At 35.1% G+C, this 57671-nt stretch carries 55 protein-coding genes and 1 tRNA gene (2 of these 56 running past the window's edge); 3 read left to right on the top strand and 53 right to left on the bottom strand.

Features of this window, described 5'->3' with window-relative positions; translation table 11 throughout:
* From MWH28_RS00800 to nadD, 8 genes are all read right to left on the bottom strand, one after another.
* Window positions 1-72 carry the 5' portion of a demethylmenaquinone methyltransferase gene (locus tag MWH28_RS00800; protein WP_248617358.1) on the bottom strand. Its footprint begins 657 nt before the window's first position, so only the first 72 of its 729 coding nucleotides appear in the window; the start codon lies at window positions 70-72; the stop codon falls past the left edge of the window.
* Between the two features lie 138 nt (window positions 73-210).
* Entirely contained in the window at window positions 211-2682 is a 2472-nt protein-coding gene (gene leuS / locus MWH28_RS00795) for a leucine--tRNA ligase (protein WP_248617357.1), read from the bottom strand.
* Window positions 2683-3069: 387 nt separating this feature from the next.
* Window positions 3070-3145: transfer RNA gene (locus MWH28_RS00790), tRNA-Ala, on the bottom strand.
* Between the two features lie 220 nt (window positions 3146-3365).
* A complete protein-coding gene (gene rsfS / locus MWH28_RS00785; RefSeq protein WP_248617356.1) occupies window positions 3366-3716 on the bottom strand; it encodes a ribosome silencing factor in 351 nt (116 codons plus the stop codon).
* Window positions 3717-3800: 84 nt separating this feature from the next.
* Window positions 3801-4988, bottom strand: a complete 1188-nt coding sequence (locus MWH28_RS00780; protein WP_248617355.1) for an LCP family protein — start codon at window positions 4986-4988, stop codon at window positions 3801-3803.
* Between the two features lie 14 nt (window positions 4989-5002).
* Window positions 5003-5563, bottom strand: coding sequence for a bis(5'-nucleosyl)-tetraphosphatase (symmetrical) YqeK (gene yqeK / locus MWH28_RS00775; RefSeq protein ID WP_248617354.1), 561 nt, complete (start codon window positions 5561-5563; stop codon window positions 5003-5005).
* A gap of 242 nt (window positions 5564-5805) precedes the next feature.
* Window positions 5806-7392, bottom strand: coding sequence for a DEAD/DEAH box helicase (locus MWH28_RS00770; RefSeq protein WP_248617353.1), 1587 nt, complete (start codon window positions 7390-7392; stop codon window positions 5806-5808).
* A 240-nt stretch (window positions 7393-7632) separates the two neighbouring features.
* Window positions 7633-8244, bottom strand: a complete 612-nt coding sequence (nadD, locus tag MWH28_RS00765; protein ID WP_248617352.1) for a nicotinate-nucleotide adenylyltransferase — start codon at window positions 8242-8244, stop codon at window positions 7633-7635.
* Between the two features lie 141 nt (window positions 8245-8385).
* On the opposite strand from nadD, the gene MWH28_RS00760 reads away from it, so the two are divergent.
* On the top strand, window positions 8386-8910 hold the full coding sequence (locus tag MWH28_RS00760; RefSeq protein WP_248617351.1) for a hypothetical protein: 525 nt from the start codon (window positions 8386-8388) through the stop codon (window positions 8908-8910).
* Here the strand turns inward: MWH28_RS00760 and MWH28_RS00755 are convergent.
* The 44 genes from MWH28_RS00755 to MWH28_RS00540 all read right to left on the bottom strand — a co-directional run bounded on the left by MWH28_RS00755 (window position 8907) and on the right by MWH28_RS00540 (window position 53346).
* Complete coding sequence (locus MWH28_RS00755; protein WP_248617350.1) at window positions 8907-10589, bottom strand: alpha/beta hydrolase; 1683 nt, start codon at window positions 10587-10589, stop codon at window positions 8907-8909. The genes MWH28_RS00760 and MWH28_RS00755 overlap by 4 nt on opposite strands.
* Before the next feature lie 281 nt (window positions 10590-10870).
* The gene (locus MWH28_RS00750; protein WP_248617349.1) at window positions 10871-11545 is read right to left on the bottom strand and encodes a potassium channel family protein; all 675 of its coding nucleotides are present in this window, start codon (window positions 11543-11545) and stop codon (window positions 10871-10873) included.
* Between the two features lie 2 nt (window positions 11546-11547).
* Complete coding sequence (locus MWH28_RS00745) at window positions 11548-13026, bottom strand: TrkH family potassium uptake protein (RefSeq protein WP_248617348.1); 1479 nt, start codon at window positions 13024-13026, stop codon at window positions 11548-11550.
* 38 nt (window positions 13027-13064) lie between these two features.
* A complete protein-coding gene (locus MWH28_RS00740; protein WP_248617347.1) occupies window positions 13065-14546 on the bottom strand; it encodes a TrkH family potassium uptake protein in 1482 nt (493 codons plus the stop codon).
* 224 nt (window positions 14547-14770) lie between these two features.
* Window positions 14771-14962 (bottom strand): DUF6485 family protein, encoded by a 192-nt coding sequence (locus MWH28_RS00735; protein ID WP_248617346.1) that lies wholly within the window; start codon window positions 14960-14962, stop codon window positions 14771-14773.
* A gap of 38 nt (window positions 14963-15000) precedes the next feature.
* On the bottom strand, window positions 15001-15903 hold the full coding sequence (gene hslO, locus MWH28_RS00730) for an Hsp33 family molecular chaperone HslO (RefSeq protein ID WP_248617345.1): 903 nt from the start codon (window positions 15901-15903) through the stop codon (window positions 15001-15003).
* Between the two features lie 41 nt (window positions 15904-15944).
* On the bottom strand, window positions 15945-16712 hold the full coding sequence (locus MWH28_RS00725; protein ID WP_248617344.1) for an undecaprenyl-diphosphate phosphatase: 768 nt from the start codon (window positions 16710-16712) through the stop codon (window positions 15945-15947).
* A 27-nt stretch (window positions 16713-16739) separates the two neighbouring features.
* A complete protein-coding gene (gene dsdA, locus MWH28_RS00720) occupies window positions 16740-18107 on the bottom strand; it encodes a D-serine ammonia-lyase (RefSeq protein WP_248617343.1) in 1368 nt (455 codons plus the stop codon).
* Between the two features lie 89 nt (window positions 18108-18196).
* Window positions 18197-19000, bottom strand: a complete 804-nt coding sequence (locus MWH28_RS00715; protein WP_248617342.1) for a CPBP family intramembrane glutamic endopeptidase — start codon at window positions 18998-19000, stop codon at window positions 18197-18199.
* Window positions 19001-19493: 493 nt separating this feature from the next.
* Window positions 19494-20750, bottom strand: coding sequence for a glutamate-5-semialdehyde dehydrogenase (locus tag MWH28_RS00710; protein WP_248617341.1), 1257 nt, complete (start codon window positions 20748-20750; stop codon window positions 19494-19496).
* Between the two features lie 176 nt (window positions 20751-20926).
* The gene (proB, locus tag MWH28_RS00705; RefSeq protein WP_248617446.1) at window positions 20927-22042 is read right to left on the bottom strand and encodes a glutamate 5-kinase; all 1116 of its coding nucleotides are present in this window, start codon (window positions 22040-22042) and stop codon (window positions 20927-20929) included.
* Window positions 22043-22080: 38 nt separating this feature from the next.
* Complete coding sequence (gene yhbY, locus MWH28_RS00700) at window positions 22081-22371, bottom strand: ribosome assembly RNA-binding protein YhbY (protein WP_248617340.1); 291 nt, start codon at window positions 22369-22371, stop codon at window positions 22081-22083.
* Window positions 22372-22418: 47 nt separating this feature from the next.
* The gene (gene obgE, locus MWH28_RS00695; RefSeq protein WP_248617339.1) at window positions 22419-23708 is read right to left on the bottom strand and encodes a GTPase ObgE; all 1290 of its coding nucleotides are present in this window, start codon (window positions 23706-23708) and stop codon (window positions 22419-22421) included.
* Between the two features lie 374 nt (window positions 23709-24082).
* Window positions 24083-24382, bottom strand: a complete 300-nt coding sequence (rpmA, locus tag MWH28_RS00690; protein ID WP_248617338.1) for a 50S ribosomal protein L27 — start codon at window positions 24380-24382, stop codon at window positions 24083-24085.
* An 85-nt stretch (window positions 24383-24467) separates the two neighbouring features.
* Complete coding sequence (locus tag MWH28_RS00685; RefSeq protein ID WP_248617337.1) at window positions 24468-24803, bottom strand: ribosomal-processing cysteine protease Prp; 336 nt, start codon at window positions 24801-24803, stop codon at window positions 24468-24470.
* Window positions 24803-25114 (bottom strand): 50S ribosomal protein L21, encoded by a 312-nt coding sequence (rplU, locus tag MWH28_RS00680; protein ID WP_248617336.1) that lies wholly within the window; start codon window positions 25112-25114, stop codon window positions 24803-24805. The genes MWH28_RS00685 and rplU overlap by 1 nt, the downstream gene beginning before the upstream one ends.
* Before the next feature lie 173 nt (window positions 25115-25287).
* Entirely contained in the window at window positions 25288-26955 is a 1668-nt protein-coding gene (locus tag MWH28_RS00675) for an Rne/Rng family ribonuclease (protein WP_248617335.1), read from the bottom strand.
* Between the two features lie 142 nt (window positions 26956-27097).
* On the bottom strand, window positions 27098-27973 hold the full coding sequence (locus MWH28_RS00670) for a site-2 protease family protein (RefSeq protein WP_248617334.1): 876 nt from the start codon (window positions 27971-27973) through the stop codon (window positions 27098-27100).
* A gap of 82 nt (window positions 27974-28055) precedes the next feature.
* Entirely contained in the window at window positions 28056-29183 is a 1128-nt protein-coding gene (gene rodA, locus MWH28_RS00665) for a rod shape-determining protein RodA (RefSeq protein WP_248617333.1), read from the bottom strand.
* Window positions 29184-29238: 55 nt separating this feature from the next.
* Complete coding sequence (gene minE, locus MWH28_RS00660; protein WP_248617332.1) at window positions 29239-29502, bottom strand: cell division topological specificity factor MinE; 264 nt, start codon at window positions 29500-29502, stop codon at window positions 29239-29241.
* Between the two features lie 19 nt (window positions 29503-29521).
* Window positions 29522-30313, bottom strand: coding sequence for a septum site-determining protein MinD (gene minD, locus MWH28_RS00655; RefSeq protein WP_248617331.1), 792 nt, complete (start codon window positions 30311-30313; stop codon window positions 29522-29524).
* A gap of 14 nt (window positions 30314-30327) precedes the next feature.
* Entirely contained in the window at window positions 30328-30975 is a 648-nt protein-coding gene (gene minC / locus MWH28_RS00650) for a septum site-determining protein MinC (protein WP_248617330.1), read from the bottom strand.
* Entirely contained in the window at window positions 30956-32791 is a 1836-nt protein-coding gene (gene mrdA / locus MWH28_RS00645) for a penicillin-binding protein 2 (protein WP_248617329.1), read from the bottom strand. Before mrdA ends, minC begins: the two co-directional genes overlap by 20 nt.
* Window positions 32792-32851: 60 nt before the next feature.
* Window positions 32852-33349: a rod shape-determining protein MreD gene (gene mreD, locus MWH28_RS00640; RefSeq protein WP_248617328.1), complete on the bottom strand. Its 498-nt coding sequence runs from the start codon at window positions 33347-33349 to the stop codon at window positions 32852-32854.
* Window positions 33346-34242 (bottom strand): rod shape-determining protein MreC, encoded by an 897-nt coding sequence (gene mreC, locus MWH28_RS00635; protein WP_248617327.1) that lies wholly within the window; start codon window positions 34240-34242, stop codon window positions 33346-33348. The genes mreD and mreC overlap by 4 nt, the downstream gene beginning before the upstream one ends.
* Window positions 34243-34283: 41 nt before the next feature.
* The gene (locus MWH28_RS00630; protein WP_248617326.1) at window positions 34284-35348 is read right to left on the bottom strand and encodes a rod shape-determining protein; all 1065 of its coding nucleotides are present in this window, start codon (window positions 35346-35348) and stop codon (window positions 34284-34286) included.
* Between the two features lie 29 nt (window positions 35349-35377).
* Window positions 35378-36061, bottom strand: coding sequence for a RadC family protein (radC, locus tag MWH28_RS00625; RefSeq protein WP_248617325.1), 684 nt, complete (start codon window positions 36059-36061; stop codon window positions 35378-35380).
* Window positions 36054-36629: a Maf family protein gene (locus tag MWH28_RS00620; RefSeq protein WP_248617324.1), complete on the bottom strand. Its 576-nt coding sequence runs from the start codon at window positions 36627-36629 to the stop codon at window positions 36054-36056. The genes radC and MWH28_RS00620 overlap by 8 nt, the downstream gene beginning before the upstream one ends.
* Before the next feature lie 46 nt (window positions 36630-36675).
* Window positions 36676-37206 carry a Gx transporter family protein gene (locus MWH28_RS00615; RefSeq protein WP_248617323.1) on the bottom strand — a complete coding sequence of 177 codons (531 nt, stop codon included), beginning with the start codon at window positions 37204-37206 and terminating at the stop codon, window positions 36676-36678.
* A gap of 407 nt (window positions 37207-37613) precedes the next feature.
* Window positions 37614-38906 (bottom strand): glutamate-1-semialdehyde 2,1-aminomutase, encoded by a 1293-nt coding sequence (hemL, locus tag MWH28_RS00610; protein WP_248617322.1) that lies wholly within the window; start codon window positions 38904-38906, stop codon window positions 37614-37616.
* 275 nt (window positions 38907-39181) lie between these two features.
* Window positions 39182-40153, bottom strand: coding sequence for a porphobilinogen synthase (gene hemB / locus MWH28_RS00605; RefSeq protein ID WP_248617321.1), 972 nt, complete (start codon window positions 40151-40153; stop codon window positions 39182-39184).
* Between the two features lie 129 nt (window positions 40154-40282).
* On the bottom strand, window positions 40283-40930 hold the full coding sequence (locus tag MWH28_RS00600) for a hypothetical protein (RefSeq protein WP_248617320.1): 648 nt from the start codon (window positions 40928-40930) through the stop codon (window positions 40283-40285).
* Between the two features lie 113 nt (window positions 40931-41043).
* Window positions 41044-42555 carry a uroporphyrinogen-III C-methyltransferase gene (cobA, locus tag MWH28_RS00595; RefSeq protein WP_248617319.1) on the bottom strand — a complete coding sequence of 504 codons (1512 nt, stop codon included), beginning with the start codon at window positions 42553-42555 and terminating at the stop codon, window positions 41044-41046.
* Complete coding sequence (gene hemC / locus MWH28_RS00590; protein WP_248617318.1) at window positions 42545-43492, bottom strand: hydroxymethylbilane synthase; 948 nt, start codon at window positions 43490-43492, stop codon at window positions 42545-42547. The genes cobA and hemC overlap by 11 nt, the downstream gene beginning before the upstream one ends.
* Before the next feature lie 296 nt (window positions 43493-43788).
* Entirely contained in the window at window positions 43789-44442 is a 654-nt protein-coding gene (locus MWH28_RS00585) for a precorrin-2 dehydrogenase/sirohydrochlorin ferrochelatase family protein (RefSeq protein ID WP_248617317.1), read from the bottom strand.
* A gap of 155 nt (window positions 44443-44597) precedes the next feature.
* Window positions 44598-45854 (bottom strand): glutamyl-tRNA reductase, encoded by a 1257-nt coding sequence (gene hemA / locus MWH28_RS00580; protein WP_248617316.1) that lies wholly within the window; start codon window positions 45852-45854, stop codon window positions 44598-44600.
* A 281-nt stretch (window positions 45855-46135) separates the two neighbouring features.
* Window positions 46136-46939 carry an RnfABCDGE type electron transport complex subunit B gene (locus MWH28_RS00575; RefSeq protein ID WP_248617315.1) on the bottom strand — a complete coding sequence of 268 codons (804 nt, stop codon included), beginning with the start codon at window positions 46937-46939 and terminating at the stop codon, window positions 46136-46138.
* 18 nt (window positions 46940-46957) lie between these two features.
* A complete protein-coding gene (gene rsxA, locus MWH28_RS00570) occupies window positions 46958-47527 on the bottom strand; it encodes an electron transport complex subunit RsxA (RefSeq protein ID WP_248617314.1) in 570 nt (189 codons plus the stop codon).
* 25 nt (window positions 47528-47552) lie between these two features.
* On the bottom strand, window positions 47553-48218 hold the full coding sequence (gene rsxE, locus MWH28_RS00565; protein WP_248617313.1) for an electron transport complex subunit RsxE: 666 nt from the start codon (window positions 48216-48218) through the stop codon (window positions 47553-47555).
* Window position 48219: 1 nt separating this feature from the next.
* Window positions 48220-48879, bottom strand: coding sequence for an RnfABCDGE type electron transport complex subunit G (locus tag MWH28_RS00560; protein ID WP_248617312.1), 660 nt, complete (start codon window positions 48877-48879; stop codon window positions 48220-48222).
* Complete coding sequence (locus tag MWH28_RS00555; RefSeq protein WP_248617311.1) at window positions 48872-49795, bottom strand: RnfABCDGE type electron transport complex subunit D; 924 nt, start codon at window positions 49793-49795, stop codon at window positions 48872-48874. The genes MWH28_RS00560 and MWH28_RS00555 overlap by 8 nt, the downstream gene beginning before the upstream one ends.
* Before the next feature lie 14 nt (window positions 49796-49809).
* A complete protein-coding gene (rsxC, locus tag MWH28_RS00550) occupies window positions 49810-51108 on the bottom strand; it encodes an electron transport complex subunit RsxC (protein ID WP_248617310.1) in 1299 nt (432 codons plus the stop codon).
* A 280-nt stretch (window positions 51109-51388) separates the two neighbouring features.
* On the bottom strand, window positions 51389-51931 hold the full coding sequence (locus tag MWH28_RS00545; protein WP_248617309.1) for an SPOR domain-containing protein: 543 nt from the start codon (window positions 51929-51931) through the stop codon (window positions 51389-51391).
* A 134-nt stretch (window positions 51932-52065) separates the two neighbouring features.
* A complete protein-coding gene (locus MWH28_RS00540; protein WP_248617308.1) occupies window positions 52066-53346 on the bottom strand; it encodes a bifunctional folylpolyglutamate synthase/dihydrofolate synthase in 1281 nt (426 codons plus the stop codon).
* Between the two features lie 317 nt (window positions 53347-53663).
* Between MWH28_RS00540 and MWH28_RS00535 the strand changes: the two genes are divergently transcribed.
* Together MWH28_RS00535 and MWH28_RS00530 are read left to right on the top strand one after the other, a co-directional pair.
* Complete coding sequence (locus tag MWH28_RS00535; protein WP_248617307.1) at window positions 53664-54245, top strand: hypothetical protein; 582 nt, start codon at window positions 53664-53666, stop codon at window positions 54243-54245.
* Window positions 54246-54341: 96 nt separating this feature from the next.
* Complete coding sequence (locus MWH28_RS00530) at window positions 54342-54923, top strand: flavodoxin family protein (RefSeq protein ID WP_248617306.1); 582 nt, start codon at window positions 54342-54344, stop codon at window positions 54921-54923.
* 100 nt (window positions 54924-55023) lie between these two features.
* Here the strand turns inward: MWH28_RS00530 and MWH28_RS00525 are convergent, their stop codons facing one another.
* Window positions 55024-57671 carry the 3' portion of a valine--tRNA ligase gene (locus MWH28_RS00525; RefSeq protein ID WP_248617305.1) on the bottom strand. The gene runs 13 nt beyond the window's last position, so only the last 2648 of its 2661 coding nucleotides appear in the window; the start codon falls outside the window, past its right edge; the stop codon is at window positions 55024-55026.

Below are 57671 nucleotides of genomic sequence, written 5' to 3'. Positions count from 1 at the left end.
CTTGGATATACTTTCAAAAACAGAATGAACATGAGCAACTTCTTTCTTCTTTTTAGATTCTTCATCTACCATACTTCTCACCTCTTAAATTTATTATCCCTATGATTAAGCTAGCAACCATTAAAATTATTCCCCAACTTTAAAAATAGTATGATTAAGGAAAAAAGACCATGCACCTCCAAACAAGCACATGGTCAACAAAATCAGTATTTACTTTACTACTAAGTTAACCAATTTCTGTGGTACAACAATCTCCTTAACTACCTCTTTTCCTTCTAAATAACGTTGTACATTATCTTGTTTCTTGACAAGCTCTTTTAATTTATCTTCACTAATATCAGCAGCTACTTCTACCTTATCTCTGACCTTACCATTAACTTGTATTACAATTGTAATCTCATCCTTCTTAATTGCTTCTTCATCATACTCGGGCCAACTCTGTTGATGAACGCTATCCTCAAACCCTAATTGAGACCACAACTCCTCTGTCATATGAGGAGCAAATGGGGCCAAAACTAAAATAATTTTCTCTACAACAGCTCTTAATAATTGATAATTAAGCTCTTGAACATCATTTAAATATTTATAAGCACTATTTACTAACTCCATAATTGCACTGATTGCTGTATTTAACTGCTTTCTCTCCCCAACATCAACCGTTACATCTTTAATCGTAACATGTAACTGACGATGTAATTTCTTATCAGCATCTGTTGTTATTTCAAAATCTCCAGTTACATCTTTAAGCTGGTCAATATTTTGAGCAACCAATCTCCAGACACGATTTAAGAACCTTTCTGCTCCCTCTACTCCTTCATCACTCCAATCTAGATCTCTTTCTGGTGGAGCAGCAAACAGAATAAATAAGCGAGCTACATCAGCACCATAATTATCTAAAATTTCTAAAGGATCAACGATATTTCCTTTTGATTTAGACATCTTAGCACCATCTAATAACACCATTCCTTGGGTTAAAAGATCTCCAAAAGGCTCTTTATAATCAACATATCCTTGATCATGTAAGAATTTCATAAAGAATCGAGAATAGAGCAGGTGTAAAATCGCATGCTCTATTCCACCGATATACTGATCGACATTCATCCAGTAATTTGCTCGCTTACTATCAAAGGCTGACTCTGTAAAATCTGGACTGGTATATCTTAGATAGTACCACGATGAATCAACGAATGTATCCATCGTATCTACTTCCCGCTCTGCTTCTTGTCCACATTCAGGACAGGTTGTCTTTATAAAATCTTCTGCTTTAGCTAACGGTGATTGGCCCGTCCCTGTAAATTCAACATCAGTTGGCAATTCAACAGGTAAATCTGATTCAGGTACCTCTACAATACCACAATCATCACAATAAATAATCGGAATTGGTGTCCCCCAATATCTCTGTCTAGAGATTAACCAATCTCGTAATTTATAGTTGACTTCCTTTTGGCCTAAGCCTTCTTCCTCAAGGTAAGCAATAATCTTATCGAAAGCTTCATCTACTGACAGACCATTTAAAATCTCTGAATTAACAACTACTCCATCTTCTGTATATGCTTCTTCTAACTGTTCAGCTGTCAACTCTTCATCTTCTGGCTGAATAACAACCCTAATTGGCAAGTCATACTTCTTAGCAAAATCAAAATCACGCTCATCATGAGCAGGTACTGCCATAATAGCACCAGTTCCATAATCCATCAAGACATAATTAGCAATCATTACTGGAACTTCCTCTTCAGTTACAGGATTAATTGCTTTAATTCCTGTATCAATTCCAACCTTTTCACTATCAGAACCGGTTCTTTCTTCCTCATCTTGCTCTTTGATCTGAGCAATGAATTCCTTAACCTCTTCTTCCTGATCAGTTCCTGTCACTAACTCTTCAACTAAAGGATGTTCAGGGGCCAACACCATATAAGTCGCACCATAAATTGTATCTGGACGAGTAGTAAAAACTTCTAAAGCTTCATCGCTACCTTCTATAGCAAACTCAATTACTGCTCCTTCACTACGTCCAATCCAATTTTTCTGCATCGTCTTAACCCGCTGTGGCCAGTCTTCTAATAAATGATGATCATCTAATAATTGTTCAGCATAGTCAGTAATCTTAAAGAACCATTGTTCTAATTCCTTATCAATAACTTGACTATCACAACGCTCACACTCTTCATCAATTACCTGCTCATTGGCCAATACTGTCTGACAGCTTGGACACCAATTAACAACTGATTTTTCCTTATAGGCCAACCCTTCCTTATAAAGTTGTAAGAATAACCACTGTGTCCAACGATAATAATCAGGATGGCAAGTAGCTACCTCCCGCTCCCAATCATAACTGAGTCCTAACATCTTAAATTGTTCTTTCATATTTTCAATATTGTCCCAAGTCCAGTCATTAGGATGAATATCCCGCTCAATTGCTGCATTTTCAGCTGGAAGTCCAAAAGCATCCCAACCCATCGGATGTAAAACATTATATCCTTCCATCCTTCTAAAACGAGCAAATACATCACCTAATGAATAATTTCTAACATGTCCCATATGTAGATTACCTGATGGATAAGGAAACATCTCCAATACATAATATTCATCTTTGTCTTGTATCTCACTTTTATAGACCTGCTCTTCTTCCCAATACTGCTGCCATTGTGCTTCTACTTCTTTAAAATTATACTCCTCTTTCATCTCCATCCTCCTTTGATCTCAATTAATTTACAACATTTAATTAGTTACTCCCAAAAAATAACTTATATCCTTTTACTTCCTAAAGCAAGAGAAAATTTAATTATTTATAAATTATAAAAAACCCTCACCCCCAATAAAGAAAAATCTTTAATAGGGGCGAGAGTTTCTCGCGGTACCACCCTAAGTTGATATGAAGACTGGCACGATGATCACAAGAACCTAACTTTGTATTTATAAGCAAAGTTTTATTCTGCAAAGATTTAATGCGACGGGCTCGATGCCCTAGTACCAAAAACCTCATTACGTTTTATTAATTGTAGTTTTTGGTGTGACGGTCTCGATGACCTAACACCAAAAACTTCAATGCGTTCTTTTAATAAAAGTTTTTGGTGGAGATAAGCGGGTTCGAACCGCTGACCTCTTGTCTGCCAGACAAGCGCTCTCCCAGCTGAGCTATATCCCCAGTTTCATATCATCTCTAAAACAAGATAACGGCTGTCAACCGTATAAGCTACTATAAATTCACTCATATAGCTCCAAGGCGAGTTCAGCTGCTGCTTACTACTCCTTATCATAGCCATTATACAACTATTCAACTATTCAACTATTCAACTATCAACATTATAAATTAAGAATTAATTTTTGTCAAGATTAAAATGATAAATATTATAAAAGAAGGCAGATCATGCTTGCCATTCTAATTCTTTAGCGTCACCCCATAATTTCTCTAACTTATAATATTCTCTCTGTTCTTGATGAAATACGTGTACAATTACATCTGCATAATCTAATACAACCCAATTTCCAATATCAATACCTTCTTTATTTTTAACATAAATCTCTTGTTCTTCTAAAATATGCTCAATTGAATTAGCAATTGCTTGTACTTGAGTATCTGAAGTACCGCTACAGATTATAAAATAATCGGCCAAAATAGAGATACCTTTTACATTCAAAATTCTTATATCTTCAGCTTTTTTATCATCAGCAGCTTTAGCAATCTCTTTGGCAACCTTCTCAACATCTCTTTCCATTAACCTTATAACCCCCTACTCTTAACTATATTATCTTGAACCTTACTTATAATTATTCTAGATCGAAGCTAAAAAAACCTTTTTTTAGTGAAAATTTGTACTTTTCCCAACAATCACTTTTACAGTAGAAATTTCATCTTCAACTAATAATTCTCCATCTAAATAATTAGCTAATTCTTCTATCTCTTCTACTTCCTTGTTAGGTGAAAGAATTGCAGTTTGAGAATAATCAAACCGATCAGCATTCCTAACACCTTGAATATTATAACCTTGAACTGATAACAATTCTGCTACCTTTTGAGCTCGACCAACCTCTCCATTACCATTCATAATAACTAAATCTAACTCCTGGTTATTGAAATAATTTCTTTTATTAAACATAGCATCAACCAATAATTCAATTTCTCGTTCTAACGGAACCCAATAACTGATCCCTGAAATATAATCAGGAATCCCAGGCAATAATTCCATCTGAACCTGTTCTAAGCTGAACTGGTTAGCAATACCAGTTAATTGCATCTTATCAGTTAACTTCAAATCGGTCATTACAGCATCATTTACCTCTCTGATCAATCCTGGCAATCTAAAAATAGTCTGTGGATTCAGCAATTGATCAACTGTTGCTCGCAAAAATTCTTGCTGACGTTGTACACGACCTATATCTCCTAGCTGACTATCGCGAAATCTAACATACTTTAAAGCATCTTCTCCATCTAATTTTCTAGTTCCAGCTTTTAGATCAATATATAGATCATCCGCTCGGTCTACATAATAAAGATCTTCTTCAATATCTAACTCTACTCCACCTAAAGCATCCACTACATCAATGAAACCTTGATAATCAGCCTTCAAATAATGATCAATTGAAATATCCAAGAATTCCTCAACAGTCTGCCTAGTTAAGTCAACCCCACCATAAGCATATGCTGCATTAATCTTATGATAACTATCCCGATCGGCCAATTTCACTCTGGTATCTCTAGGAATCGAGATTACTCCAACCTCATTAGTTGTTAGATCAAGACTAACCAATAATAGTGTATCAGAACGCTTATTCTCATCTGCTTCAGCATCAATCCCTAATACCAAAATATTAATTCGTTCTTCTAATTCTTCAGCATCAATTCCAACTTCTGTTTTATCTTCATCTTCTATATTATTTAAGCCACGCTCCCAGTCAAGATAATGAAAAGTAACTAAATTAACCCCACCAATTAATAAAATTGCAACTACTACAAGAAAGTAACTTGTCCACCTATTCTTGCGGGGCATAATTCCACTCCTCTCTAGAGTAAAGAGTTTCTGGTCTTAATAGTTTGAGGATGGACTATTTTCCCAGTCTCTAAGTTATATCTGATTGTATTTTCACAAGCTATCCTCACTAGTTGATCCAAATTTTTATCTTCTACTAGCTTTCTTAATTTTCTTATTGCTTGACAAGTTCGATTAGGTTCGATATAGTCAGCTAAGAATATAATCTTGGCCAACTGACTCATATCTTCGCTTCCTAAGGTATGAATAGAAATTGCATTTAAAATAGCTTCGTCTTCAATTCCAAACTCCCTTCTAGCCAACTCTGCTCCTACAGGAGCATGCAATAGCTCCGGTATCTGCCTAGAAACATCATCTATCACTATACCAAATTGCTCTGCCTTTTTCAATAGGTTATTACTGGATAATCCTTTAGCGCAATCATGAATCAGACCGGCCCACTTTGCTTGTTCAGGATCACAATTATACTTTTTAGCTAGTTTGATAGCTGTATCTCGAACCCCTAAGCTATGTTGTAATCGATCTTGATCAACCAGCGTAGCTAACTTATCTATTGCCTCTTCTTCTGTTAGCACTTGGACGCCTCCTATATCAATAGTTATCAGAAATCAGTAACCAGTAATCAGCAAGTTCAAAACCATTTAATTCAAGAACTCTTAAAGAACTTAACCTTATGGTTTTACTGACGACTGATTACTGATAACTTATTACTGTGGCACGAAAGTGCCACATAATTTGTAATAAAGCTTAATTATATAATTAAAAAGTGGACATATGCCCACTTTAATTATCAACTAATTACTAATGTTTCAGCACCTTACTTAGGATTAGCTGGTTCCATACTTATATTTTTCCCTTTAATCGTATTATTCTTCATAATCTGCAGCACCTCTTGAGCATTATCACGAGGTACCTCTACAAAAGTATATCTGTCATAAATATCAATCAGTCCAATTAAATTTCCAGAAAGACCTGTTTCTCCAGCAATCGCTCCTACTATATCTCCAGGGCTAATATTTTGTTTCTTACCTACATTTATAAATAATCTGACCATCCCTGGTTCTGCTCCTGTATTCCCAAACTGATTTTCTAACTTTGTATCTTGTTGGGCCAAATCATCTTCTGACATCATTTTTAATAAAGCTGCTGCTATATCTAAAGATGTATAGTCTTCTTCATTTATCTTTTCAATAGCTTTAACATACTTTGTTAGATTCTCCTGATCTAAAGTATCTATTACATCCTCTAGCATTAGATTCATTTTAATCTCTTCTACATCACTAGCTGAAGGAACTTTCTTTCTTTTAATTTTTGTCTTCGTATACTTCTCAATATCCTTCACTTTATAAATTTCTTTACCTACTACTAAGGTAAAAGCACGCCCTTTTCTACCTGCACGTCCTGTTCGGCCAATTCTATGGACATAATACTCTATATCTTGAGGAACATCATAATTAAATACCATCTCAATATCATCAATATCAATCCCTCGAGCTGCTACATCTGTAGCTACTAAAATTTCTACAGTCCCATTTTTAAACTTATTCATCACTCGATCTCTTTGCGGTTGTTTCATTCCTCCATGTAAACCATCTACAAAGTAACCTCTAGCTTGAAGTTGAATTACTAATTCATCTACTTGCCTTCTTGTATTACAAAAGACTAAAGATAACTTTGGGTTATACATATCAACCAGTCTCGATAAAACCTCTAACTTATTTCTTCTTTTAACCTCAAAATAAGCTTGTTCAATATTAGGCACTGTTAATTTTTGACGTACTACCTTAATTATCTCAGCATTTTTTTGGTATTTCTTACTCAAATTCAAGATAGATTTAGGCATGGTCGCAGAAAATAAAATTGTCTGTCTTTTTCCCTTGACTCCCTGTAAAATCTTCTCTATATCATCTCTAAAACCCATATTTAACATTTCATCAGCTTCATCCAAAATAACCATCTTCAAATTATCTAACCTTAAAGTTCCACGTCGCATATGATCCATCAATCTTCCTGGAGTACCAATGATAACTTGAACCCCTTTATTTAAAGCTTTAATTTGTCGCTTAATAGATTGACCTCCATAGATAGGTAAGATATTAATCCGATTTTTATATTTTGAAAGTCGTTTTAGTTCTTCAGCTACTTGAATAGCTAACTCCCTTGTTGGACATACAACTAATGATTGCACATCTTTATCCTTAGGATTTACCATTTCTAAAGTTGGAATTCCAAATGCAGCCGTCTTACCTGTACCAGTCTGAGCTTGTCCGATCACATCTCTTCCTTGCAAGATATAAGGAATCGATTGAGTTTGAATTGGTGTAGCTTCTTCAAAACCCATAGCTTCAACTGCTTTCTTAATTTCAGTTGACAAATTCAATTCTTCAAATTTCTTTGTTTTCATTCTAATTTTCACTCTCCCTAAATAAATTAATTCCTTTACTATATAGTATGTATATAATTCAGATAATAAATACTTATTATTCTGCAAGCAGATTACAATCTAATTTATTACATTACTAAAATAATAAGACATCCTTAACACTTTGGTGGAATCAAACAACAACGCAAATCCACACCAAAAAGATGCTAAAAATGCCCACTAACCTTTATGGTACCAGATAATAACTCAATTTGCAAGTTTTTAAAGGTATTTATATAGATTATACTTCCTAATATAACTTTCTACTTCTTCTGGTAATTGATATTTAATTGGACGACCCTCTTTGATTCTCCTCCTAATACCTGTTGAGGAAATAGCTAACCCTGGTATCTTTAAAATGTGTATCCTATTACGATAATCATCATACAGCTCCCTGTCTAGTTTATCTAAGGAATAACCTGGACGACTAGCTGCAATAAAATTCGCTTCTTTTAATAATCCCTCTGGATTCTTCCAAGTGAATATCTCCAAAATAGCATCAGCTCCTGTGATAAAATAGATCTTCGTCTGAGGAGATAATTCCTTAAAAGCTCTAATAGTATCTATTGTATAAGATAATCCTTCTCGGTCAATTTCAATTCTAGATACATTAAATTTAGGATTCCCGATAGTAGCCAGCAAAGCCATAGCATATCTCTTTTGAGCAGCAGTAATTTTTTGATCAGTCTTATGAGGCGGACTCCCTGAGGGAACAAAGATTACTTCATCTAGATTATATTGATAAGCTGCACATTCAGCAGTCAACAGATGTCCATAATGAATAGGATCAAAAGTTCCTCCCATAATCCCAATAGCTCGCCTAGTTTCACTCATTAATAAATTCAACTCCTACTTTTATTTTAGAACTCAATTACTATGTTATAATATGAACTCTCTTCTCTCAAGTAAAATCAACTAATTTAATTTTAAAAACTAATATTTTTTATTAATTTGGATAAAATTTAGTTAAAGGAGGTGCAGAAATTGAAAAAAAAAGAATTATCATTAATTGAGCAAGAACAGAAATTATTAGAATTAGAAAGTCTATATCATCAACAACCCAACTCAGAGTTAGTTCCTACTAAACTGTATCATTTTATTAAAGAAGATAAACCAGAACTAATTACTGAAGCTCTAAATGCAATCAAGCAAGAAGGGCTCAAAGTTGCCAAACCACGTAATACAACCAACTTTATCGATCAAAAAATACAGCGCCCAGTCGGTATTTATTTTTGGGGCCAACCCATTCTCGAAGAAGTCTATATTACAGTCAAGGTTAACTGCTTAGATCTGACTAAGTTGTATGCTTTCCCTCATTTAATTGCTGACACTATCTTAAAAATCAATGAAGAATATATTGTCAACCAAGAATTTTGGGCCAAGCTGAAAGAGATCGCCTATACAATTCCATTTACAGAGTATCAAGGTCAATTTAGAGCAGAATTTATTTATACAGCCGACATTTCAGCAAAATTATTAACAATCAATCAACCAACCTAATTACGTAGCTTTTCTTCAATTAAGATCTGATCAATCATTAACTCACTTCCTTGCTTACCTAAAATAGCAAGCTGCTTACTATTTTCTAAACTGACTGGAACCTCAGCTACTAATTTTTGATTAAGATAAACCAATAACTTATCAGCTTCAGCTACTACTTTAACCTTCTTAATCTCTTCGCTATCTGATAGACTCTCCTGATATAAAATTTCATAATCCCTCACTAAATAGATCTTATCAGCTTCAAGATCAAAAAATAAAGTATAACCACTTTGTTGGCCCATCAATAATCCAAAACCAACTTGATTGCTATCCTCAATTTCGAGTTGAATAGCAAAGTCCTTAAATTGATAGTCTGTTAACTTAACAAAACTATCCTCTCTAAATTCTAATTGATATCTTTCTTCCTTTCTTTTGGCAACTAGCTGATTATTCTCACCTACTGAGAAATAATTAGGGTACTTACCACTAAAGTCATCAGCAAGCACTAGACTCTCCATTCCGTTAAAACTTCTACCCCCTAAAATATACTGCAAAGCAGAACTTAAGTTTTCTCGCCAGTTGGCCCATTGATGACCATCAGCATGAATTTGAACTTGATAATCAAGCTCCTGCTGCTTTAACTCATGAACAAATTTTAAACCTAACGCTTGATTGTCAATTAGATCCAACTTACCCCAATCAAGATATACCTGTAAATCTTCTGCTAGCTCTCCTTCTAAAGCTGCGAAAACATGTGGTGTATAATATCCTGATTGAGTAATCAAATTCTGAGCTACCCCCTGATCTAAAACTAATAACGCAGCCGGCGTAGCACCTTGATCATAGGCTACAACAGTTCTCGCTGTTGGTTGAGCTAGTGTTGAATAATTATGATCGACATAAGGGATAACCTCTCCACTAATTAGCTCTAAAAAGTTATTTTGATCTTCTCCTAAATACTCAAAATAAGGATTAGAAGAGTCAATAAAGACAGCGATAGCCTCTTCAATTTCATTGTGAGCAATTAAGTTATTTAAAGTATCTTGAACTTGCCCTAACTCTAAATAGTGATCTCCATCTATAAAATACAAAACAGGATATTCTTTTTCTTCTTCATAATTAGGTGGTAAATAAATTGTTAATTCTCTACCTGCAACCTCTTTAGCTATCAGCTCTCCCGCTTCAACATTTTCACTCTCTTGCCAATAACCCTTAGCTTGATAGGCAGGCATTCTCAGTTGGCTATTCAACCCAAACTCAAGGCTAGGTACCTGCTCTGTTTGTAAGGGGTCAACTTTAAATTGATCATTAACTACAAACTGATAATCAAATCTAGCTTCAGTATCTACCTTGATTTGATGATAAAACAAAGACGTATCAGCTACTTGTTCCATCTTTTCTTTCTCCCATGCAGTCAAATCACTGACAAAATAGACCTGATCGTCACTGTCCCCTTGATAAATAAAGACCACCTTATCTTCTTTAATTAAAGGAAACTCTACCTCAGCTACTAACTCATCAATTAACTCTTCCTCTTCTTTACTCTCAACCGTCTTGAGTTCAGCCTTAAATTCCTCAAATTCAGTTATTAGATTAATATCTTCCTCATAACTTCGAGTTTCATTTAAATCGGCTTCTTCTGTTCTGCACCCTGTTAATAGCAACAGCAAAACTAGCAATCCAATATATTTTCTCAATTTCATCTCCTCCTAGATGACTGAATCCAGAAATCATTATTGTCTCTAAATAACTAATTCTGCAAATTACTCGACTCTCCTTTAAAATAAATTAGATCATAGGATTTTCCTATGATCTAATTTATTGATATATGGCCTAAGTTTAAGACTAAGTCTAAGTTTAAGTAAAACCTAAGCCCTTATGATTTTAACGATTGGCTTAGCCTTACCTTCGGGTTTATAAAAACCCTTCGTAATAAAAACCATTTCCTCAACCTTAGACTTAAGCTAACACAGCTAATTTATTTCATTTTAGTCAATGCTTTCGCAGCTTCCGTAATTCTATCAGCAGTTCCAACCAAAAATACCTGGTTCATCTCATCAACTACTGTATAACCATGCGGAATAATTAATTTATCCTCCTTTATATCAAAGACTCCAGCAATTAAACAGCGATCTGGAAAATCACTTCCCTGAACAATCTCAGAGATAGTCTCTCCAGCATGCTTGGCCCCTTCGGGAATCGTTAAGATCGAAATCTCTGCTTTTCCCCCACTTAAGGAAACCAACTTTCTTACATCTGGTTGCTCAATATCAAGCACAAACTCTTCAACCATTAAATCAATTACTCCTGAAACAGTCGTTGCACCAGCTAATCTATAGGCACTTTCATAGTCAGGTTCTCTCATCCTAACCATAATCTGTTCTACATCAAAATTTTTAGCCAATAAACAGAAAGCTAAATTATCAGCATCACTTCTCATCACACTGACAGCTACATCACATCTTTCAATCCCTGCTTCCTTTAAAACATTTATATTGGTTGCATTACCAAGAATGCTGACTGCACCATACTCTGAATAGATCCGTTCGCAGACTCCTTCATCCAGATCAATTACTACCACATCATGCTTTTCTACTAATTGTTTAGCTAAATTACGTCCAACTACACCACCACCAGCAATAATTACATACATAACTATCTCCTCCATGCCTGTTGATTAAATAAAATAAATAATGGTAAAATTTCTAATCTTCCTGCTAACATAGCAATAATATATGTAACTTTTATTATATCAGATAACTCCTGCATCTGTTCTACACTAAAATAAAAAGGGCCAATATTCCCTAATGCTGAAAAAATACCCGAAAATGCATTCCAAGCAGGCAAGTCAGAAAAGAAGGCCGTTATCCCTCCTCCAATAAATAATAAAAGTAACCAACCAAAAAATAGAGCAACAACTCTAAAGACCTCTTTGTCAGCAATTATACTATCATCTACTACTACAGGCAAGACAGCTCCTTTTGGATAATAAATCTTTTTGATCTCTCGTTTAAATAGCTTATTTAAGATCACTATTCTGATTAATTTAAAACCACCTGATGTAGAACCAACACACGCTCCAGTCAACATCAAAATCAAAAATATCTGTCTAGCTACTGCCGGAAAAAAAGAAGAACCAATATCTTGAGTACCAAAACCGGTCGTCGTTAACAGAGCAATCACTTGAAAAAGGGTTTTTCTAATTGCTTCTTCTAAGGTAGTCCAATCAAAAGGAAAATAAGAATAGTGATTAATCAAGATCAGAGATACTGCCCCAACAATAATTCCCCAAAAATACTTCATCTCTATGCCATCCCATAACTCCCTTAAATCACCTGTTAAAACCTTATAATGGACTAAAAAATTGATCCCACCTAAAGTCATAAAAAAGATAATTACATATTCAATTGCTTTATAATTTTGATAGCCTGCCTCCTTAAAATAGCCAATACTACTATCATATGGAGAAAATCCTCCTGTAGATACTGTAGTTAGACTATGAGCTAGAGCATCAAAAAAAGAAACCCCTAGCAAATAAAGAATAAGAATTTCTACAATCGTAAACCCACCATAAATCAACCATAAAATTCTGATTGTTTTTAAGATATTAGGGGTAGGACGAGATTGATTAATCTTATGACTCTCTGCCGTAAATAACTTAAATAAACCTCCTTGCCCTTTAAATGTAACAAATAAGAAGAAAGTCAAAATCCCTAAACCACCTAACCATTGAATCAAACTACGCCAAAATAAAATGGATCTTGGTAAATTTTCTAAGCCAGTAAAGACAGTAATCCCTGTAGTAGTAAAACCACTTACCGATTCAAAAAATGTATCTATAAAAGAATAATCTAACGCTAAATAAAAAGGAAGTGCCCCTAGTAAAGAAACTATAATCCAACCTAGTGCACAAACTATCATTCCCGTAGTCAGCGATACTCTTTGTTTCTTAGTAGTCAATTTACCAATTAATCCTATAACACAGGACAATAAAGCCGAAATAAGAAATACACTCTCTAACTGTTCTTGATAAATAACACTAACTACAATTGGTATTAAAAGCACACAAGCTAGCACTAATAATAAAGAGCCCAATAAATTAATTACAATTTTCAGTTTATTGATTATTTGCACAACTTCTTCTTCCTCCCCTCAAGCTAAGGTCACCTGTTTTATCTACTCCACGCCTGCTTATTAAATAAAATAAATAGCGGTAAAATCTCTAGTCTTCCTGCTAACATAGCTATAATATAATTAATTTTGATTATATCAGATAAATTCTTTAACTGCTCCACTTCAATATAGGAAGGACCAATAGTCCCTAATGCTGAAAAAATACCTGAAAACGCATTCCAAGCAGGCAAGTCCGAAAATAAAGCTGTTATCAAGCCACCGACCATCAATAAGAACATTCCACTAATAAAGAGAGCAACAACTCTAAAAACCTCTGAATTTGCTAACCTTCCTCCATCAACTACCACTGGTATAACAGCACCTTGAGGATAAGAAATCTTCTTAACTTCCCGCTGAAATAATCTTCCCAAAATTGCTACTCGCATTATCTTAAACCCTCCCGCAGTAGACCCTACGCAACCTCCAATTAACATCAAGATTAAAAAGAACTGCTGGGCCAACGCTGGAAAGAAAGAAGAGCCAATACTTTCAGTAGCATATCCTGTTGTTGTCAATAAAGCAACAACTTGAAATAAACTCTTTCTAACTACCTCCTCTAGTTGCTCCCAGACAAATGGAAAGTACGAATAGTGGCTAACTAAAACCAAAGCTGTTCCTCCTAAGATAAACCCCCAAAAGAGCTTCATCTCTATTCCTGCCCATAATTCCCTGACTTGGCCCGTCAATAATTTATAGTGAACTACAAAGTTCATTCCTCCTAAGAGCATAAAGAGGATAATTACATATTCAATTGCTTTATAATTAGAATATCCTGCTTCTTGAAAATAAGCAATACTATTATCATAATTAGAAAAGCCTCCAGTGGCAACAGTAGTAAATCCATGAACCACTGAATCAAAAAAAGAAACGCCTAATAAATAAAGTGAAATAATCAATAACAAAGTAAAGAAGATATAAATTCCCCATAAGATCTTAATCGTCTTAAAGATATTAGGTACAGGGCGAGATAATTCAATTTTATGAGCTTCAGCTGTAAATAACTGAAATAAGCCAGCTTGGCCCTTAAAAGTAATTACTAAAAAGAAGGTTAAAAAACCAAGCCCACCTAACCACTGCATCAATCCCCGCCAAAAAAGAATTGATCTCGGCAACTCCTCCAAACCAGTAAATACAGTCAAACCAGCTGCTGTAAAACCGCTAACTGCTTCAAATAAACTATTTACATAAGAGTAATCTAGGGCCAAATAAAAAGGAAGAGCTCCTAAGATAGAAATTACAATCCAGCTCAAGCTACAGATCAACATCCCTGTAGTCAATGACAATCTCCCTTCAACAACTCCCCACTTACTGACCAAACCAATCCCAAGAGAGATAAGTGCTGGAATTAAAAAAGCATCTGTCAAACCCTCTTGATAGAATAGATTAATGCTTACTGGGATAAGTAATATCCCACTCAATAAGATTAGCAGAGAGCCAAGTATGTACCTGATAGTTCTAATCTTTTGTTTAAAACTGGTCACAAGACTCTCCCCTCCTTATATCAGTGTACAGTTTACGGTTTACAGTTGACAGTTAACAAAATCACTCTAAAGCTCTAAATATAAAACTTTTATGGTGCTTAAGTTCTTAAAAGCTCTTGATCTTATAACTGTACACTGTACACTGTCAACTGTAAACTATATTGTGGCACAAAAGTGCCACAATATTATAATATAGCAATAAAGTGGCCACTAAGGCCACTTACTTAACTTCTTGATTTAATAAAGAACTCAACAGAACGATCATAAGTCTTTTCTGCCTCTTTTGAGAAGAAACAGCCTGGTAGTTCATCCTTTTGGTTATGATACTTCACACAAGCACAACAGTTTCCTTTTCGGGGACAAGGTTCGTAGGTACAACTACACTCTTCTTTATTGTCCTCTAAACATCCAGCCATTGTAATCACTCCTTAGAGATAGATTTCTATTTAAGATTTCACGATAAATTCCAATTCTCCTCTTTTTGATTACTAGCTAAGATATCTTCAATCTCCTCTTTGCTAAATTGATAATTTTGATTACAAAAATGGCACTTAACCTCTACTTGCTCATCCTCTTTTATAATCTCTCTTAAATCATCTTCACTCAAGCTACTTACTAACCTCTTCATTCTTTCTTGACCACAAACACATTTAAATTCAATCTCTCGTTCTGTCAAAATCTTAAACTCGAATCCTGTTAATAATTTGTCCAATAACTCCTCTGGACTCAACCCCTGTTCGATTAATCTACTGACCGATTCAACCTCGGCCAAATTCTCTTCCAATTGACCGATCGTCTCCTCAGCAGCTTCAGGCATCAACTGAATGATAAATCCACCTGCAGCTTTAACTGAACAATCAGGATTAACCAAAACCCCTAATCCTACTGCTGATGGTGTCTGTTCTGATTTAGTAAAGTAATAGGTCAAATCATCTCCAATCTCTCCTGAAACCAATGGTACGCTCCCCTGATAAGGATCTTTCAAACCTAAATCCTTCTTAATAGTCAAGCTACCTTGTCCAATTGCCTTAGCTACATCTAGTTTACCTAACTCATTTTCCAAAAATTCAATTTGGGAATTAGCTACATAACCTCTAACCGCTCCGTATTGATTGGCATGAGCCACTACCTTCCGCAATGGCCCATCACCTTTGATCGTCAAACTGATCTCTTTACCAGACTTAAGCATCGAACCCATCAATGCACCAGCAGTCAATGTCCTACCTAAAGCTGCAGTGGCTACTGGTGTAGTTTGGTGAGCCTGTTGAGCTTCTTTAACCACCTGCGTGCTTCTAGCTACTAAAACTCTAATTTCCTTATTTGTCGTCATTGCTCTAATTAAATAATCATCTTTCATCTTTATCACCTCATAATTTAAGTATTAAATTTAGATTGGGATTAAGTTAATAGAATTATTAATATTGCTAAAGTCCAACAATAATAAGCAAAGATACTCAATCGCTCTTGATTGATCAACTTAAGTAATAATCTAATCGCAAAGTAACCAGAAACTGCAGAAGTAACAGTCCCTAAGGTCAATTCTAACAGACCGATCTCCCCCATTCCAACCCTTACTAGATCAACCGCCTGAATCAAACTAGCCCCTGCAATTACAGAAATCGATAATAAGAATGAATATCTAGCTGCTAACTTCCGATCTAGCCCTTTAAATAATCCAGTTACAATCGTGGCTCCAGAACGAGAAATGCCAGGTAAAATAGCTACAGCTTGAGCAAATCCTACTACCAGTGCATCACTGAGCTTCATCTCATCTAAATCACGCCGCTTAAGATCAACTCGATCAGATAACCATAATAACAACCCAGTAATCAATAACATAAACCCCACAAAAGTAACTGAGGAAAAGAGCTGTTCAAAAAAATCTTCAAATAAGACCCCAATCACCCCTGCTGGTATTGTCCCAAGCAGAAGATAAAAGGTCAACTTGCGATACTTAGGCTTCAGTTGAACTATTTCTATAATATCAGACCAGAAGACAACTACAACTGAAATCAATGTTCCCAAGTGCAAAAAGACACTCAAGGTCAACCGCTCTTGCACTCCAAACAGATGCTGAAATAAGACCAAATGTCCTGAGCTACTGACAGGGATAAACTCAGTCAACCCCTGCACAATCCCCAAAATTATAATTCTAGCTAATTCCATTTCATCTCTCCTATACCTCTTATATGCTTAAAGCTCTCTTCTTAATTGACACCCGTGTTGATAATAATCCTCCATCACCTGTGAAGGAAGCATACTTCCTCCTGTCGCCCAAGGAATATGAATCGCATCCTCCAGCTTAGCTAAGAGATTATTATCTTTAAGGTATTCTCGACCTGCCTTTTCATTAAGCAATCGAACCGGGCCAACCAATCCTGCTGCAGCAGATGGTTCTAAGCCAATTCCCTCTAACTCAAAGAGATAACTTAACAGAATATACAACTTTTGATCCTCAATCGTATAAATCCCACTCAATAACTCCTCAATCATCTGACCTACAAATGCTGATGCTCTACCGACAGCAAGCCCATCAGCTGCTGTACGATTATCCAAGCCAAAATCTTGAACAGAGACTCGATTATGTTGGCCCGTCAACAGACCTAATAACATACAAGGAGAATGAGTCGGTTCCACAAAAAAGCAATGAACATTATCTTGAAATAATAACTTCAAACCGAAAGCTATCCCTCCTGGCCCACCTCCAACACCACAAGGTAGATAAACAAATAAAGGTTGCTCTGAACTAACTTCTAAATCCATTGCTGCTAACTGCTCCTTTAAACGTAATGCTGCTACAGCATACCCTAAAAAGAGATCAACAGATTGCTCATCATCAACAAAATAACTCTTAGCATCAGCTTCCGCTTGCTTTCTACCTTCCTCTACAGCTTGATTATAATCAGCAGTATGTTCAACAACTTCAACTCCCTGCTCACGTAATAACTTCTTCTTCCACTCTTTAGCATCTATTGACATATGTACCGTTACCTTAAAACCAATTTTAGCACTCATAATCCCAATACTGAGCCCTAAATTACCTGTAGAACCGACTACAATCGAATATTTAGAGAAAAACTCCTTAAATTTATCTGTCGCTAAGATTGAATAATCATCGTCTAAACTCAATAATCCCTCTTCAATAGCCAACTCTTCTGCATGCTTTAAAACTTCATAAATTCCACCTCGAGCCTTAATTGAACCTGCAATCGGTAATTGATTATCACACTTTAATAACAATTCACCAAGCAGCTCTTGCCCACTTATTCTCTCCAGCTTCTTTTTGAAATCAGAAATATTAACTACTGGCGACTCAATAATCCCCTTACTGGGACGTGTTTCGGGAAAGACATGACTCAAATATGGGCCAAAGCGTTTCAACCTTGCTTCAGCTTCCTCAACATCTTTAAGCTCTAAAGAAAGCTTATCTATTACTTCAGAAAAATCTGTGTAATTAGGATTGGCCCACCATACCTCTTCAGTCTCAATTATCTGCTCTAATAATGGATGGTCTGCTTTCCACTCTGTTATACTTTTACCTGCAATTAATCTTTGATTCATTATTGAATTCACTCCTTGGTTTGGTAATTAGTTACTAGTAATTAGTGATTGGTGACTAGAAAGAGCAAAAAAGACAAAAGGTTAAATTCTTACTCAGACTTAGACTCAAACTTAGCCTTATTTATAAGTACAATCCCACCTAGTAGCAAGCCAAAGCCAAGTACTATCAACCAGATTGGTAGCAACTCTACCTCAGTACTGACAGGTTGCTCAGATAATTTAGTAGATAAAACAACGATTAAATTATTAATACTATGCCCAATAATTGCTAATAATAATGAATTAGTCTTAAAATAGATCCAGCCTAAAAATAGACCTAATACAAAAGTTGCAGCTCCTTGCCAAGGATTGAGATGAAGTACAGCAAATAAGAAAGTTGAACCAGTAATTGCTAGCCAAGGCTTATACCTAGTTAAAAAGCCCCGCAGTATAATCCCCCGAAAGATCACTTCTTCAACTACAGGATAGATAATAACTAATGAAAAGAAGACTAAGATAAGATTATTTGCATAAACTCGATTTAAATGTTCAACAAAGTCCTGCTGCAACGGAAAGACAGATTCAACAAGATTAATCACTAATGAATTGACAAGAATAATTCCAACTATAGTCATAAAAATAACTGAATAGAGCTTAAGATCGATTATATTCTCTCCTCTAACCTCTTCCCAAGCGATTTGATACTTCTTTTTAACATACAGAAAACTTAGCAATCCACCTAAACCTGGTGCTAGATAATATTCAAGTGTATAACGAAATAATTCTGCCTGCCATAATCCTGTCAATCCTCCAATAATCCCACCACTGATCCCGATTATAAGTTGAAATATAAAGTAAAGTAGAATTAAGCCCATAGCCTGTAATAATGAAGGATACCCTTTCTCATCTACCATTTAATTCTACTCCTTCCTAAAGGTTATAATCATCCAACTTTAAATTAAAGTATATTACAGCCAAATTGAATGACGGAAACTAGAAAAAAACAACCACTATTAATTACACTTTAGCCTTGGATATCTATGTAAACCTCATGCTCTTAAAATTTTTCTTCTAAGACTATCTATACTCATCTCTCGATTCAAATATTATAATTCTGCCTTAAATAAAACTTTTCCTGCAACTGAATTGATATAAAGTGGCACTTTGCCACTTTATATCAGTTGACAGTGAACAGTTGACGGTTGATAGTTAAAACCATTTAAAACTTAAACCCAAAACCAATCTAAACCTATAATTCTAAAACTTTTCATAGCTCTTAGGATTTTAAGATTTTGATCTTAACTGTAAACTGTAAAACGTAAACTGTTAACTCAATATTGTCGCACTTTTAGTGCCACAATATTGTACTACTCCCCCAATAAAAAAAGAGGGCCAACGCCCCCTAATTTACTCTCTAATTTGTCCATCTCCAAAGATCACAAACTTAGTCGTGGTCAATTGATTGACTCCCATTGGCCCGCGAGCATGAAGTTTTTGAGTACTGATTCCTATCTCAGCTCCTAAGCCAAACTGTCCTCCATCGGTAAAGCGGGTTGAAGCATTGACATAAACAGCAGCTGAATCAACTACATCTAAGAATTGATGAGCTTTAGTATAATTTTCAGTAACAATTGCTTCCGAGTGATTAGTACTATATTGATCAATATGAGCAACTGCCTCCTCAAAATCAGCCACAACCTTAATCGCCAAGGTATAATCTAAAAACTCTGTTGCCCAATCTTCTTCATTAGCAGCCTCAACATCTGCTACAACATCTTGTACCTGCTGACATCCCTTAACCAAAGTATCTCGCTCTCTCAACTCTTCAATCATAGTTGGCAGAAACTCCCCAGCTACATCTTGATGAACTAGTAAAGTCTCCATAGCATTACAGACACCTGTCCGCTGTGTTTTAGCATTAATTACAATCTCCTCTGCCATTTCTAAATCAGCTTCAGCATCAATATATGTATGGCAATTACCTACCCCAGTCTCAATTACCGGTACAGTTGAATTATTAACAACTGCTTGAATCAGCCCTGCTCCACCACGTGGGATCAAGACATCAAGATAATCATTTAATTTAAACATTACCTGAACTGCTTCTCGATCAGTCGTTTCAACTAACTGAATTGAACCTTCTGGTAACCCTGCCTGACAAGCTGCATCAGAAATAATATCAACCAAAGCTTGATTGGAGTTGATTGCATTTGAACCACCACGTAATAAAACTGTATTTCCTGCCTTCAAGCATAAACCTGCTGCATCAACAGTCACATTAGGTCGTGCCTCATAAATGATCCCAATCACACCTAATGGTACTTGAATCTTACCAACCTTTAAGCCATTTGGTCGTTGCTTCATCTCGAGCATTTCACCAATTGGATCATCAAATTGAGCAACCTCACGCAACCCTTGTGCCATTCCTAAGATTCGATCTTCAGTCAATAACAATCGATCTAGTAAAGACTCTGATAGTCCATTTTCTCTTCCTACTTGCATGTCCTTTTTATTTGCAGCCAAAATCATCTCTTGCTTATTCTCTAACGCATCAGCCATCTGTAACAAAGCTTGATTTTTATAAACAGAACTTAAATTAGCCAACTCTTTTGCTGCCTTTTTAGCTTGCTTAGCCTTTTGAGTCACATTCTCTTTAATACTCATCTTATAATCCCCCTCCTTAAAATTCAGTTAATAACGAATAACTAATAGTAAATAGTTAAGTTCAAAATCATTTAGTGCTAAACAATATTATATTACTCTTCAACTCACAACGCTATGTTAAAATTTGGCCCTTGATTTTTAACTGTCAATTATCAATTATCAACTGTAAATTGCCTTTATAAGCGAACTAGGTTATTACGATGAATTATCTCATCATAATCTTGATAACCCAACTTCTCTTTTATCTCACTAGAGTGTAAGCCTTTGATCTTTTCAACCTCACTTTGAGAATAATTTACCAATCCTCGGGCCAACCGATTTCCAGCCTCATCAACTAGATCGACTACATCTCCAGCCTTGAATCTACCTGTCGCCCTAACTACCCCACAAGGTAATAAACTACTCCCTTGCTCATCAATAGCCTTGGCCGCTCCAGAATCGATAATAATATCTCCTTGAACATCTAAGTTAAAAGCAATCCACTTTTCTCGACTGGCCAGGCCTTGTTGGGGTGAAAATAAAGTACCTTTCTCTTGACCACTACTAATCTGAGATAAGATTTGATCCTCACTACCATTAGCTATCACCAAAGAAATACCTGCTTTAGTTGCAATTTTGGCTGCTCTAATCTTTGTTACCATCCCCCCAGTCCCTCGTTCGGTACCGGCTGTTCCTGCTAGATCCTCAATCTGCTTTGAAATCTTTTCAACCTGACTGATCATCTCAGCTTCAGGATTAGAACGCGGATCAGCAGTATATAAACCATCAATATCAGATAAAACAACCAACAAATCTGCATCAACCAAGCCACTTACTAATGCTGATAAAGTATCATTATCACCAAACTTAATCTCATTAACAGCTATTGTATCATTTTCATTGACAATTGGAATTACATCATATTCTAGTAATTGATTTAGCGTATTACGTGAATTTAAATATCTTTTTCTATCTGTAAGATCCTTTTGAGTCAATAAAACTTGAGCCACTTGTTGATCATATTCACTGAATAACTTCTGATAAGTCTTCATTAATAATCCTTGACCAATCGCTGCTAGAGCCTGCTTCTGGGGAATTGTTTCAGGAGAATGTTCAAGATTTAATCCCCCTACTCCAGCAGCAATCGCCCCTGAACTAACTAATATAACTTCTTTTCCTTGATGTTTAAGGTCAACAACATCTCTAATTAACTTTTCAATTCGATTCAAATTTAATTTGGAATTCTGATAAGTTAAGGTACTACTACCTATCTTAACCACAATTCGCTCACTATCCACAATCTCTTTTCTCATCTTCTTCACCTAACCTTCAGTTAAGTTAAATCATACTATTAATGTAAATTATACTTATTTTCTTCTTGATTCTTACGATACAAAACAAATACATTACCTATAATCTGTACAACATCAGCATTAACTTGTTCAGCTAATTCATAAGCTGCTTCCTGTGAAGTATACATAGAATTATTCAAGGTTCTTAATTTGATTAATTCTCTTGCTTTTAAAGCATCTTCAACCTGTTTAACTAAATTTTCAGAAATACCATCTTTCCCAACTTGGAATAATGGATTCATTTCATTTGCCTCTCCTCGTAAATAACTTCGCTCTTTTCCTGTTAACATTTTTTCAGCTCCCTATACTAAGTTTAATTGTAAATTTTTTATTGAAATTATCCCTCGCGATACTCAAATTGTAAACCATCTATATCTACAGTCATTCCTTCTTTTATTCCGGCTTCCTGTAAAGCATCTTCTACTCCCATCTTCTCAAATGTCTTAATTAGATAACGCAGACCTTCTTCTGTACTCAAATCTGCCATCGCTATTTTACGTTCAATCTCATCACCAGTTACTTTAAAGGTATCGTTAACCCTTTCCACTTCAAAATCTTGCTCAATTTCACCTGGTTGAGGGCCACGAATAATAACTTCTTCCTCAACCTCCTCAACTGCAAAGAAGTCAGGTGCTTCCTTGACTAATTTATTTATTTCAGCAACCAACTCATCAACTCCTGTCCCAGTAACTGCTGAGATTGGAATCACTTGATAGCCCATCTCTTCTAGTTTGGGCTTGATTTCAGCCAGATTCTTTTCAGCTTGAGGTAAATCCATCTTATTAGCTACTACCAACTGCTCTCTATCCAATAAATCAGGATTAAATTCTTTCAATTCATGATTTATCTTTTCAAAATCTTCTAATGGGTCCCGTCCTTCTATCCCAGAAATATCTAAAATATGAACTATTACTTTTGTCCGTTCAATATGACGTAAAAAGTCATCTCCTAATCCAACCCCTTGGTGAGCTCCTTCAATCAATCCAGGAATATCAGCCATCACAAAGGTATCATAATCACCGACTTTAACTACTCCTAAGTTAGGCTTTAACGTCGTAAAATGGTAAGCTCCAATCTCTGGTTTAGCTGCTGATACTCTAGAGATCAAAGTAGACTTACCAACACTAGGATAACCCACTAATCCTACATCTGCCAATAACTTAAGCTCCAACTTTAACTCTTTACTCTCACCAGGCTCTCCATTTTCAGAAAATCTAGGCGCCTGTTTAGTAGATGACTTAAATCGTGTATTTCCGCGTCCACCACGTCCACCTTTTGCAACAACAACCTTTTGTCCATCATCTATTAAATCAGCAATTGTCTCTCCAGTTTCAACATCGATTACTGTAGTTCCAGGAGGTACAAAAACTACTAAATCATCTCCATCTTTACCATGTTGCTTCTTGCTTCCTCCTCTTTCACCACTCTCAGCTTCATACTTATTTCGCTCTCTAAAATCTAATAAGGTATTAAGCCCTTCATCAACTTTAAAAATAACGTCTCCACCATGGCCACCATCTCCACCATCTGGTCCTCCAGCTGAGACAAATTTTTCTCGACGGAAACTGGTCATCCCATCCCCACCATCGCCACCTTTAACTTCAATCTTGACTTCATCAACAAACATTATTACCAACCCCTATAAATATCAAATCATCAACTAAAATTTTTATGACCTTGATTTTCTAACCACTAAGTACTTATCACTATCATATATATCTTTTCCTAAAAAAACAATTTTATTAAATTATTATAACATAAATTTAGATAAAAATCATTACTTGTTCACTACTAACCAAACTAGCTAGCTTTATATCAATAGTAATCAGGAATCAGAAATCAGTAAGCAGTAAGCAGCAATTTCAAAACCATTTAATTCAAGAACTCTTAAGGAACTTGACCTTATGGTTTTACTGACAACTGATTACTGATAGCTGTTCACTATAAACTATATAAGAAAATATAAAAACTCCCAGTAAATACTGGGAGTTTTTTGGGCTATTAAGCCATTGCTTGAATTTGATCTTCAGTATAAACATTAACCTCTCGCTTGTTTCGTCCCTTTCGATCAAATGATACATAACCATCTACTTTAGTAAATAGAGTGTCATCTCCACCCCGACCTACATTCAATCCAGGATGGAATTTAGTACCACGTTGTCGAACAATAATACTACCTGCACTAATATATTGTCCATCGTGGCTCTTTACTCCCAGTCGCTTAGAAATACTGTCACGACCATTTTTAGAGCTACCAACTCCCTTTTTATTAGCAAACAATTGTAAGTTCATTTTAATCATTTCTTCCACCCCCTTCTATAGTTCAGTTAATAGTTAATAATGAAAAGTGAATAGTTAAAGTTCAAGACCTTTAAGTTTTATCTATTCACTGATTTTTCATGTTCACTGATCTTATTTCGATATATTCCGAATAGCTCTTTTCTGTCTCTTCTAATCCTGCCACCATTGTTTCCAAAATAGCCTTGACTTCAACATCTTGAGCCATCTTAGAATCAATCTTGCAACTTAACCAACCATCTTTTACTTCAACCTCAGGAGTTAACTCTAAATAGTTAGTCAATCCGAAGACAGCAGTCTGTAAAATTGCTGAAACGGCTGCACAGATAATATCCTCTCCTGAGGGAGCATAATCAGCATGTCCTTCAACGAAGAACTCAACAATATTTCCAGCTTGATTGCGTTCAATATTGATGACAATCATTATGCTTTAATGCTATCAATCTTTATTTTAGTATATGGCTGTCGGTGACCAGTCTTTTTCCGATAATTATTCTTAGGCTTATACTTAAAAACGATTATTTTATCACCTTTAGTTTGAGCAACAACCTTAGCAGTTACAGTAGCATCTTCTACAGTTGGTTGACCAACTGTTAAACCATCAGCAGTTGATACAGCTTTGATTTGATCAAATTCTACTGTTTCGCCTGGTTCTAAATCTAATTTTTCAATATACACTTCTTGACCTTCTTCAACTTTATATTGCTTTCCGCCTGTTTCAATAATTGCGTACATATCATTAACACCTCCTCTACCTCAGACTCGCCGGTAACTAGGTAATCTCTTTACTGGAGATTTTAGACCCGCACCGTGCGGTTTTGGTAGTGGCTAAAACAAACCACTTACGAGTATGAATTCTAACATAAAAACTTAAATCTGTCAAGCAGAGTTCAATTTAAGAGCAATAATTAATTATTAACTTCTATAATCTTTGCTTGAGCATAAGTTTTAGTGACCTTTGTGATCTCAACTCGAACTCTCTTACCTACATTACTTCCTCCATTTTTAATATCAATAATGTACCCTTTTAATCGAGCAATACCATCTTGAGAGCGAAATAAATGTCGTTCTTCAATCTCTAAAACTAACTCATCTCCAACTTCAACTGGTAAAGCTAATTTTTCAATCTCTTCTCTTGAACCCATTTTTAAAATATCTATCGTTTCTAAATGCAGTTCTGGATTACCTTTAATATAGATGTTTTTCTTTAATCTTTTTTCTAACTTTTCTAAATTCTTACCACCTAAACCGATCAACTTAGCAGCAATATTAGGATGTACTTCTAGTAAGATAGCTTCCTTTTTCTTCTTCCACAATACTTCTCTAATTTTACGAATTGCTTGTAAGACAATTGTATCTTCTGATAATATCTTTCCAGTTCCTTGGCAATAGGAGCAATCTTGCTGTAAAAACTGACCAATTCTTTCCTTTTCCTTTTTGCGTGTCATCTCTACTAATCCTAATTTTGTCAACCCTAAAATATTGGTCTTAGTTTTATCATGGGCCAACTTATTTTTTAAAACCTGTAAGACTTTATCTTGATCTTGACTACTTTTCATATCTATAAAATCAATAATAATGATTCCACCAATATCTCTTAACCGCAGTTGCTTACTAATCTCCCGCGCTGCTTCAATATTTGTCTTTAAGATTGTCTGTTGTAAATTATCTTTTCCTACATATTTTCCTGTATTGACATCAACAGCAGTTAAGGCTTCAGTAGTATCAATCGTAATATATCCACCACAATTTAACCAAACCTTCCGTTCTAATAAACTCTCTATCTCTTCTTCAATATCATAATGATCAAAAATAGGTTTAGGGTGATTATAGTAATAGATTTTTGATTTTAATTGAGGGGAAGTATAGTCAATTAATCCCTCTACTTGATAATAATCTTCCTTCGTATCTAAAATAAATTTATCAATCCGATCACTAAACTTATCTCTAACTACCTGCTTGATTAAATTCAAATCCTGATGTATCAACTGTGGTGCACTAGATTTTTTAGCTTTCTTATGTATATCATCCCAAATTTTAAGCAAAAAATTAAGATCTCGTTTAATTTCTTGATCAGATTTGTAAGCTGCTACAGTCCTAACAATAATCCCTCTATCATTAGGTACAATATCTTGAGCTAATTGACGTAATCTCTTTCTTTCTTCTTCATCATCAATTCTTCTAGAAACCCCAACGTGGTTTACATAATTTAATAAAACTACATACCGACCTGGAATATTTAACTTACAAGTGCCACGCGGCCCTTTAGAACCTAGTGACTCTTTGGCAATTTGAATTAAGATCTCTTGACCAGGCTCTAATAATTCTTCAATTCTTTTTTTATTTGATGAGGGATATATATCCTTAACATGTACAAAGACATTCTTTTCTAAACCTACATCTACAAAAGCCGATTGCATCCCGGGAAGGACATTTTCAACTTGACCTAAATAAATATTTCCTACTATTTGTTGGGAAAAATCCCTTTCAAATAAAATCTCTACTAATTTCCTGTTTTCTAAAATAGCGACACGGGTCTCTAAACCCTGAGCGTTAACTACTATCTCCTTTCCCACGGTATCCTTCCTTTCTTGCACTATAAATTATTTAATAATTTGCAATAAATTATTCTAACCTCTTAAGGTAGCCAATTTGAAATCATAGTTATAATTATTTTACCATAACTTTTCTAAACTATGCTCATCCAATAAAAACATATTAATCTTCTTCATTCAATAAGCTTTTAATCGATAAATCTAACCCTTCCTCAATCAATGCATTGATCAATTTATCTTCTGTAACCGATCCTAAAATGTTTAAATCAGAATCAACTACCAAAATAACATTAAAACGATTAGGTACTAATCGTTCAATGATATCTTTAAGAGGCGTATGCTGTTCAGTGACCAATTGTTCAACAGCTACTACTTTTTCAGTTAAAAACTTCTCTTTCTTCTTGGCAATATATTCCATTAATAAATAAGGGGTATACTCTTTTTCTTTTAAGGCAATAAAATAAATAAAAAAAGAAATTATTAATAACATAATATTAACCTTACCTAAATAAATTCCTATAATTGCTATAATTGCAACACCGATAGCTATAATTTTACTTAAATATAATACCTGATAGGTTGCTTTTTTAAATCCAATTTGGGTTGTCAATTTGGCCCGTAAGACTCGCCCACCATCCAAAGGTAAAGCAGGTATCAAATTAAATAATCCAATTGTCAGGTTTAATCTAATTAAAAAAAGCCCCCACTTTAATAAAATAATTTCATATCTAATTAGCAATAAGATTACTAAAACCAACAATAAATTAAATACTGGCCCTGCTAATGCTATTTTGATTTCACTTGCTGGCTTTAATTGAATTAAATTAGCAAATTTAACGACACCACCAAAAGGCAACAACTCAACCTCATTAACCTTAACTCCTTCACTAACTGCAACTACTGAATGGGCCAACTCATGCAATAAAACAATTAAAAAGGTCAAGGATGCTTCAGTAAATAATCCCGAAATAGAAAACAAGAATAAAACTACCAAAAACAATAAATTTAATTTAAATTTTACCCCTTTTATTTTGAACAACTTATTGCCACCTTCTTTCATTATATAATAACTATTAGTGACAATAAATTAATATGCTATTTTGCCAAGTTGGTCATTTAAACTAAAATAATATCTTCTTTCTTCTCATATTAATATTGATAATTAAACCTACTGCTAATAAACTAGTAATCATTGAACTTCCTCCATAACTTAAAAAAGGTAAAGGAATTCCTGTCACAGGCATAATCCCAATTGTCATTCCTACATTCTCTAAAATATGGAAGGCAAACATCGCTAAAATCCCTACTACAACCAATCTACCGAACTCATCCTTAGCTTCTTCAGCAACCTTAATTCCCCGCCATAAAAGAATAAAATAACAGAACAAGACAGCTCCTGCTCCTACAAAACCTAATTCTTCACCTAAGACAGAAAATATAAAATCAGTATGCCGTTCTGGTAAGAATCTAAGTTGATTTTGACTCCCCCCAAATAATCCTGTCCCCCATAACTGCCCTGAACCAATTGCAATTTGAGATTGAATCAGATTATAACCTGAACCCAATGGATCAAAATGAGGATCAACAAAGACAAGCAATCTATTTAATTGATAAGTTTGCAAGGGAATAGGAACATCCCAATGAAGATGAGCAGTTATCCAGCCAATACTAGTGGTTAAAATACTTGCACCAACCCCCACTAATAATTTAGAATTAACTCCAGCAATATAGATCATTCCCACAAAAGTAGCCACTACAACTAAAGAAGTTCCTAAGTCATTTTGGGCTAAGATCAATAAAATCGGAATAGCCACATGGATAATCGGAACAATTAAACCCTTAATTTGACTGACATCATAATCTTCTTTGGCTAACAGATCAGCTAAAGTGATGATTACAGCCAACTTAGCTAGTTCCGAGGGTTGAAAACTGAGTGGTCCAAGTCTAATCCAGCGTTGGCCCCCACTAATACTTTGGCCCAACACTAAAACAGATAATAACATCAAAATATTACCAACATAAATTACTGTAGAATAATTCCGTAAAACTCTATAATCAAAAAATAGACTGATTATTAAACCTACAGACCCAATTAAAATTGAAGCACCATGCCTTTGTAAGAAAGGATTTTCCAAAAAAGCAGTGCCATTGATAAAAGTAGCACTTCTAATCAAAGTAACTCCAATAATAACTAATACTACAACAGTTAAGGGAATTAAATAGTCAATCTGTTTTATTAATTTATTCACAAAACCTTTCACTCCTTCTTGAATTAATGGAGTAGTCAATTTTAATTTATTAATTTTATCTCTTTTTTAATTGCTTAACAGGAATATTGGCTACTAATGCCACAGAATTTTCCTGTCTATCTAATTCCATCTCCAAACCATCCTTATCAATTTCTAAATATTTAGAAATTACTTGGATCAACTCTTCTTTCATATCTTCAATCACTTCTGGTGAAACACCCATTCGATCATGAACTAAGACTAGTCTCAGTCGTTCTTTTGCCAAATCTTTACTCTGTAGCTCATCTTTATTGAACATCCCTTTCATTAAATCTATCACACTTTAATCCTCCCCCATTCTATTTTAAACCAACAAATCGCTTCAAACGGTCAACAACCCCTTCTTCTAAAGAAATTAGTGGAATATCTTCTCCTTCTAATCGTCTAGTAATATTCCAAAAAGCTTCTCCTGCTTGAGCATCCTCAGTTAAAACAATTGGTTCTCCAGTATTAGTAGAAACTACAATATTTTCATCTTCTGGGACAATTCCTAATAGTTGAATAGCTAAAATTTCAACCATATCCTCAATATTCATCATATCTCCTCGTCTCATCATATCAACTCTAACTCGATTAATAATCAATTCAGGGTTAGACAACCCTTCAGCCTCTAACATACCAATAATTCTATCTGCATCTCTTACCGCTGCCACTTCAGGAGTAGTCACTACAATTGCTTCATCTGCTCCTTCAATTGCATTTTTAAAACCTTGTTCTATTCCTGCTGGAGAATCTATAATTACATAGTCAAAATCTTTTTTTAACTGAGTAATCAATTCCCCCATCTGCTTCGGACTGACAGCAGTTTTATCTCGAGTTTGAGCAGCTGGTAACAAACATAAACTACTATATCTTTTATCTTTGATTAAAGCCTGTTCCTGCCTACATTTTTTTTCTACTACATCTACAATATCATAAACAATCCTATTTTCCAATCCCAAAACTACATCCAAATTACGCAAACCAATATCAGCATCTATCAAAGCCACTTTTTTTCCTAATTTAGCCAAACCTGTTCCTAAATTAGCAACAGTTGTAGTCTTTCCTACTCCACCTTTGCCTGATGTAACTACATATACCTTGCCATCCACTAAACTTCCCCCCTCTATTTCCTCAAATAATCAATCTCAATCTGTCCATCTTTTATATAAGCAATTTCTGGAGTATCCGGAGAACTAACAAAACCATCTGGAGCTCTACTAATTTGGTTAGCAATTCTTAGTTGAGTTGGTTCTAATCGAAAAGCAGAAATAGTAGCATCTCGCTTTCCATTGGCCCCACAATGTGCTATCCCACGAATAACCCCCATTACAACTATATCTCCTCCAGCTATAACTTCAGCACTTGGATTAACATCTCCTTGAATCACAATATTGCCTGCAAAAGAGACCGATTGACCAGATCTAATCGTTCGTTTAATTAATAATGTATCTTCTTGTTGAGTAGCTTCAAAATCAGTTTCATCATTGATAAATTCAATTACAGATAGATCAAGCTGTTTTTTAAATACCTCAACTAACCTTTTCTTTTCAGTAATAGATAATGATCTAGCCCCTAATTTAATCCTAGCAATCAGATCATCATTAAAAAATTTGCCAGCTTGTTCAAATTTTTGTTCCAATTCAGTTATTAACTCCGAAAAATCAAGTTGATCATCTAAAATAATGATCAACCCTTCTAAATCACCTTTGAAGACAACTCCATTACTTCCCATCTTCTTTCCTCCTACAAGATTAACCTTCTTTCTGATCATCATCTAGATCTTCTAAATCAAAATACTCCTGCATTATCCCTTCAACTATAGGAAGAGTATTTCCACTAGAAATTCCATACTCAAGAAAGACAACTATTGAAATCTCTGGATCATCAGCTGGTGCATAACCACCAAACCAACCATGGTTAGGGTTATTTCTACCAGTTTGAGCTGTTCCTGTTTTACCTGCTAAAGAAATTTCGACTTCAGAAAAATTATCCCTCGCAGTCCCATAGGTTACAACCCCCTCTAGGCCTTCTTGAATTACAGTCATTGTTTCTTCAGATAAAGATAGATTATTTATTAACTCAGATTCTATTTCTTGAACTACATTTCCGTCTTGATCAACAACCTTATCCGCTAATAACGGTTGATAAATTTTACCCTCATTTGCTATAGCATTCATTGTATTAGTTAACTGAATTGGAGATACCCTTAGATTACCTTGTCCAATCGACATATTAATCGTATAACCTGGATACCAAATTCTATCCTCTATACCTTGAAAGTAATTTCTACGCCAATCTGGATCTGGAACTAATCCTTCTGCTTCATTCTTTAAATCAATCCCTGTCTTATCTCCCAAGCCAAATTGGCGAGCATAATGCTGCAAAATAGTCTGATCTTCTTTATAAAGTTTATGTCCTAGTTTATAAAATACTGTATTATTCGACCAAGCCAAACTATCTATGAAATCTATTTCTCCTTGTCCTCCTGAATACCAATTGCCAAATCTAGTCCCTGCTAATTCATAAAAACCAGGATCATAAAATTCATCATCCCCACTAATTTCTAACTCTTCTAATGCAGCTGCTGAAGTTACTACTTTAAAGACAGAACCTGAAGGAGCACTGGTATTAACTGCTCTATTTAAGAGTGGCCTAGTAAGGTCGCTGTTAAGCTCCTCCCAATCTGTTCTTGAAATTCCTGTTGAAAACAGATTAGGATTATAATCAGGAAAGCTAGCCATTGCTAAAACATCGCCATTTTTAGGGTTAGACACAATAGCTGCTCCACCAATTGGCGGATGCTCTTCATCTTCAAGTTCTTTTTTAATTACTTTCACTTTATCAGCTAATAACTCTTCCGTTGTCTGCTGTAATTGATGATCAATATTTAAAACTAAATTATGTCCTGGTTCTGGATCTTCGACTCCTAAAACCCTCAATTGTTGACCTAGATTATTAACTTCTACTTGTTGCCTTCCTCTTTCACCTCTTAAATAATCTTCATAAATTAACTCTAAACCTGTTTTGCCAAGTATATCTCCTGCTCTATATCCTTGCTCATTTAAATCACTCAATTCATTAGCAGATATCTCACCAACATATCCTAAAATATGGCTAGCTAAATTATCTTTTACATAGCTTCTTATTGGAATATTTTCTATAATTAATCCTGGAATCTGCTCTTTATTCTCTTCTAGCATAATTAACTCTTCTTGACTTATATTCCTTTTCAGTCTTACTAATTTATCTTTTTTATTAGCAATAATTTTATCTTCTAACTCCAATTGATCTATTTCTAAAATCTGTTCTAAAACCTCTAAAACATAATCCAAATCATCAATCTCATCAGGGATTAAAGAAGCAGTATAAGTCATTTTATTTGAAACTAAAACTTCTCCAGAGCGATCATAAATCTTCCCTCGAGGAGCACTGATAGGAAGAATAGAGGTTCTATTTCCTTCTGATAACCTTTTATATAGCTCTCCATTATAAATTTGAAGGTAATATAGTTGAGCAAATAAAACCCCAAAAATCAAAACTACTATTATTGTAAAGTGAAATAACCTTCTTTCACTATCATTTTTCACTTAATTTTCCTCCTGTTATACTAATCCTAGAATATAATCCTATATTTTAAAGATAACTTTCTAATTATGATTAATTTCAGTTAAATAAGAATCAATTTTATAAATAAATGGATAAACAATTAAGGTTATTCCGGCATTTAAGGTAGCTAAAGGAAGAATTACTCCTTCAACTGCTTGTTCTAAAGTAAGAAACCTTAATAAATAATCAGTAAATAAAATAACAAGTAACTGATTAAGAATAGTAGCGCAAAATAATACTAAAGGAGGTAATAATAAACTATCTTGATAAACTTTTTTCTTAAAAAAACCAACTAAAAATCCAACTATAGCTTTAGTAATAATATTGATTCCAAATAATCCTCCTGCAAATAAGTCTTGAAAAAATCCACCTATAAATCCAGCTACTCCTCCAGCAGTTTTCCCGTGATTAATAGATATAATCATCACTAAAATCAATAAAAAATCAGGAATGATTTGATCTAATACCCCTCCTGAAAAGATCAAAGACTGACAAATAAAGAAAACAATTCCAAGGACCACATAAAAGAGATAGATCATCTATCTACCTCCTCATTAAGTTCAGGATGTTTTTCATCAAAGGAGGATATTGATAAGTCTGTTTTAGTGCTAAAATCGGTAATCACTAGTACTTTTTCTAATTTAGATAACATAGCAAAAGAGTCGATTTCTGCTTTTTGAGTTAAGCCATAATTATCAGGACTAACTGACATAACTTCTCCAATTGGGACTCCTCGTGGATAATGTTCAGATAAACCTGAGGTAACGATTATATCACCTTTTTTAATATCTGCATCCCAAGCTAATTCTTCCATTATCAATTCTTCATCTTCAAGTTGACCTTTAACAACCCCTAAATCTCTTGACTCCTCTCTTTGCACTAAACCACCAATTACAAAGGTAGGATCATTTAACAACAAAACCTGAGCAGTACGATTAGTAACTCTATTAATCCGTCCTACTAAGTAGCCATTCTCAGCTACTACTGGCATATTACGTTCAATACCATCTTTTTGTCCTTGATCAATCATCAATGTCTTTGACCAGTTATCACTTCCATAACTAATAACACTTGCTCCTGATAAATCATAAGGTACATATTCTTTAAAATTCAAAAGTTCTCTGAAATTTTGATTTTGAACCATTACCTTATTTAATTTATTTTGATAATAATTTAACTCATTAATTTTTTCTTTCAACTGCTTATTCTCTTCTTTTACTTGTTGATAATTGAGCACTACTCTTGTTGACTCTTTAAGCCAATTCTGAACAGAGTTAATTAGCCCAAAACCAGGATTTATTAAATCAACTATTGCTCCTTCAACTAAATTATAATCTTTATCTAAGCTAGCTAAATTAATAACTCTAATCAAAATTAATAAAAGAATAAGTGTTACAAATATCTTCTGATGTTTCTTTGAAAAATTTAACAATGCTACCACCCAATTTATAAGTTACTTCCCTTACACCTATTTTATGATAAACGTTTGGGAGTAATTAAAACATCTTTTAAATTATTCAACTCTTCTAATACCTTTCCTGTTCCATAAACCACACAATCTAATGGATCATCAGCCAAATAAACAGGCATGCCTGTCTCTTCAGAAATCAATTGATCTAACCCGCTTAATAAAGAACCTCCACCAGCCATTACAATTCCTCTATCCATAATATCAGCAGATAATTCAGGAGGAGTATTCTCTAATGTACTCTTTACTGAACGTACAATATCACTAACCGGCTCCTTCAATGCACTTTGAATTTCTCCAGCACTAACTTCAACTGTCTTAGGTAACCCATTAACTAAATCACGCCCCCTAATATCAATTGATTCTTTTGCTTTTTGATCAACCTCACTAGCAAAATAAGCCGAACCTATCTCTGTCTTGATCTCTTCTGCAGTTCTTTCTCCTACCATTAAGTTATAATTATTTTTGATATAATGAACTATTGCTCCATCCATGTCATCTCCACCAACTCTAATCGAATCTTTAGTCACAATTCCACCTAAGGAAATTACTGCTACCTCTGTTGTTCCACCACCAATATCAACAACCATATTTCCTGTTGGCTCATGGACAGGTAAGTTGGCCCCTATTGCAGCAGCCATTGGCTCCTCAATCAAATAAGCCTCTCTAGCTCCAGCATGTAAAGCCGCATCAATAACTGCTCTTTTCTCTACTTCTGTAACTCCAGAAGGAACACAAACTACAATTCTAGGTCTAACCAACCTTTTTCTCTTATGTGCTTTAGTTATAAAATACTTTAACATCTTCTCTGTCACTTCAAAATCAGCAATAACCCCATCTTTCATTGGTCGAACAGCCATAATATTACCTGGAGTTCTTCCTATCATATTCTTAGCATCATTTCCTACAGCCAAAACACCTTCTTTAGAATCAGCATTATTTTGAATCGCGACCACTGATGGTTCACGAATTAAAACCCCTTTTCCTCTAATATAAACCAATGTATTAGCAGTTCCCAAATCTATTCCCATATCTCTGGAAAATGGTGCAGTCAAAAAATTCAATACCATAATAATCTATACCCCTTTCAATAACAATTTTAAAATAAATTTTTAGCTTTTAAACTAAAATAATCATTAACTCCAATAACTAAATGATCTAGTACTTCAATTCCAACCAGTTCCCCTACTTGAGATAACCTTTTAGTAACTTCTATATCTTCTTGACTAGGTGTTACATCTCCACTAGGATGGTTATGAGCCAATATAATTGCTGCACTACTTTTTTTAATCGCTGGACGAAAAACTTCCCTTGGATGTACAATTGAATTATTCAAACTCCCTCTAAAAACTTCTCTAACTCCAATAATCTCATTTTTAGTATTTAATAAAACAATCTGAAAGCTTTCTTGATGAAGATCTTTTAATTTAGGTATCATAAACTGAGCAATATCTTCAGGTGAACTGATCTTATTCAAATCAGAATGAGCACTGAGCAATCTTTTACTCAATTCTGCTACAGCCTTCAACTGACTAGATTTAGCCAAACCAACCCCTTTTATTTGCTGTAACTCTTCAATGCTTAAATCTATTAAGCACTTAATCCCTCCACAAGCAGTCAGCAATTTATTAGCTAAATCTAATGCAGTTCTCTTTTTAGAACCTGTTCTTAAGATCAGGGCCAACAATTCAGCAGTAGATAATGTACTTGCTCCATATTTAACCATCTTTTCTCGTGGCCGCTCTTCACTAGGCATATCTTTAATCGTTACATAATTATCCATTTAAACTGAACTTCACTCCTAACTCTGTTAGCATCTTTCTTAAATTATACAATGATAACCCTACTACATTATAAAAACAACCATTAATCTCCTTGACAAATACTGCTCCCATTCCTTGAATCCCATAACTTCCTGCTTTATCCAAAGGCTCCCCTGTAGCTATATATTCTTCTATTTCTTGAGCAGTTAACTCTTTAAAACTTACACTTGTTGCTTGATAATCTGTCAACCTTCTTTGAGCAGTCAGCACTGTAGTTCCAGTCAAAACTTGATGTTTTTGCCCACTGAGTTTAGTCAACATCCGAAAAGCTTCTTCAGAGTCTTTAGGTTTACCCAAAATCTTATTATCTAGACTAACTACTGTATCAGCAGCAATAACTATTTCATCCTGAGTATTAATTACATCTTCTGCTTTTAAAAAAGATAACTTTTGTACTAATCTATCTGGTCTATCTTCTTTAACCTTATTTTCATCTATCTTACTAGGTCTAACCTCAAATTTAACCCCTAGTCTAGCTAATAACTCTCGTCGCCGCGGAGAAGAGGAAGCCAAAATAATTTTCTCCATAGAATGATTCCTCCAATCCAGTTTATAATAAAAACTACTACCGCTATTAGTTACCTTCAAGCTTCTGCTTTTTAACCAAGTCAAATTCTAGATAATTACTTAATTTAATTACAACTAGTCCTACAAAAACTCCTGTTGGTAAAGATAACAATAGTAGATAAGGCAAATAAAGTATCAAACGCCAATTATCAATTATAACACTGGCCATTGATACTTGACCAAAATTATGAAATGCTGCTCCTAAGACACTAATTCCTATTATACTGAATTTATGTGAGTAAAAATAATAAGCAAAACCCATAACTAAAAGACTAAGCAGCCCTCCAGTCAGACTTAAAAAAAAACTGATACTGAAAAAAGTACCAATTAATAATGATGATAGAAATATTCTTAAAGTTATAACTAGAAATGCACTTTTAAATCCAAAATAGAGTAAAACAAATAATGTAATTATATTTGCTAAACCAAGCTTAGCTCCAGGAATAACCAAAAAAGTAGGCAACATCGCCTCTACAATATGTAAAACAATCGCTCCTGCTACTAATAATGACAAAGTTAACCGCTTTTTTAATTTCATACCCAACCTCTCTTTCATTATTATAACAAACTTACTTATTTTATAAACACTAAATTTAACTTTAATTTATATTTTTAGGTCAATTACTCCAATAATTGATAATAGCCACCTAGTAGTACTTAAGAGCAAAACCTACATTACTTAGTTTATCATTTTTAAAGAACAAAGACAACCCTTTTAATTTTTCATTTCAAAGAAATAAAAGGCAAGCTCTCAAGGAACTTACCTTTTGTTTAAAAGTCATTTACATCAACTTGATAGATATCCTTCTAATTAAATTGTTATTATTAACATAACACAACAGTGTCAGTGTGAGTAGTGTGTGTGAGTGAAAGCAAAACCTTAGCTCTTGTGGTCTTGACCTCACTCACACTCCCACACATAACTGACACATTATTGTACTAAAGTTAAAAGTAGTCTTCCTTTACTTCTTGCAACGCCTTATAATTAGCTTCAATTGTAAACTCCAGTTCTTCATCACTATGGGCCAACGAAATAAAGTTAGCTTCAAACTGAGAAGGAGGTAAATAAATACCTTGCTCCAACATCTTTTGGAAATAAAGAGCGAAAGCATCGGTATCACACTGCTGAACATCCTGATAGTTGGTCACTTCAGTTGGACTAAAGAAGAGACAGACCATTGAACCGACCCGTGATACAGTAGCAGGAATATCCAATTTATCAATGTTAGCTTTAAAACCAGCTGCTAACTTACTTGCTTTCTCTTCTAATTGTTCATAAACCTCACCTTGCAATAATAATCTCAACGTCTCAGCCCCAGCAGTCATTGCTAAAGGATTACCTGATAAGGTTCCTGCTTGATAGACTGGCCCTTCAGGAGCTACATGGCTCATAATCTCTGCTTTACCACCATAAGCACCAACAGGCAGACCTCCTCCAATCACCTTACCAAAAGTCGTCAAATCAGGTTCAACATCATATAACTCTTGAGCTCCACCATAAGCTAACCTAAACCCGGTCATTACCTCATCAAAGATTAAGACCGCTTCATAATCATCAGTCAGCTCTCTTAAACCTTCTAAGTAACCATCTTGTGGAGCAATAACTCCCATATTTCCAGTTACAGGCTCTAAAATAATCCCTGCAATTTCAGAACCATACTCCGCAAAGATAGTTTCAACTGCCTCCAAATCATTATACGGAGCAATAATCGTCTCTTGAGCAACATTAGCTGGCACTCCTGGGGTACTAGGAATCCCTAAGGTAGTCAATCCCGAACCAGCATCAATCAATAAGCTATCGCCATGTCCATGATAACAACCTTCTAGCTTAAGAATCTTATCTCGACCAGTATAACCTCGAGCCAATCTAATAGCACTCATCGTTGCTTCTGTACCTGAATTAACCATTCGTACTTTATCAATTGAAGCGATATTATCAACAATTAAGCTGGCCAATTCAGTTTCAACCTCAGTCGGTGCTCCAAAGCTAGTCCCCTTTTGGATCTGTGATTGTAAAGCTTCAACAACTTGAGGATGGTTATATCCTAAGATCATTGGCCCCCAAGAACCAACATAATCGATATATTCATTCCCATCGGCATCATAGATCTTTGAACCTTCACCTTTCTCAATAAATAATGGATCACTATCAACAGCACTAAAAGCTCGTGCTGGACTATTTACCCCCCCAGGAATAACCTCCTGAGCTTCTTTAAAATACTTTTCTGATTTTTTCATACTAACACCTCCGGTTAAGAACAGTTAATAGTTAATAACTAATAGTTAATAACCTTAAAAATCACTAATTAACACAAGTTGACAGTGAACAGTTGACGGTTGACAGTTAAAACCTTTGAAAACAATTTAATTGATATTTAGTGTCAGTGTGAGTAGTGTGTGTGAGTAAAAGCAAAACCTTAGCCCTTATGATCTTAACCTCACTCACACTCCCACACATAACTGACACTTAATTATAATTAAGCTCTTGATCTTCAACTATTCACTATTCTCTATTAATTATTCAATATCTTAGCTACGTCTTTCGCGTAATATGTAATAATAATCTCAGCCCCTGCCCGTTTGATACTTGTCAACATCTCCAAAGCAACTTCTTCTTCATCAATCCAACCTTTTTCTGCTGCTGCTTTAATCATTGCAAACTCCCCACTGACATTATAAGCAGCAAGTGGAGCGTTGAAATTATCCTTGGCCCGTCTAATAATATCAAGATAAGATAAGGCAGGCTTGACCATGATAATATCTGCCCCTTCTTCTAAATCAAGTTCAATCTCTGTCAGTGCCTCATCACTATTAGCTGGATCCATCTGATAAGAACTTCTATCTCCCTCACCAGGAGCAGAATGGGCTGCATCACGAAATGGCCCATAAAAGGCTGAAGAATACTTAGCAGCATAAGACATAATTGCTACTTCTTGATAGCCTTCTTGATCCAACTTCTCTCTAATTGCTCGTACCCGTCCATCCATCATATCAGAAGGAGCTACCATATCAGCCCCTGCTTGAACATGGGATAAAGCAACCCTAGCCAAATTATCTAATGTTGGATCATTATTTACAGTTCCATCCTCTAGAATACCACAATGTCCATGGCTAGTATACTGGCATAAACAGACATCGGTAATTACTAATAGTTCAGGATATTCTTCTTTAATTGCCCGACAAGCCCGCTGTACAATCCCCTCTTCTGCCCAAGCACTAGAACCCTCTTCATCCTTGCTCTTTGGAATTCCAAATAAAATAACTCCTGCAACTTGAGCTTGAACCAACTCTTCAACCTCATCCATTAGCATGTCCAGTGATAGATGATAATTACCCGGCAAAGAAGGAATCTCTTCCTTGACATTTTCACCATTGACCACAAATAATGGTTGAATCAGATCATCAGCGCTCAATTTTGTTTCTCTGACTAAATCTCTAATCGCTGCTGTCCGTCTTAAACGGCGTGGCCGTCTAGTTAAATCCATCCTATCCCTCCTTTAAAACTATAATTTACAATTTACAGTTCACAATTTACAATTAAAGAGCAAACCTTTAAAGCTAAAAATACTTAAAGATTTTTAATTGTCCATTGTACATTCTGTCAATTGTCAATTTTATACCCCCCAAAATTGAAGCACTTGCTGGGCCAACGCTCCCCAATCCTTAGCACTGGTATTCAACACCAAGCTAACTAACTTACTCTGCTGAGCTAATTTTAACTTCCGCTGTTGTCGTTGATAATAATGCTCAACAATCTCCTCTACTGTCGAACCAAACCGAGAGATATAACTTCTCCATCTACTTCCTCGACTAGCAACAATTCGCTCAGCCATCACTTCCTTGTTCATTGTCAATAAGACTAACTTTGCCTTTAAATCTGCTAAGCGATTATCTATCTCTATTAGTTCTCCCCAGCTTAGGTGATCAAAATAAGTAGCATGGGTTAAATGGAACCTCTCCAATAAAAAGGCATAACAGTGCTCTTGTTCTGCTCCCTGCCATCCTCGCTGGTGGTAATATTCTTGATAACGCTCTAGAGGGGTTAAAATATCATTCAATAGATTTAAATTATCCTCTTTAGTAATTTGTCCTTGATTATGTTTAGCTTCTAATACTCGCTGCGTTAAATCTTCACCATAAACCAACAAGGGCATAAAATCACGCTCTAAAACCTGTCCATTCCGCAAAAGATGTTCAATTATTGTTGTTTTTCCCGTAGCTGGTACCCCTTCAATGACAATACCTTTCACTTGAGCAGACACAATGACACTCCCTTATAATGTACAATTTACAATTACAAACTAAATCCTTTAAATAAAAAGCCATTTAAAGCTCTTTAATTGTCCAGTTTTTACTAGTTACTAATCACTAGTCACTAATTACTATAATACCCTTTAACCGCTGCTAATAACCCCTCAACCGTATATTCATCAGCTACTACTGCTACCTCTAACTCATAATCCCGTACTGTTTGAGCAGTAATCGGGCCAATACACGCAATCTCTACCTCTGCCAATAAATCTTGATAATCATCACCTAATTGCTCAACAAAATTATGTACTGTTGAAGAGCTTGTAAAGGTCACCATATCTACTCTGTCCTCTTCTAGCTCAGCGATTAAATCTTGGTTTCCTACCCCTTTAATCGTCTGATAAGTCGTTACATCATCGACCTTAGCTCCATTATTCTCTAACTCCTCTGCCAACAACTCTCGTGCAATATCAGCTCGTGGTAGTAAGAACTTCTGTCCTGTCAAATCCTCTTCAACAAATCCTTCTAGGATAGATTCGATTACATAATCATCTGGAATATAATCGACCTGTAAGCCATAATCATTCAACTTAGCAGCAGTCTTAGGGCCAATGGCACAGAGCTTAACCCCAGCCAAAGCTCTAACATCTAATCCTAGCTCGAATAGTCGATTAATGAAGTACTTAACTCCATTGATACTGGTAAAAATAATCCAATCATAATCACCTATCTGCTCTAACTTCTGATCCAACTCTTGATAACTTTCTGGTGGAGCAATCTTAATCGCTGGTGCCTCAATCACTTTGGCCCCATCTCGAGCTAAAGCTTTAGAAAAGCTGGTCGCCTGCTTTTTAGGTCTAGTAACTACAATCCGTTTAGAGAATAAAGCTTTCGTTTCAAACCAATCTAACTTCTCTCTTAAATTGATGACCTCTCCAACAATTATAATAGCTGGTGGCTTGAAATTATTCTCTTCAACCTTAGTTACTATAGTCTCTAAAGTACCAACTAATGTCTCTTGCTCCGGTCTAGTCCCCCATCTAATTAATGCAACAGGAGTTTCAGGATTACGACCAGCCTCCATTAGCCTTTTAGTAATCTTAGCTAAATTGCCAACCCCCATCAAAAAGACTAATGTTCCCATTGCATTAGCTAGCTGATCCCAATTAAGATTGGACTCATCTTTAGTCGGATCTTCATGACCAGTTACAAATCCAACAGAAGAGTTAAAATCACGATGGGTCAAAGGAATTCCTGCATAAGCAGCTACTGAAATAGGAGAAGTGATTCCTGGTACAATCTCAAACTCGATTCCTTCACCTAACAACACTTCTGCTTCTTCTCCACCACGACCAAAGATAAAAGGATCGCCCCCTTTTAATCTAGCCACTACATTACCTGCTTGAGCTTGATCAACCAATAATTGATTAATCTCATCTTGGGTTCGATAATGATTGCTCGCCTTCTTTCCTACATAAAATAACTCTACATCTTCTCGAGCATAATCTAATAACCTAGGATTAGCTAATCTATCATATAAAATTACGTCAGCTTCTTTGATAATATTTAAACCCTTAACTGTAATTAATCCTTCATCTCCTGGGCCAGCCCCAATTAAATAAACTTTACCTGCCATTATTATCTGCCCCTTCCTGCTTCTTAATCTCTTCTAAAACCTCTCCTGCTCCTTGTTCTAATAACTGCTTAGCAAGCTTAATTCCTAATTCAACTGCTTCCTCTCGCAAACCAACCACTTCTTCTTTAAATACTTGGCTACCATCTAACTTTGCTACTACTCCTTCAACAACCAATTGCTCATCTTCAACCTGAGCATAAGCCCCAATTGGCACCTTACAATCCCCCTCTAAATACTCCAAAAAGCTCCGTTCAGCTTTAACAGCATCTACAGTCGCTTGATGATTAATTGCCTTGACTATATCCTTAATCTGTTGGTCATTGGCCCTAACTTCAATCGCCAAAGCACCTTGTCCTACTGCTGGAATCGAAATCTCATCACTCAAACAAGAGCTGATCTTATCCTCCCAGCCAATCCTCTCCAAGCCAGCTGCAGCTAAGATAATCCCATCTAAATCTTGACTCTCTAATTTTCTAAGTCGAGTATCTATATTACCCCTAATTGGTACAATCTCTAAATCAGAACGATAATTTAATAACTGAGCCCTTCTACGCAAGCTCCCTGTTCCTATCTTAGCCCCTTCAGGAAGCTGGTCTATATCCAGATCACCCTTACTTATTAACGCATCTAAAGGGTTGGCCCGTTTTGGAATTGATAAAATTTCAAGCTCAGTAGGCAACTCTGCTGGCATATCCTTGAGACTATGAATTGCCAAATCAATCTCCCCATTCAACAACGCTATCTCTATCTCCTTAATAAATAAACCCTTACCACCAATTTCGGCTAAAGGCTTATCTAAAATTCGATCTCCTTTAGTACTGATCTTCTTTAGCTTAAACTGATAATCAGGAAACTTCTCCTGTAATTGATCAGCCATTAGCTGCGATTGAGCTACTGCAAGTTGACTTTTTCTAGTTCCAATAATAATTTCTTTCATAATTACCTCCCTGCACTCATTAATTTACAATTTATAATGTACAATTAACAATTAAAAAACCTTTGAAAATTCTAAAAATCAAAACTTCTAAAAGCAACTAGCTAAATTAATTATTAAGCTCCACTTCTATCATAACATTTATTAGTGTTATAAAAAATGATTTATGTAACATTATTGATATATAGCTTAAGTTTAAGGCTGAGTTTAAGTTTAAGTCAACCACTAGAAACATAAGGGCTTAGCTCTTACTTAGACTTAGACTCAAACTTAAACTGAATTGTAATAAAAGTTCACTATTAAATCAACTCTAACTCATTTATTACTTGCTCAGGCAATATCTGTTTGATCTCTTCAATCCCTACTGAACGATCAACCCCTAGTTGCTCGATCAACTCTAGATCAGCTAATCTTCTAAAGATTTCACGCCGCTGCTCTTCTTGATCTATCTTATCAATCACTAGTGGTCTAATTTCAGCTAGCAACTCCAAAAAGAAAGCAAACTCTGGCCCAAATTCCTCTTCTAACTTCAATCTAAGCTGTCTAGATAATGCTGGTAAACTTCCATTTGTAGCAATCGTGATTAATAGATCTCCTCGCTCAACTACAGCAGGTAAGGTACAAGTTGACAACTCCAAGTTATCAATCACATTGGCCAAAATCCCCTCCTGTTCAGCTAGTTGAGCAATTCTTTGATTTAAGCCGCTTTGATCTGTAGCAGCAATTACTAAAAAAGAGCTTTCAAGATCAAGCTCTAAAAATTCTCGTTGTTTATAGTTTATCTCTTCTTGTTTGATTAATTCCTTTACAGGATCAATTACTTTGGGACTAACCAATTCAATCTTAGCTTCAGTAGTTACTAACCTCTTTAATTTACGATAAGCAACCTTACCCCCACCAACTATCAATACCTTCTGATTCTTCAACCTTAAATTAACCGGATATAACTCCATCAAACCTCTCCTTAAACATATATATCTACTTAATACGTAATTTTCTAATCAGCCTATTTTTATTATCATTATAAGGTGTCACTTTATAACAATTTACAATGTACAAAATTGACAATTAAAATTCACTTCAAAATTTTATGATATCAAGACCTGGATCAACATTCAAATACCTCTTTAATTACTTCTAGCTTTTGTAGACTTCCTTCACTATTGGCTAACTGCTTGACCCCTAATGTAGGAGGATGTAGTAGTTTATTAACTAATCGACTACTCAACTCTTCAACTACATCTTCTTGATTCTGCTTAGAATTAGCCAACCTTTGTAATGCCCGATTTAATTCTTGCTCTTTAATCTGGTTGGCCCTTTCTCTCATCCCTTTAATCACTGGTACAACTTGACGATAATTCAGCCATTTTTCAAATTCTTCTCTTTCTTCAGCTATAATCTCCTCAACCTGCTCTATTTCTCCTCTTCTTTCTTCTAAATTTTGATTGACTACAGCCTCTAAATCATCAATATCATACAGGTATACTTCAGGTAACTCAGCAATTTCTGGTTCTATATCTCTAGGAACAGCAATATCAATCAAAAAGAGAGGACGTTTCCTATTAACCATAACTTCTTCAATCTGTTCATGATGAAGCACATAGTGAGGAGCAGCAGTTGAGCTGATAATAATATCAACATCTTCAACCCAATTCTCTAATTTTTCCCAAGGAATGACTTCTCCTGAAAATTGTTCAGCTAATCTTTTTCCATTTTCATAAGTTCTATTAGAGACCATTACTCCTTCAACACCATGAGCAACTAAATTTTTTAAAGTCAATTCACTCATCTCTCCTGCACCTAAAATCATCACTTTCTCTCCAGATAAAGAACCAAATACCTGCCGGGCCAACTCTACAGCCACATAACTGATCGAAGCAGCATTTTTATCAATCTTTGTTTCACTTCGAGCCCGCTTACCAACTTTAAAACTTTCATTAAATAATCTATGTAATTGTGTATCAATTGCTTCCATTCTCTTTGCTTCCTTAAATGCCTTCTTAACTTGACCCAAAATCTGAGCTTCACCAATCACTAAGGAATCTAAGCCACTAACAACTCTAAATAAATGTTCAACTGCTTCTAAATTCTGATAATGATATAAGTATCCTTTTAAATTTCTAATCTTTAAATCAGAAATTCTTTTGAATAATTTCAGGGTGAATTTTTTAGCCAAATAATCACTCTCTGCTACCAGATAAATCTCAGTTCGATTGCAAGTAGATAAAATAACACCCTCTTTTACATCAGATGAGATAGAAATTTGTTCTAAAACATCCTCTTGTTGACGGTTACTTAAAGATAGCTCTTCTCTAACCTCTACAGAAGCTGTTTTATGGTTCAAGCCAATAACTACTAGTTCCACAATTGATCCTCTCCTCATAATTTATAACACTTTACTATAATTCCAATATTATCTATAACTAGACTAATTATCAAAGACAAAATTTTAGCATTATTGAAATAAAATTTTTAACCTCTATATTAATCATCTTCATATTATATCAAAAAAAACTATAAGTGTCTAATCTCTTAAGCTCAGCTCCATATTATGAGCAATTAAAAAATAAAAGAAACCAGTGGGACTGGTTTCTTTTATTGCTAACTTATTTTTCAATTGTAAGCTTTATTATAAAGACTTAATACTTAAAAATCAACTTCTACAAAGGCATCAGTTGGACAATTTTTAACACAGACTCCACAACCAATACATCCTTCAGTATCAACTACTGGTAGATTATCTTCCATCTCAATAGCATCTACAGGACATTTCTTGGCACAAATTGTACAACCAAAGCATCCTTTCTCACAAACAACCTTGACTTCTTTTCCTTTTAAAGCTGACTTACAATTAGTAATAACATCTTCATTACTACTTACTATTTCAATCAGACTCCGAGGACATTCTGTAACACAGACTCCACATTCAGCACATTTATCAGGATCAATCTCTGGTAAGCCATTATCATTCATTACAATTGCATCAAAGTCACAAACAGCAGCACAATCACCAAATCCTAAGCAACCATATTGACAGGATTTAAAGTTATCTACCATACTAGCTGCTTGACAACTTGGTACTCCTTGATACTCTGCTTTATTAAATGTTTCTTGATTACCACCCTGACATAACACCTTAGCAGTCTTTTTCTCATCCGAAGAAGAAGCAGCAACACCCATAATATCAGCTATCTTTTCTATTAGTTCTTCTCCACCAACTGGACAAGAATCAATTCCTTCTTCTCCCTTAGCCACTGCTTCCGCATAACTAGAACAACCTGCAAAACCACAAGCTCCACAGTTGGCTCCAGGTAAAGCCTCATCAATCTCTATTTTTTTTGGATCTTCTTCTACTGCAAATTTTACTGATGCATAAGCTAGACCGGTTCCAAAAATTATTCCTAAAATTCCTAATCCGGCAACTGCAGATGCAAAAGAAATAATTTCCATTATACCCCACCTCCTAATTTACATTGCAAGTCCTGTAAATGCTAATGCCATAATTCCAGCCACTAATAAAGTAATTGGTGCTCCTTTTAAAGGCTTAGGAACATCAGCAAATTCTAACCGTTCTCTTATTCCAGCCATCAATACAATTGCTATCGTAAAACCGACTCCTGCTCCTAAACCAAAGACAGCACTCTGAATAAAACCATAACCTTCCATTGAAATCAAAAGGGCCAATCCTAAAATAGCACAGTTAGTTGTAATTAATGGTAAAAAGATACCTAATGCTTTATATAAAGGCGGACTAACTTTTTTAACAAATAATTCAGTTAGTTGTACGAATGAAGAAATTACCAAAATAAAAGCAATGTATTGTAAATATTCAATTCCTAGCGGGACTAAAATAACAGTTTCAACAAGCCAAGTTACCACTGCTGATGTAACCATTACAAAAGTAGTCGCTAACCCCATACTAAAAGCTGTTGGAACCTCTTTAGAAACTCCTAAAAAAGGACAAATCCCTAAAAATTGCATCAAAACAAAGTTGTTTGTTATAGATGCAGCCATAAATAATAAGAATAATTCTTGCATAACTTCCCCTCCTTATTTCTCAATATTAAGCTGTCTGTTCTTTTTCAACAGCAGCAGTTCCGCCAAATAAATCTTTAATACTGAATGATTCATCCATAATCACATTAAATAAAGCAACAACTATTCCTAAAGTAATAAACGCTCCTGCTGGTAAGATAGCAATCAACATTGGTTGGTACCACTCACCTAAAACTTGAATGACACTCTCAGTTCCTCTAAATAAAGTTCCAAAGCCAAGAATTTCTCTAATACCACCTAAAAATGTCAAAGCCCAGGTAAAACCTAATCCTCTACCTAAAGCATCTATTATAGCTCGTAGAACATTTACATTAGAAGCGAAAGCCTCTGAACGGTTCAAAATTAAACAGTTAACAATAATCAAAGGAATAAATAATGCTAACTGTTCAGCGATTCCAGGAAAATAGGCTCTTGAAACTAAATCAACTATCGTTACAAAAGTAGCAATTACAACGATAAAACTTGGAATCCGAACCTCATCAGGAATTATATTTTGCAATAAAGAGTTTACAATTCCTGCTCCAAACAGAACAAAACTTGTTGCAAGTCCCATAAATAAACCGTTCGTTGCCGTACTAGTAACAGCTAATACAGGACACATACCCAATAACATGACAAAGACAGGATTTTCTTCCCACAGACCCTTTACAAAATCTCGATTTTTTTCAGCCACATTACTCACCTCCACTATAATCTGTTACTATTTTAGCTAAACTTTGAATCCCTTGCTCCGCGTCAACAACTTCTTGCTCAGAAAAATCTCTTGCTCCAAGATCATCTTCATCAGCTATTATAGTTTCTAACCCTGGCATCTCGTCTTCAAAATCTTGTGCTCCTTTAATAACATCATCTACTATTTCCTCAACAGCCTCACTAGAAATCGTTGCTCCAGCTATTATCTCGATTTCTTCCTCAATAGATTTTCTTCCTTCAAATTGACCTCTAAACTGCTCTTCCACTATTCTAGCTCCTAGACCTGGTGTCTCTGTATGAGATAAGACCTCTACAGCAGTTACCTGCCTAGTATCCACATCTAATCCAACCATTACATCAATAGGCCCTGTATAACCTTGGGTTTGATGTTGAACAGCTATTCCGACAACTTCTTCTGACTCATCTAAACCCTGAAACAATTCAAAATTCTCACTTTCAACTTCTTCGAAATCTACTGCCTCTGGTACAACAGATAAAACAGCCTCTTGCACTCTCTTCTCAGCTTGCTCAGCAATTAAAGGAGCAGTCAAATCATCAATAAAAGTCAATACAATTGCAGATGCAATAGTAATTAATGTCAAAACCAAAATCAACCGTGGTTGTATTTTATCGTTAGCCATTTGCTTTCACCTCGCCATAAATCTGTGGTAGCGTATACTGGTCAATCAATGGCACACACATATTCATTAATAAAATAGAGAATAATACTCCTTCAGGATAATTTCCAAAGACACGTATAATAACTGTTATAAATCCACAACCAATTGCAAAAATCCATCTTCCTTTCTTAGTTACTGGGCTGGTTACCATATCTGTAGCCATAAAAATTGCTCCAAACATAAGTCCTCCAGCAAAAAGGTGGAAGGATGCTCCTTGCTCACCAACAAGTGTAGTCAGTACTGCTACAGTACCCAAATAACCTACTGGAATTCTCCAGTCGATATATCCTTTATACAGCAAATATAATCCACCTAGTAAAATTGCAAGTGCAGATGTCTCTCCTAAAGAACCTCCAACTCGACCTATAAATAAGTTTATCACTTCTGCTTCTCCTTCTAATGGAGTCGCAGTTGATAAAGTGTCAACTCCTCCATTAGGAGCCGTCCATTCTGTCATTGAAACTACATACGAAAGGGTCAAAAAGGCACGCCCCATCAAAGCAGGATTGAAAACATTATATCCCAACCCACCAAAGATATGCTTACCTAAAACAATAGCTACTACACTACCAAAAACAGCCATCCAAAGTGGTAAATCAGGTGGTAAGGTCAATGCTAAAATTAGTCCGGTTAGCAACGCACTACCATCATTGATTGTTACTGGCTTACCTCTTAACTTCTGTACAGCAACTTCTGATAACATAGCAGTTATACCACAAGTTAACAATAAATAAATAGCACCTGGACCAAAGAAGTAAAAAGAAGCAAACATTACTGGTACTAATGCTAAGATAACTTGATACATAATATTAGAAGTCGTCTCTTCACTTTTAACATGCGGTGCTGATGAAACGGTTAAATCTAATGTGTTATCCATATTATTCCCTCCTATCATTCATTTTCTCTAATATGAGCTTGAACTTTTCCTTTTCCTAACTTAATCCAATCTAAAATTTCAATCTTAGAAGGACAGGTATAGCTACAAGAACCACACTCAATACAATCCAATACATTATAATCTTGTAACTTTAATACTTTATCACCTTTTGTTAGATTCATTAAAGCAGTAGGTATTAATTTAACTGGACAAACATCAACACAACGAGCACAACGAATACATGGCTTTGCTTCTTGATATTGAGCAACCTCTGCTTTACTTAAAACTAAGATACCAGAAGTTCCTTTAGTTACTGGGGCAGTTAAGTCAACTTGTGCCTGTCCCATCATTGGTCCGCCTAAAATAACTTTACCTGGCTCGCCTTTAAAGCCTCCACATGCTTCTAATATCTCTTCGATAGGTGTTCCTATTCTGACGACTAAGTTTTGAGGCTCCTTAACATCTCCAGTAATAGTAACTCCTCTTCCAACCAATGGTCTGCCTTCTCGAATAGCTTCAGCAATCACCACAGCAGTACTGACATTATTCACTACTACACCAACATCTAACGGTAATCCACCAGAAGGAACCTCTTTGCCTAACACAGCATCAATTAGTTGCTTCTCTCCACCTTGTGGATACTTAACTTCTAGCGGAACAACTTCAATATTTGGCTCATCAGCAATTAACTCTTCTGTCCTCTTAATAGCATCAGGCTTATTAACCTCAATTCCAATATAGCCTTTTTCAGCCTCACACATCTTCATTATTGCTTTCAAGCCATAGATCATCTCTTCAGTCAATTCAACCATCGTTCGATGATCAACAGTTAAATAAGGCTCACATTCTGCCCCATTTAAAATAACTGCTTCTACATTTTTATCATCAGGAATTGATACCTTCACATGAGTTGGAAAGGTAGCACCTCCTAGTCCTACAATTCCTGCTTCACCAACAATTTCTCTTAACTCTTCAACTGATAAATCTTCAATCTCACCCTGGGATTCAATTCCTTCTGCTAACCTATCTTCGCCATCATTTTTAATTCTAATTGCCATATCTTCTATGGCAACAACCTCTCCTGAAACACTGGCGTGGACATTAGCAGAAACAAAACCTGCTGCTTCAGCAATCTTCTCCCCAAAGTCAACTGTATCACCAACTTCAACAATCGGCTTAGCAGGTGCACCAATATGCTGTTGTAAAGAAATTACAACTTCATCAGGTACAGCAGCTTCTTTTAAAGCTTTGTCTTTAGATAAGTCTTTATTATACCTAGGATGAATCCCATGATCAAAAGTTTTAGCTTCCATCTTCTCACCCCTCTTATTAATATTAATAATATAAAATCTTACATTAAAATAACTTGATTTAATCTAAATCAAGTTATTTAGACACCTAATAATAGATTTTGCATAAATAATTACAATTTAATTTTATAATTTACAATAACAGAAGTCAAGTGATTTATAGTGAAAATGCTTAAATTTTCAAATTATTATACAAACTACATTTTATAATAATTCTGGGATTAATTTCTTATTTTCTATAACTTTACATTAAGAAAGGCCCACTCAAGATGTGGACCCTCTTTTAGTTACTAATAAAAGCGGAAAAACCAGATCTTTCAAGTTCAACTCCCAATTGTTCTGCTGCCTCCCTCTCTCTAAATGCACCTACTTGAACTCGATAAGGAGATTCACTTGTAATGTAAGCTGTAAAACCATTACTCTCTAAATCCGCTACTAAACCTTGAGCATTCTCTTCTTCAGCAAAAGCTCCAACCTGAACAGTATACAAACCTTCTTCAGCTATTGTCTGTTCCATAGTCTCTTCATCCATCTCTTCGGTCAGCTCTTCAGGATCTTCAGTCAACCCTTCAGAATCATCCTTATCCTCATCCCCTCCTATGGTCATCTCAGATTCCTCTTCTAATTCACGATTATCTGGCATTTCCTCTTCATCAACTACAATTCTTTCTTCAGTAGTAGGTTCAATCTCTTCTTGAGGTGCAGTAACATAATCTAAAAACCAACTACTGATAAAATATCCAAAAACACTCGCTATTACAGCCATACAACCTAACATCACTACTAAGGAAAGCCCCGATTTAATCTTACGATTATTTCGCTTCACAACCTTGTCACCTATCAACTTTGATCAAGGTACTAGGTGACCTCCCTCCTTCCATATAAATTCTCATAAACTTACTTAATCTATATTATACTCTATTCTAGTTTATACAGATTAATTTTTAAAGTAATTGAGAATTATTTTGTATAGTCGAGAATAATCTTCCTTGCCTCAGCTACTGTATATAAAGAACCACTAATTAAAATAATATCTTCAGCAGTTGCTTGAGCTGTAATATCATCTAAAACTTCAACTAAATCCTCTTTCATCTCTACATTTGAATTATATTTAACAACTTCTTCTTTCAGTATATTAATTTCTGCCACACGTTTATTCTTATTTTTAGTCAAAATTACCTTATTAGCTAAAGGAGCTATCTGCTCAATCATCGCTCCTAAATCTTTATCACCTAAGATACTCAAGACTAGAGTCAAATCCTTAAACTCTAAATCCTCAATTGCTGATTTTAATCTACTAGCACCAGCTTGATTATGAGCACCATCAAGAATAATTACTGGTTCAGAATTAACTACTTCTAATCGTCCTGGCCATTTAACATCTGAAACTCCAGCTCTAATAGCTTCAATAGCAACTGGATACTCCTCCGCTAAAGCCTCTATAACACCCATAGCAGTAGCTGTATTGATAATTTGATGTTCTCCTAGTAAAGATAGCCTAAGGTCTAAATAATCCCTTGTTGGCCCTTGTAAGTCGAAATTCTGATAAGCCAATGTTCCTTCCTTTGATTGCCACTCATATTCTTGTAACACATTTACCAATTTAGCATCTTTTTCAGCACAGATTTTTTGTAATACAGCAAGCACCTCTTGATCATCAGTAGCAGTAATTACCTGCTGGCCTTCTTTGATGATTCCTCCTTTTTCAAAAGCAATCTCTTCTATTGTATCACCTAAAAACTCTGTATGATCTAAACTGACATTTGTAATCACAGATACCAAACTACCTACTACATTAGTAGCATCTAACCTTCCTCCCAATCCTACTTCTAAAATTGTTAAATCAAGTTCCTGTTGAGCAAAATAATCTATTGCCAAAGCGGTAACTACTTCAAAAAAACTAGGTCTTTCTAACTCCTGCTCTACCTTACTTACTAATGGCTTAATCTTTTGAATTCCTTCTTTCAAATCACGATCACTAATATTAACTCCATTAATTCTCATCCGTTCATTAAACTCAACAATTTCAGGTGAATTATAAGTTCCAACTTTATAACCAGCCTCTTTATAAATTGAAGTCAATATTGCAGATGTTGAACCTTTACCATTAGTTCCTGCAATATGTATTACATTTAATTTATCTTGAGGATTTCCTAAATACTCTAATAACAGCTCTATTCTTTCTAAACCAGGTTTAATATCATATTTGTCTAAACTCTCTAAATAATCCATTTCTTTCATCATTACCACTCCTTACTTGTTTAAATTTCCATTACCCAACATCTTTTTAAGCTACAAACCATTCTTTATTATACCATAAATAAAAGATATTTTAATCATTATTTTAGATTTTATCTATTTCTATTTTTCTGAATATATAAATTGAATTAATAATTTTCTTCAATTTAATTAACCTAAATTCTTTTAAGCACGAAGTACTTGCGTAAAAAATTTAAATTCAACTTATATAAAACACATAATATCTAACAGAAGAATAAATTTATACTAAAGATACTATCTAATAGTCTTTAAAATAACTTATCTTAGGAGGAAAGTTAATGGCCAATTATAGTCTATCATTAGGTACAACTCTAAACAAGGAAAAGTTCAAGTTAACTAATAGCTGGATTAACCTAAACTCTGTTTTAACTGCAGAGTATTCAATTCTGCTATCATACTTACAAAGCCATCAACAAGCAAATAATAATCAATTAAGCTTAGAAATTACTGTTTTAAAAAGTATTTTAAAAGATTTAGACTTACAAGGAAGCTTGAATCTTGAACCTTTCCAATCTGAAAACGGACTCTATTTGTTAGGAGGTCAGTTTTCGCTTTCAGATAAGATAACTTGTCATTTAAATTTATACTATCAACAAGACATATATCTTTCATTAACTCTGCTTAAATCTAATATTTTCAACAATTTCAACTTAAAACTTACTAAAACCTATAACCTCAATAAAAATAACAAAACTGACCAATTAGACCTAACATATTTAGGAAATAATCAGTTAATCCCAACTTGTAAAGTTCAACGAAATAATACAGCAGAAGGAACAGTGATTAACCCTTCATTAACAGTGAAGTCAACTCCTGAACTTAAAGAACTACCAATCAATCTGTATCTAACCATCAATTAAATCTAATCCCTAAATAAAAAATAAAAAAGAAGCAGGGTTTTAAATAGTAATCATTAATTATAGAAATAGAAACTAAAAAATAGGAGGAAATCTCAAATGAAAGGGTTAGCTATCTTAGGAAGTCCACATAATAACGGAAATAATGCTAAAATTTTAAAAAGAGTAATTGACTCACTCAAAGAAGAAAAATCAGAAATTGAGCTAGAGTATTTACAGATTAAAGATCTTGAAATTCAACCCTGTGTTGCTTGTTATAATTGTAAAAAAAAGCAAGGCTGTGTTATTGATGATGATATGATAGAGATTTATTCTAAGCTTGATCAAGCCGATTTAATCATACTTGCTTCCCCAATTTATTTCAATACAGTTACTGCTCAATTAAAAGCTTTAATCGATCGTTGTCAGGCATTATGGGCCAACAAATTTATTCTCAAAGACCCACTGATTGATACTGAAAAGAAAAGAATTGGTGCCTTTATCTCGACTGCTGGAGAACCATTATCAGAAGATAGTTTTAAATATGTAGTAGGTACTCTCGATCTATTCTTTAAAGGAGCTGACACTGAATATTATGATAACTTCTTCGTTCCTAACATAGATAATAAATCGGTCACTGAACAGTCTAATGTCTTACAAGATGCTGAAAAGTGGGGTAAAGATTTAGCAGAGCAATTGTAATTATTAGTAATTAGTAACTGGTCACTAGTGATTAGAGAAACCAAACAATATCAAAAAACTATAAAAGGCCAACGTAATTAATTACGTTGGCCTTTTATAGTTAAGCTTTTAAACCCTCTAATCTCTTCTCAAGTTGCTTCTTTTTAGCAGTATACTCTTCTTTCTTCTGCCGTTCTTCTTCTACTAAATGCTCAGGTGCATTGTTAACAAACCCATCATTATTCAATTTCCCTTCAGCTCGCTTAATCTCAAACTCCATCTCTTCAATCTCTTCTTCTAAACGGACTATCTCTTTATCAAGATCAACCATTCCAGCTAGCGGTAAGATAATCTCTATCTTCTCTGTAATTGCTGTTGAAGCTTGCTCAGGTCTGCTCTCTAGCTTATCTTTAATCTCTAACTGACTTACTTTCGCTAAATCAGCAATATAAGCTTGGCCCTCTTTAACAATCTCTAACTTTTCAGCAACATCAGAGGTTAAGATAGCAGTAATCTCTCTTCCTGGATTAACTTTCATTTCATTTCTAATGTTTCTGATATTTCTGATAACCTCCATAATTACTTCCATCTTCTCTTCTGCCTGCTCAGCAATAGCTGACTTATCAGCTTCAGGCCACTGAGCTACCATGATACTCTCACCATCACCAGGTAGATACTGCCAAATTTCCTCAGTAATAAAAGGCATAATCGGATGTAATAACCGTAAAATATTCTCTAAAGTATAATAAGCAACATATTGAGCAGTCTGTCGCTGTAAACTATCACCATCTTGATATAATCTCGGCTTGATTAATTCAATATACCAATCACAAAACTCTCGCCAAACAAAATCATATAATTCTTGTGATACTTGTCCAAATTGATATTCTTCAAACAGCTCAGTTACCCTCTTAATCTTTCTATTTAATCTACTTAAGATCCACTGATCTGCTAAAGTATAATCTAACTGATTAGTATCTAAATTATCTAGATCAAAATCCTCTAGATTCATCAATACAAAACGAGAAGCATTCCATAATTTATTAGCAAAGTTACGACTTGCTTCTACCCTTTCAGGACGATATCTAATATCATTACCAGGTGTATTACCCGTAATTAAAGTCATTCGTAACGTATCACATCCAACCTCTTCAATCACCTCTAATGGGTCAACTCCATTACCTAATGACTTACTCATCTTTCTTCCTTCAGCATCTCTGACCAAACCATGAATATAGACATCATCAAATGGAGTTTCATCTGTAAACTTCAACGCCATAAAGATCATTCTTGCTACCCAAAAAAAGATAATATCTCGCCCAGTTACTAGTACATCGGTCGGATAAAAATAATCTAAATCTGGGTTTTCTGCAGGCCAATTCAAGGTAGAAAAAGGCCACAATCCAGAACTAAACCATGTATCCAATACATCTTCATCCTGCTTTAGATCACTACTTCCACAAGCAGAGCAAACTTCAGGCTCTTCTCTTGCAACTATTACCTGCTCACAATCTTGACAATACCAAGCTGGTATGCGATGTCCCCACCATAACTGTCTAGAAATACACCAGTCTCTAATATTCTCCATCCAATTAAAGTAAACTTTGTCAAAGCGTTCAGGAACAAAGTTTGTATCTCCACTTCTAACTGCCTCAATTGCAGGTTTAGCAAGCTCTTCCATAGCTACATACCATTGTTTAGAAACTAAAGGTTCAACTGTAGTATCACAGCGATAACATTGCCCTACAGAATGTTCATGCTCTTCTATCTCTTCTAACAACCCAACTTCATCTAAATCTGCAATCAACTCTTTTCTACATTGATAACGATCTAACCCTTCATACTTTCCAGCTGCAGCAGTCATATTAGCCTGATCATCAATCACCTTAATAATTTCTAAATCATGACGTTCACCAATCTCAAAATCATTAGGATCATGACCTGGAGTAACCTTAACTAATCCAGTACCAAATTCAGAGTCTACATATTCATCTGCTACCACTTCAATCTCACGCTCAACAATAGGTACAATCACCTTTTCTCCTACTAAATCTTGATAACGCTCATCATCTGGGTTGACAGCTATAGCAGTATCTCCTAACAATGTCTCAGGCCTTGTAGTAGCAACGACAATATATTCATCACTATTCTTAACTTGATATTTAATATGATATAACTTTCCTGGCTGGTCCTCATGTTCAACTTCAATATCAGATAAAGTCGTTAAACAGTCTGGACACCAATTTACAATATAGTCCCCACGATAAATTAATCCTTCTTCATACAGTTGCACAAAAGCTTCTTTAACTGATTGATTACAACCTTCATCCATCGTAAATCGTTCCCGATCCCAATCACAAGAAACCCCCAACTTCTGCAATTGCTTCGTAATTGTACCTCCATACTCCTCTGTCCAATCCCATGCCCTATCTAAGAACTCTTCACGAGTAATATCATCTTTAGTCAGCCCTTCTTCTTCACGCATTTTATTAACAACTTTAACTTCAGTTGCAATACTAGCATGATCAGTTCCAGGCATCCATAAAGCCTCATAACCTTGCATTCTTTTCCAGCGCGTCAAGATATCTTGAAAGGTCATCGTTAAAGCATGCCCAATATGTAGCTGCCCAGTAACATTAGGTGGTGGCATCATAATCGTAAACGATTCTTTATCCTCATTAACCTCTGCTTTAAAATATTCTTTCTCCTTCCAATGGCTATACCATTTGTCTTCTACTTGAGCTGGATCATATGTTGTTGATAGATTTT

This window comes from Natroniella sulfidigena (assembly GCF_023223645.1).
Classification (GTDB): domain Bacteria; phylum Bacillota; class Halanaerobiia; order Halobacteroidales; family Halobacteroidaceae; genus Natroniella; species Natroniella sulfidigena.
This window is presented reverse-complemented; position numbering and strand designations above follow the sequence as displayed.

What these genes read in the sequence shown, in the direction of transcription:
- yhbY (WP_248617340.1), bottom strand. Translation starts at nt 22,371, where the DNA reads ATGTTAACAGGAAAAGAGCGAAGTTATTTACGAGGAGAGGCAAATGAA.
- MWH28_RS00630 (WP_248617326.1), bottom strand. Translation starts at nt 35,348, where the DNA reads ATGGTATTGAATTTTTTGACTGCACCATTTTCCAGAGATATGGGAATA.
- MWH28_RS00535 (WP_248617307.1), top strand. Translation starts at nt 53,664, where the DNA reads ATGGCCAATTATAGTCTATCATTAGGTACAACTCTAAACAAGGAAAAG.
- MWH28_RS00715 (WP_248617342.1), bottom strand. Translation starts at nt 19,000, where the DNA reads ATGGTAGATGAGAAAGGGTATCCTTCATTATTACAGGCTATGGGCTTA.
- MWH28_RS00585 (WP_248617317.1), bottom strand. Translation starts at nt 44,442, where the DNA reads ATGGAGTTATATCCGGTTAATTTAAGGTTGAAGAATCAGAAGGTATTG.
- MWH28_RS00540 (WP_248617308.1), bottom strand. Translation starts at nt 53,346, where the DNA reads ATGAAAGAAATGGATTATTTAGAGAGTTTAGACAAATATGATATTAAA.
- MWH28_RS00710 (WP_248617341.1), bottom strand. Translation starts at nt 20,750, where the DNA reads ATGAGTATTAAAGAGAATGTGACTCAAAAGGCTAAGCAAGCTAAAAAG.
- radC (WP_248617325.1), bottom strand. Translation starts at nt 36,061, where the DNA reads ATGGATAATTATGTAACGATTAAAGATATGCCTAGTGAAGAGCGGCCA.
- MWH28_RS00575 (WP_248617315.1), bottom strand. Translation starts at nt 46,939, where the DNA reads ATGGAAATTATTTCTTTTGCATCTGCAGTTGCCGGATTAGGAATTTTA.
- dsdA (WP_248617343.1), bottom strand. Translation starts at nt 18,107, where the DNA reads ATGAATCAAAGATTAATTGCAGGTAAAAGTATAACAGAGTGGAAAGCA.
- MWH28_RS00560 (WP_248617312.1), bottom strand. Translation starts at nt 48,879, where the DNA reads ATGGCTAACGATAAAATACAACCACGGTTGATTTTGGTTTTGACATTA.
- nadD (WP_248617352.1), bottom strand. Translation starts at nt 8,244, where the DNA reads ATGAGTGAAACTAGGCGAGCTATTGGGATTATGGGAGGAACTTTTGAT.
- minC (WP_248617330.1), bottom strand. Translation starts at nt 30,975, where the DNA reads ATGATCAGAAAGAAGGTTAATCTTGTAGGAGGAAAGAAGATGGGAAGT.
- hemC (WP_248617318.1), bottom strand. Translation starts at nt 43,492, where the DNA reads ATGAAAGAAATTATTATTGGAACTAGAAAAAGTCAACTTGCAGTAGCT.
- hemB (WP_248617321.1), bottom strand. Translation starts at nt 40,153, where the DNA reads ATGGATTTAACTAGACGGCCACGCCGTTTAAGACGGACAGCAGCGATT.
- MWH28_RS00750 (WP_248617349.1), bottom strand. Translation starts at nt 11,545, where the DNA reads ATGTATGTAATTATTGCTGGTGGTGGTGTAGTTGGACGTAATTTAGCT.
- cobA (WP_248617319.1), bottom strand. Translation starts at nt 42,555, where the DNA reads ATGGCAGGTAAAGTTTATTTAATTGGGGCTGGCCCAGGAGATGAAGGA.
- proB (WP_248617446.1), bottom strand. Translation starts at nt 22,042, where the DNA reads ATGAGAAAAGAGATTGTGGATAGTGAGCGAATTGTGGTTAAGATAGGT.
- MWH28_RS00685 (WP_248617337.1), bottom strand. Translation starts at nt 24,803, where the DNA reads ATGATTGTCATCAATATTGAACGCAATCAAGCTGGAAATATTGTTGAG.
- MWH28_RS00725 (WP_248617344.1), bottom strand. Translation starts at nt 16,712, where the DNA reads ATGGAATTAGCTAGAATTATAATTTTGGGGATTGTGCAGGGGTTGACT.
- MWH28_RS00735 (WP_248617346.1), bottom strand. Translation starts at nt 14,962, where the DNA reads ATGGCTGGATGTTTAGAGGACAATAAAGAAGAGTGTAGTTGTACCTAC.
- MWH28_RS00530 (WP_248617306.1), top strand. Translation starts at nt 54,342, where the DNA reads ATGAAAGGGTTAGCTATCTTAGGAAGTCCACATAATAACGGAAATAAT.
- MWH28_RS00780 (WP_248617355.1), bottom strand. Translation starts at nt 4,988, where the DNA reads ATGCCCCGCAAGAATAGGTGGACAAGTTACTTTCTTGTAGTAGTTGCA.
- rplU (WP_248617336.1), bottom strand. Translation starts at nt 25,114, where the DNA reads ATGTACGCAATTATTGAAACAGGCGGAAAGCAATATAAAGTTGAAGAA.
- MWH28_RS00555 (WP_248617311.1), bottom strand. Translation starts at nt 49,795, where the DNA reads ATGGATAACACATTAGATTTAACCGTTTCATCAGCACCGCATGTTAAA.
- hslO (WP_248617345.1), bottom strand. Translation starts at nt 15,903, where the DNA reads ATGAAAGATGATTATTTAATTAGAGCAATGACGACAAATAAGGAAATT.
- MWH28_RS00770 (WP_248617353.1), bottom strand. Translation starts at nt 7,392, where the DNA reads ATGAAAACAAAGAAATTTGAAGAATTGAATTTGTCAACTGAAATTAAG.
- leuS (WP_248617357.1), bottom strand. Translation starts at nt 2,682, where the DNA reads ATGAAAGAGGAGTATAATTTTAAAGAAGTAGAAGCACAATGGCAGCAG.
- MWH28_RS00615 (WP_248617323.1), bottom strand. Translation starts at nt 37,206, where the DNA reads ATGAAATTAAAAAAGCGGTTAACTTTGTCATTATTAGTAGCAGGAGCG.
- rpmA (WP_248617338.1), bottom strand. Translation starts at nt 24,382, where the DNA reads ATGATTAAAATGAACTTACAATTGTTTGCTAATAAAAAGGGAGTTGGT.
- rsfS (WP_248617356.1), bottom strand. Translation starts at nt 3,716, where the DNA reads ATGGAAAGAGATGTTGAGAAGGTTGCCAAAGAGATTGCTAAAGCTGCT.
- hemL (WP_248617322.1), bottom strand. Translation starts at nt 38,906, where the DNA reads ATGAAAAAATCAGAAAAGTATTTTAAAGAAGCTCAGGAGGTTATTCCT.
- rsxA (WP_248617314.1), bottom strand. Translation starts at nt 47,527, where the DNA reads ATGCAAGAATTATTCTTATTATTTATGGCTGCATCTATAACAAACAAC.
- MWH28_RS00620 (WP_248617324.1), bottom strand. Translation starts at nt 36,629, where the DNA reads ATGGAGAAAATTATTTTGGCTTCCTCTTCTCCGCGGCGACGAGAGTTA.
- obgE (WP_248617339.1), bottom strand. Translation starts at nt 23,708, where the DNA reads ATGTTTGTTGATGAAGTCAAGATTGAAGTTAAAGGTGGCGATGGTGGG.
- rsxC (WP_248617310.1), bottom strand. Translation starts at nt 51,108, where the DNA reads ATGGAAGCTAAAACTTTTGATCATGGGATTCATCCTAGGTATAATAAA.
- mreD (WP_248617328.1), bottom strand. Translation starts at nt 33,349, where the DNA reads ATGATCTATCTCTTTTATGTGGTCCTTGGAATTGTTTTCTTTATTTGT.